The following is a 41341-nucleotide window of genomic DNA, read 5'->3' on the forward strand; positions in this document are numbered from 1 at the left end:
TGCAGAAATAAGGACGATCCAACCTGTGGCCATGCTAAACCCTGCCATAAATTGGATGACAAAACCGATTTTTGATAATACCTCATCCAGCAGTTTTAACACCAGGCCAAGGTCAATCACAGATACATTTGGAAAGTTACGCACCACAGCTGCCTGGAAACTGGCAGAGGTTTCACTCGAGGGCACCCTTGTCATTTGAACATGAAACTGTGGTGCATCTTCAAGTACACCAGTAGGGAAGACCACACGGAAGTTAGTTTGCATACGTGTCCAGTTTACTGACCGCAAACTACCCACCACGGTTGGGATGAGTACACCTTGCACGTTAAAGGTAATCCGGTCACCAACATCTACATTGATTCTTCTGGCATAACCTTCTTCTAAAGATACATAGACCACATCGTCGGGATGTTGCAGTTTACCTATCCATTTGCCTTTTACGATCTCCTCGGCCTGGGTTAGGGTATCCTGGAAAGTTACCCTCAATTCACCCCGGAACGCCCTTGCAGAAGGAGCTAGGGTATCGGGCTCTGCCTGTGGATCATTTTTTTTCGCCGTGCTATCCGCTTCAACGATATCATCAGCTGTTTTTCCGTTAATTTCTGCAATACGTACCGTAATAATGGGTACCTGATTCATCACGGGGAGATTATATGATTCCGTCAGTTTAGCAACCTCGTCTTTTTGGTTATTCTGAATATCAAAAAGTACCATATTCGGCTGGTTTTCGCCTGATGATAAGCTTACTCTTTTCATTAAAATACCCTGAACAAAAAACAAAGTGCAAATGAAAGCCGTAGACAAGCCAATAGAAACAGTGAGCATGACAGTCTGGTTGTTAGGACGGTACAGGTTGGCAAAGCCCTGTCGCCATAAGTAGTTAAATGAAGCCGGGATCAATATCCTCACGAACCACATTAGAAATTTCGAGAGGGCAAGTAATAAACCAAATGCAAATAAAACACTTGCTGTAAAAGCTAATGATTCACGCCAGCCACCTACCTGCAGGTAGGTAAAGCCCCATACAAATAGCAATATTAAAAGGTAAACCAGCCACCGTAGCGGATCAAACTTTTGTGAATTCTGTTCATACGACAGCCTTAATGCGTTTAATGGCGACACCCTGCGTACGCCAAGAAGGGAGGGAAGTGCAAATAAAATAGAAATGATAACACCAAGCAATACACCTTGCCCAATAGATGGCCAGGAGATCTGCATGTTTAGTTCAACCGGGATGAAATCTTTCAGTACGGCAGGTAATAAAAATTGTATTACGGTGCCGAGTGCAGCACCTGCAATAGCACCAAGCAAACCTATGAAGAAAATCTGGATAAGGTAAATCAGGAATGCTTCCCAGGATTTTACGCCCAGGCAGCGTAGGGTGGCGATGGTGCCCAGTTTCTCGCCTATATAAACATGGATTGCACTACCTACGCCTATGCAGCCCAGAAGCAGTGCAATGAAACCAGCCAAGGCAAGGAAGCGGCTTACATCACGGAATGAACGTCCGGTTTCCTCTTTCTGTGATTCAACGGTACTGGAATCCAAGCCTTCTTTATCAAAAACCTTTTTCAAAGTTTTCACTGTCGCTTCTGCCGCCAGCGGGTTATTGTACCGGTAGAAATATTTGTATTGTATCCTGCTTCCCTGTTTAGTCAATCCTGTTTTATCAAGGTATTCCATGGGTATATATACCACAGGTGCCACGGTAGCTGCAATACCTGTTTGTCCGGGAACCTTGTCTACGGCGCCTTCGATCATAAAGGTAACGTCGCCAACCTTGATCGAATCGCCAGGCACAACGTTAAACTGCAGCATGAGGGTTTTATCGACCAGGGCTTTTTTGCCTTTTCTAAAGGTTTTGCCAGCAGTAGCGGGGGTGGTTTCTATTTCTCCGTAAAAGGGATAGTTGCCTTCCAGTGCCCTGATCTGTACCAGTCTGCTGCCTTCATTTTTAGTGAAATAGATCATGGAGGCCAGGTTTTTTTCACGTGCCTGTTCATCTCCCAGGGAGTCGAGCACCGCGAGTGCTTCTTTGCCAGGCGCTTTGCGGCTGTCGATGGTTAAATCTGCACCTGCCAATATCTTTGCCTGGCCTTCAATATCCTTTTGGAGGTTGTGGCGAAAGGAATATACAGCTACCAGGGCGGCTATTCCCAGCACCACTGAAGAAATAAATAAAAGAAGCCTTGATTGGTTGCGTCGACTGTCGCGCAATGCCATTTGAAATAGCCAAGGCACATTTACTGTTCTGGTTGGTAATGTTTTATCCTCAGTCATGTGATGAAGTAATTACGCCCCCTTTAATGTTTATAATGCTGCTGGTACGGGCGGCAAGATCGCGGTCGTGTGTAACAATCACTAGTGTGGTGCCAGCATCACGGTTCAGGCTGAACAACAGGTTTTCTATTTTTTCACCGGTTTCTGCGTCCAGGTTACCCGTCGGCTCATCGGCAAAAAGAATAGCAGGCTTATTCGAAAATGCACGCGCCAGCGATACGCGCTGCTGTTCTCCACCAGAAAGTTGAACCGGATAGTGATGCGCGCGGTCGGCCAAACCTACCTTGTCAAGCAGATCAAGGGCGTGTGCCCTCACGTTTTTCTCTCCACGCAGTTCCATAGGAACCATTACATTTTCAATAGCTGTTAGGGTGGGCATCAGCTGGAAGTTCTGAAAGATAAAGCCTACATAACGGTTTCTAACAACAGCAAGCTCATCTTCTGAAAGTTCGTTAAGGCAGATGTCATTTAGCTTAACAGTTCCCGAACTTGGACGATCCAAACCAGCACATAGGCCCAATAACGTTGTTTTGCCACTGCCTGAAGGTCCTGTGATGGCTACAGTAGCCCCGGATGACACCTTAAAATTGATGTTGTTCAGCACGGTTAGCTGGTGGCCGCCGCTTTTATATATTTTGTTTACATTTTCTATACTCAGGATATTTTCGACAGGCATATATTGGATTTAGCGTAAGAAATTAGTTAAACTTAATGCAGGAAATAATGTTAGTTATTTACCGTTTAACCATAAAATGTTTAATATACGTGTTAAACAAGTAAAGGCTAATTTTAGATTTATAATTCATATTTATGTTACGTGTTAAGATTTTAAGTAGCATGGTGTTATGTGGTGTTTTTTTTGGCGGCTGTGGTCAAAAAAGCAATAGGGAAGCTGGCGATCCTGAAGTTAACTTCAGGCCAACAGAGTCTGCGCCGGTAGCTACACCCTTGCCTGTAGACAAAGAAAATATCCTGTTTTTCGGCACAAGCCTTACCGCTGGCCTGGGACTTGAACAAAATGAGGCTTATCCAGCCCTGATTCAGAAAAAAATAGATTCGTTGAACTTACCCTATCAGGTAGTAAACGGTGGTTTAAGTGGTGAAACCTCCGCGGCAGGGAAAAGCAGGGTAGACTGGTTGCTTAAAAAACCTGTTAAAGTATTTGTCCTCGAGTTAGGTGCGAATGATGGATTAAGGGGCATCCCTGTAGCACAAACTACGACTAATTTGCAAGCGATCATTGATAAAGTAAAAGAGAAATACCCAGATGCAAAACTGGTGCTTTTAGGTATGCAAATGCCGCCAAACATGGGTAAAAGCTATACAGCTGATTTTAAAGCAATGTTCGAAAAGCTTGCTAAGAAAAACGACATGGTGTTTGTGCCTTTTTTGTTGGATGGCGTTGGCGGTGTAGCGCAACTTAACCAAAGTGATGGTGTCCATCCAACTGCCGAAGGACAAAAGATTATGGCCGAAAATGTTTGGGTTAAGCTAAAGGATATCTTGTAACGTTAGACTTAACAGCCAGATTGTCCTAGTAGCCAGTATACGATGCCGAAAACCACGATTGTTCCTAAACATCCTCCGCCAAATTTCCAGGCAGCAGCTCCTGCGATAATTGTTTTTAACCAGTTTTGCATAAATGTAATTTTAGATTAATAATTTTGTTTTACACACTAAACCCTGAGGTCAGGACTTTTGTTTTAAAACACTACCATTATTCCATTTAAACCAGTGCAGTGGTGCAATGACGGCAATACTTAATTATATAAATCCATGAGTACAATATTAAAGCATGCGGTAGAACCTACACACGATCATCATCATAATGATAATCATGAGTATAATCACAAGCATGTGGTATCTAATGGTATCAGGGGCCAATGGGATATTCTTCTGGCCTTTTTCGTCATCGTGGTGGAATTGATTATGGAGTATGGATTCCATTACAAACTTCCGCAAACACTTAGTTTTGGTATAAACGCTATTGCTTATTTACTTGCCGGAAGAGGGGTGCTAAGCCAGGCTTTTACAAATATTAAACGTGGAGATATTTTCAATGAATTCGTGTTGATGAGTGTGGCAACGCTTGGTGCATTTTATATTGGGGAATATAGCGAAGGCGTTGCCGTGATGGTGTTCTATCAGATCGGTGAATGGTTTCAGGATCTCGCTGTCGACAGGGCGAAGCGTAATATTAAAGCGCTCCTGGATATTCGACCTAATCAGGTTACTGTAATTAGAAATGGACAGGCGAAAACGATTAATCCCTCTCTTGTTGCCTTAGGAGAAACTATCGAGGTTAAACCAGGTGAAAGGGTTGCCCTGGATGGCGTGTTAAAATCAGCCAGTGCTTCATTTAATACTGCGGCCTTAACGGGCGAAAGTAAGCCTGATACAAAATATAAAGGAGATAATGTGCTAGCCGGTATGGTGAATCTACAAACCATGGCAGAAATTGAGGTTAACACCCTTTTTAAAGACAGTAAGCTAAGCAGAATCCTAGCTATGGTTCAAGATGCAACGGCACGAAAATCAAAGACGCAGCTTTTTATCTCTGGATTTGCCAAAGTCTACACACCCATTGTTTTCTACCTGGCACTGGCTTTAGTGGTTTTGCCCTACTTATTTGTTGAAGATTATAACTTTAATGAATGGCTTTACAGAGGACTGGTATTTCTGGTGATCAGTTGTCCATGTGCTTTGGTGGTATCTATTCCACTGGGTTATTTCGGTGGCATTGGACTGGCCTCAAGAAATGGTATTTTATTTAAAGGTGGTAATTTCCTTGATGTAATGACACAGGTTAATACCGTAGTGATGGACAAAACCGGCACACTTACTAAAGGTGTATTTAAAGTGCAGCATGTGGAATGTGACGGTGTAGCAGAGTCCGAGTTATTACGCCTGGTGGTAGCCTTGGAAAGAAATTCAACACATCCGGTGGGAAAAGCTATAGTTGATTATGCTGGTGACGATTTGGAGCATGTGAGGGTCACTGATGTTGAAGAACACAGTGGCCTTGGACTAACGGGTACGGTAGATGGGAAAAAAGTAATAGTGGGTAACCTCAGTTTATTTAAAAAGTATCACATCGCCTATCCAAATGAATTGGCGCAAATTGTAGAAACCATCATCGTTGTGGCCATTAATGGTAATTATGCAGGTTACATTACCATCGCTGATGAAATAAAAGAAGACGCCCCTAAGACTATTAAAGCTTTGCATAGTCTACACATCAGGACGGTGATGTTATCTGGCGATAAACAAGCCGTGGTAGATGAGGTAGCTAAAAAGCTTGGTATTACTCATGCATACGGAGAATTATTGCCGGAAGAAAAAGTTAAACGGGTAAAGACATTTAAGGAGCAGGGATTACGCATCGCCTTTGTAGGTGATGGCATAAATGACGCACCAGTAATTGCTTTAGCTGATGTGGGTATTGCTATGGGGGGACTTGGAAGTGATGCTGCTATTGAAACCGCGGATGTGGTTATTCAGAATGATGAGCCCTCTAAAATTGTATCCGCCATTAAAGCGGGCAGGATAACGAGAAATGTGGTGTGGCAAAATATAACTATGGCCATGGTAGTTAAAATTACCGTGTTAGCCTTAGGTGCAGATGGTATAGCTAGCCTCTGGGAAGCTGTAATTGCTGATGTAGGTGTTGCCTTATTGGCTATCCTAAACGCTGTACGCATACAACGTATGCATTTATAATTCTATCATCGCGATTCTTCAGTAGCCCATTGCTCTTGTTTTTCATACAACCCAATTATTTTTTTTTGTAGCTCAAGTATATTTTCATCTCTCTCCGATAAGGATTTCTGAAGTTCTTTGATTCTATTGTCAGTTGTATACTGGCTTTCATGAAATTCTGCATAAAGCAAAGATGCTACCGGCACGTTAAAAATGTCGGCGATTTGTTTAAGTCTCATAATGTTGATGATGGTGATGCCTGCTTCTATTTTAGAAAAAGCAGGAATTGAGATATCCAGCTGGTTGGCCACCTTTACTTGGGTCCATCCGCATTGTAGTCGTAATTTTTTAATATGTTTTCCTAAATTTTTCATAAAAGTAATGATTGGTTTAATTATCTATTAAATATATATTTAATATTTCGTTATAACAAAAAATCAATTGTTAAATTAATTATATTTAGTTTGTTAGGGTTAATAATAGTATTCTACTAATTTTAAGAAAAATCCGTATTATGAAACCATTATGCATGCTTTGTGGCCTTTTGTTGGCCATTTCTGCTTGTCAGTCCTCAACGTCACCTGTTGATTATGCTTCTCCTGCTTCATTGAGTGGGTCATGGCAATTAGTGTCAAATATGATTATCACAAACGGAGATACGGTAATTGCGTACCCGGTTAAAGGCCAAGCCGATGTGATGATCAAGTTGTTCAATGATACCCATTTTTCATTTTTCAGGCATGATACACTTCAGGGCAAGACCGCTCATCCGGTATATGATACTGGGGCGGGAACCTATATCCTGGTTGGAAATGACTACACAGAAAATCTGGAATATTGTAATTATCGTGATTGGGAGAACCACGAATTTAAATTTAAGCTCGCCATTAGTGGTGATACCCTTCGACAGCAAGGAATTGAAAAGATAGACAGCCTGGATGTAAATCGGGAAATCATAGAAACTTATGTGCGAATAAAATGAAAATATTGGTATTATACTTATTAAATTTTAATTGTAGCTGTTAATTGTCACCATTATCATCATCATTTCCACGATCACGCTCGTCTTTTCGCTCTCCACTATTACCGAAACGGTAACTAAAAGTAAGTAAAGCCATTCGTAAGGCACGGCGGTCCTCAAAATCTCTGATAAACTGTCCGGTCCGCGTGTACCCACCAAAACGGCGCTGATTGAACACATCCCTGACATTAAAGAGGATGGTGGCTTTATCGCTTAATACCTGCAGGCGCAGTGCGGCATCCATTACAAAATTACCAATGGTTTCGCCCTGGGCCTGTATGCGTGGGGCGTTATAATTGGCACGAATCTGTGCAGAAAGATTTTTAGCAAAACGAATGTTTGCTGAAAGATTCGCATCCCAGTTAACGCCCTTTCTTTCATCAATCTTAAATTCATCGCTTCCGTAAAAGCGGTTGTAAAAAACGTTTACATTACCTGTAAAATCGAGGGCTTTCCCCAATTTTGTTTTAGATATTAATTCAAATCCTGTGGCATCATTACGGCTAATGTTCCTCCATTCGCTTAGCGTAGCAGCACTAGACCCTTCAATCCTTTGACTGATTAGCTGGATCACGTCATTTGTTCGACGGTAGTAAACTGAAGTGGTTAGGTTAGTTTTACCTAATGAACTACTGTACCCAAATTCGAAGGAATGGATATCTTCCGGACGCAGATTGGGGTTGCCCTGACGTATATTTAGAGGATCTGAGATATTTACAAATGGGTTTACCTGCCAGCCACGGGGCCGGCTTACCCGTCGGGTATAACTTAGCTGCAACTGCTGGTCCTTATCCTCATTCCCTAGTTTTTGCGTAAGAAATACACTTGGATAGAGCCGGAAATAATCTAATCCACCAGCAGTTTCTCTCGACGCAGGTGGTATGTCAGGGTTTAAAGAGATTGTGTTTGTTTGCAGTTCAGCTTGTTCTGCGCGTAGACCAACCTGGAAGCCCAGCCGCTCAGTAAACCTGTTTTGGTAGTTGGTATACAAAGCATGTACAGATTCGTCAAGTTCAAATTTGTTGCTCACATCATAATCTGGTACGAAATTGTTGCTGATTATATTGAAGCGTCTGGATAGTTGAGATTCATCTCCCTTTTCGAATGTAGACCGATAACCCGCTTCAAATTTACTGTGATCATTAAATGGCAGTGTGTAATCCAGTTGCAGATTTATGTTATCACCTTTTTCATAGGTGTCGTTAATCTGGCGGTCTGCAGGCGTGGCCACATTGCTGAATGTTTGGTTAAATTCATTAATACCGTCTTCTTTATTTCGGCCATAGGCGGCATTAAAAAGTAGTTCTTCACCGTTACGTTTAAATTCTTTCTTAAAATCAAGGTTCAGGTCGTAACCAAAGTCATCTTCAGTCTGACGCGAGAAACGGGTACTTGTACCATTCAGGTTTGGTAAATTCTGGTAGCGGTAAAATAGGTCTTCATTACGTTGGTTGTCGCGAATGCTAAAATTACCAGAAATACCTATGGTGGCAGTCTGGTTTATAAAGTAGTCGACGCCTAATTTTGCCGAGTGACCAATGCCCGCCCTGTCGGCTTCGTTATTATTCTCGATAATACCATTGTTTTCAAAATATCTGGTCACATTCTGTCCATCACCCAGACGGCGAAACTTCCGGTAATCATAGTTACCATAATAATTAAAACTGCTATTACGGTAGTTGAGTGAAATTCCGCCGTTATAATTGCGATAGGAGCCACCAGATGTGGTAAGCAAACCGTTTAACCCAGTTTTAAGATTCTTTTTAAGAACAATGTTGATGATCCCCGACTGCCCCTCAGCTTCATATTTTGACGATGGGTTGGTGATTACTTCAATGCGTTGAACCGAATTGGCAGGCAGCGATTGAAGAACCTGTGTAATGTCGCTTCCAGCCATGGCAGAAGGTTTACCATCTATAAGTATCCTGACACCGCTTGATCCGCGCAGACTTACGGTACCATCGGCGTCGACAGATAACGAGGGGATATCAGAAAGGAGGTCAGTTACAGAACCACCCTGGCTAATCAGGCTTTGTTCTACATTAAAAACCTTCCGGTCAATGCCAATGGACATGCCTGGTGTTGGTGCACTCACCACAACTTCCTTCAGAAGCCGGGCACCCGCCGGGCGAAGGTTAAAGGTTCCAAGATTGAGGACCTGTCCAGCGGTGTAATTGATGTTTGTGCGTTCGATAGTACGATAGCCCATAAAACCGATGCGGATCGTATATTGGCCCGACGCTACCCCGCTTAGGTTAAATTGTCCTTTTGTATCGGTGTGCATACCAGCAACCGCTTTTTTATCGGCCTGGTTTATTAAAGATATAGATGCGTAATCTACAGGTTGGCGACTGGCAGAATCTATGACTGTTCCCTGGATGCCGATTCGTTCTTGTGCGGTAAGCTGGCCAATAGTAAAGAGAGCGAAGAGCAAGCTGAGGGTGTATATTCTATACATGCTGTTGTATTTTATAGTAATAACAACTTTTTATGCAAAATGATCATAATAAGGTTGTTACATTTGGAATCTGTAGTTTCCACGCGATATTTATTATATAGGTAACGCTATTAATAGGTTAGGCATTAAACTTATGGTATTAAAACGGATGCCGGAATGAGCCAATCTGGATACACCATTTTGTTAAACCAACAGCAGCCTTACTTGTTAGTCTGGAAAATAGAACTTATGCCATTTATATTATTAGTAGGCCTGTTTGCTAACTTATGCTCCATTTTTTTAATCTGGTTTGATATTTATCTGATCAGACAATGGTACTTGTACAAAGGGATGGCGATTGTTTCTAAACAGGATTACGCAAATGGGTGTTTAATTAGTGCTATCATAATTCTTAGTTATATACTAACGGGGCGATTCCTCGTACGCCTACTTTTAAGCAAATCCCGAAAAGGTGATGAAGGACCAAAGGCAGAGCGTTACCCGGAACAACAACAGCTTTACCGGCCAGATGGAAGTATCATTAATGTGGAGCATGGTGGCGTAAAAGGTAAACAGACGATTATTTTTTTGCATGGCTGGAACTCCAATAGTTTGGAATGGTACTATCAGAAAAAGTATTTTGAGAAGGACTACCACCTTGTTTTGGTAGATTATCCTGGGCTTGGAAAATCAAGGAGACCGAATAATAAAGATTATAGCCTTGAAAAATTGGCAGCTGATCTCATTGTTGTCATAGAATCTGCTAATGTTAAGAATCCAGTCTTATGGGGTCATAGTATGGGAGGTTTTACTATACTCACATTTTGTAAATTATATTTAACCAAAATCCCTGCAATTAAGGGAATAATTTTACAGCATACTACCTATACCAACCCAACTAAAACCATTTTGTCAGATCGATTAACTTATGCTATTCAGGAACCGGTCTTGAAACCTCTTTGCAAAGTAATGATCGCTATTTCCCCAATGCTGTGGCTAATTAAATGGATAAGCTATCTAAATGGAGTCGCGTTACTGATGACACGTTTGATGACTTATGCTGGTACACAAACACCAAAGCAACTGGATTTTTCGAGTTTATTGGCTACCATGGCATCGCCGGAAGTTGTCGGTAGAGGTGTATTAGGCATGTTCGAATATGATGCAACTTTGATCTTAACTAAAATAAATGTCCCTACTTTAATTATTGGCGCTGATAAGGACCGCCTTACGAAGCTGGAAGCTAGTAAAACAATGAACGAACGTATTCCTGGATCAGTGTTGTTTACGCTTTCCCCTGCAGGACATATGGGGTTGATAGAACAACATACTTTGGTGAACCAGCGTGTAGCGGAATTCTTGAAGTCTTAGTTTTGCTAACAATTATCTTTGCACCGCTTATACGGGCATCAACATCAATTATTACTTACACTAAAAATTAATAGAGGGTCCATTGTGAGGTTGTGTATTGGTATTTTAGTATATTTAATTTCGGTAAACAGGTGTTATACCTATAGTTTTGCCCTTTAACTCGTAAACCTAACTTTGTTATCATATGGATCAGAAAATCATCAACCTGTACGATTCGTACACCCACAGCAAGCTTAGCAGGAAAGAATTTATTAAAAAACTATCTGTTTTAACGGGTGGAACGGCAATCGCAATGACCATGCTGCCATTGCTTGAAAACAATTATGCTGCTGCGGTATCCCTCGTTGACGACAGTAAACTGGATACCGAAACCATTACCTTTAAAGGTGTAAATGGGGAAATGAAAGGTTTCCTGGCAAAGCCTAAAAATGGCAAGAACTTAGGTGCTGTATTGGTGATCCACGAAAACAGGGGACTGAACCCGCACACCATTGATGTAACTAAACAGGTTGCGGCTGAAGGATTCCTGGCATTAGGATTAGATGCATTGTCTGCTACAGGTGGTACCCCGACAGATGAGGATAAAGCTCGTGAAGAAATTGGTAAACTTGATCCTGCAGTGAACCTGCAAAATTTTATATTGGGCCTTGATTACCTTAGAAAAAGAAATGATGGCAATGGAAAGGTAGGTTGCGTGGGGTTTTGCTGGGGTGGCCGAATGGCAAATCTGCTTGCAGTAAACGACCCAAATTTACAGGCGGCTGTAGCGTATTATGGCTCTCAGGCAGACGTAGCCGACGTGCCTAAAATTAAGGCTTCACTGATGTTGCATTACGCCGGCCTGGATGAACGAATCAATGCGGGTATCCCTGCGTATGAGGCAGCATTAGAACAGAATAATAAAGATTATCAGTTGTTTATATATGACAATGTTAACCATGCCTTTAACAATAACACATCGCCAACGCGTTACAATGAAGCAGCCGCTAAACTGGCTTGGGGCAGAACTATTGATTTGTTTAAAAAGAAATTAAGTTAATGATATATTTGCATACTTAGTTGAATTTAGCGATTACTCCAAGTTATGAAAGACCAATTACAAGTATTACTTGCCGGTACAAAATCCAATACTACACCCTTTGCGACAGTGATAGCCTTTATTGATACCTACTTTGCACACCAGCCTACAGCATTTAAAAATGGAGATGCGTTTAACGAATCGACCCAAAATCAGGGAAGTGCAAAAGTGTTTTCTTTTGCCCAAATAAACGCCTTGAACAAGGCTGATACACTTTCGTTATTTGCTGAACATTACCAGGCCGTTTTAGCTCATCCTGATGCAACAGACCACCAAAATATCAGACAGTTTATGATACATGGTTGGGAAGGGATACGGTTTGAAAGGAATGCATTGTCGCCATTGGGGTCCATCGCAGGGTAATCGTTTAAAAAGCAAGGCATATACTTAGCCAACTAAAACCATGAAAGCGATTTTATTCAATGAGTTCGGTGATGCCGACAAATTACAAGTAGCAACGGTAGAAAAGCCTCAGCCTGCTGAAGACCAACTTCTTGTTAAAGTAAAGGCAGCGGGATTGAACCCTGTGGATACTAAGATCCGTTCAGGTAAGCATATTTCCTGTGAAAGCCTTAAGTTACCTGCTATTCTAGGTAAAGATATGAGTGGGATTGTTGAGGCAGTAGGTGGAAACATAACAGATTTTGAGGTTGGTGATGCAGTTTTTGGTTGTGTTGCCAACACGTACAGTGAATATGTAGTGACAAATCCCGAGTTGGTGGTTAAAAAACCAGAGAATATTTCTTTTGAAGAGGCAGCAGCAGTTTCCCTAGCTGGATTAACGGCCTACCAGGCAATTCATGTTTATTTAAAGGTCCAAGCCGGGCAGCGGGTATTAATACAGTCGGCCGCGGGTGGCGTAGGCCATATAGCCCTGCAGTTGGCTAAACTAAGTGGTGCCTGGGTCAGTGGGACAGCTTCCGGTGTTAACATGGCTTTTTTACAGGATTTAGGAATTGACAAGCCCATTAATTATAAGGAAGAAAGATTCGAGGACATTGTTTCGGACCTGGATGCCGTAATGGACACTATGGGAGGGGAGATCCTATACCGGTCTATTGCTTGTGTTAAACCTGGCGGGCGTGTCGTTTGCCTGCCTTCATCAACAAAGGATGATCCTAAAGCCATTAATCTGGCTAGTGAACGTGGTGTAGAACTAATCTGGTTTATGATGACACCTCATAAACAAACCTTACAACACCTGGCGGACCTGTTAAAAACAGGACAGCTAAAAATTGAAGTGTCTAAAGTTTTCTCTATGGACGAGGTTGTTAAGGCGCATCAGTTGATAGAATCACAAACTGTGCGTGGTAAAAATGTAATTAAAATAGCCTAAGTTGTTCGCCAGCCCTAGCTTCATCCAACTGGTCTGTAAGATCTACGAAGTTTGAAAGGGATATTCCTAGTAACCTGACCTGCTGATCTTGCTGTTGGTCACCTGCAAAGGTGTTAGCTAACAGTTGTTTAGCGGTAGAACGGATGGTTTCAAGGTCGCTGACTGGCGTAGTGAAAGATTTATTGCGGGTAATTTGCTTGAAATCATGGTATTTCACCTTAAGCGTAATAGTGCGTCCTTTTAGATTCTTTTTGGCTAAACGGTCGCATACCAGTTCTGCTATACGGTCCAGTTCAGTATCCATTTCTTCTAAGGTGCTGAGGTCATGCGCAAAGGTGTCTTCAGCGGCAAGAGATTTTGTTTCGCGATGCGGCCGAACCTCACGGTTATCAATGCCACGTACGATCTGGAAATAAAATCGACCAGATTTTCCAAATCTCCAGGTCAGCTGATCTTCGGTAAGGTTCTTTAAATCGGCACCAGTATAAATCCCCATAGACTTCATTTTAGCGGCAGTAACTTTGCCTATACCATGGAATTTCTCTATCGGCAGCTTTTCCATGAAAGCTTCAATGGAAGATGGACCAATAAATTTCATGCCATCAGGCTTATTGATGTCCGAGGCTATTTTTGCAACAAACTTATTGATAGATATGCCTGCAGAAGCTGTTAGATGAAGTTCTTCTTTAATAGCAGATCTGATTTGTTCGGCAATTTTCAATGCAGAGCCAATGTTAAGTTTATCTTGAGTAACATCCAAGTAAGCCTCATCGAGTGATAAAGGTTCAACCAGATCGGTGTAACGGTGAAAGATCTCCCTTATTTTTTGAGAAACCTCTTTATAGGCATCAAACCTGGGTTTTACAAATATGGCTTGTGGACACCGTTGGTAGGCAGTTCTTGATGGCATTGCCGAATGGATGCCATATTCACGGGCTTCATAACTCGCTGCAGCCACCACACCCCGGCCATCGGGCTGGCCACCAACAACTAAAGGTTTGCCACGGTATTCTGGATGGTCGCGTTGTTCTACCGATGCAAAAAAAGCATCCATATCAATATGAATGATTTTACGGCTATTTAAATTTTCGTCCGCCATAATAGATGTCCTTTGCACTTAAAAGGCTGCTTAGGTTGAAACATCGTTTCGCAATCAAATGTACCGCTTTTCCTTCACTTTGTATTTTACCTTCAGCTATTAATAAACTGGCGCTCATAATTTCTTTACGGTATTGTTGATCTAGTTCCTTCGTGGTGAGAAGGTTTAACAAGCGAAGTTTATCGCGTACAAAAATAACCGGGTGTGCTTTTAATGAAAGTGAGGTGCTTCCTCTCCGTTACGACGTCGTAAATATGGGTGAACCATGTCCCCTTAACCGGCATTGAATATTGATTCTGTCTACAAAGATATACTAATAATTTTAGTATTAATACGTAAAAACTAAATATATATCATATTAGTATCTCTGATAAATTGTAAAATTATTTATCTTTAAAATTAAATATCATCGTATGAAAACGTTGCAAACTGTTTATCAACATCCTTTATTAAAACCGGATGAGCTTGAAATCATTTGTGAAGCACATCAAAGTGTTAGTTTTCATAAGGGAGATTTCTTGCTTAAAAAAGGGCAGGTGGCTAATGCTTATTATTGCATTTCTACCGGGTTAATCAGGTCTTATGTCTATGATTATAACGGACACGATATCACCACTGGGTTTATTGGAAAAAATGAAATTGCTATTGATGTGGCCTCCCTGTTTCGCAGAATTCCGACAGTAGAATACTTTCAGGCATTAACAGCCGTGGAATGTTACGCTATAGATTTTGAAACCTTTCAACGTTTGTACCATTCCATGATTGGGCTAAATGAATGGGGGCGTGCCTGGATGTCGGAAAGTTTATTTCAATTGAAACAACGTACCATTTCAATGATTTCAGATTCAGCAAGCGAACGCTATAAAACACTACAACTTCAGCATCCGCACATTTTACAACAATCACCTTTAAAATTTATAGCCAGTTATTTAGGAATAACAGACACCTCCTTAAGTCGAATTAGAAAAGATTTGGTTAAAGAAACCTAATATGTATTTCTTGTCTTAAGGCAAGTGGCTTTTCAAATGATTGATTTAGTTTTGATTAGGTAAAATAAGAATCTATTTATCAAATATTAAATTAAATCAAATGGAAAGAATGCAATTTAAAACAGACATCCGGGCCAACGTTGCTAAAGTTTATCAAACGATGCTGGAAAAAGAAGGGTATAAACAATGGACGAGTGTTTTTAATCCTACTTCAGAATATGAAGGCAGCTGGAATAAAGGCGAGAAAATATATTTTGTTGGTACCAGCAATGAAGGTAAAAAAGAGGGGATGGTAGGCTTGATCAAAGAGCATATTCCAAAGGAATATGTTTCCATAGAATACATCGCCATGATGGACGATGGCAAGGAAGTAAACAAAGGACCACGCGCACATGACTGGATAGGTGGATATGAAAATTACACCTTTTCAGGTAATAATAGGCAATCTACAGTTACAGTAGATGTTGACGTTAATGAAAAAATGATCGATTGGTTTCAAATTAACTATCCAAAAGCGCTTGAGAAACTTAAAGAAATCTGTGAATCTAACCGCTAATTGTTTATTCAACCACCTTAAATCAAAATTATGAAATCCTTATTAACCGGAATTTTAATTTTATTCGTCGTTGGCCATTCCTATGCACAACGAAAAGCCATAATGGATACCGAAGCGGCAACCACTGGTAACGGCAAAGAATATATGGTTAGTTATTATCAGCAAACATTTGATGCGCTGAAAAAAAGTATAGATGGGCTAACTATCAAGCAACTGCAGTTTAAACCTGCTTCCGATAAGTGGTCTATAAGTCAGTGTCTGGACCACATCCTGCTCACCGAAAAAGCACTATTTGATTTTACTAAAAAAGAAATAGAAAAGCCTGCAAATCCTGAACGGAGAAAAGAGGTTAAAATTACAGACGAGGAGTTAATCAAAGGAATGAACGATAGGACATCGAAAGCTAAAGCACCAGATAATATTGTGGGTAAAGGCTCTTATACCAATCCTGAAGCAGCCCTTTCTGATTTACGAAAAAGCAGGGATACCATATTAGCCTACTTGAATCAATACACTGTTGAAGATTTGCGTAACCACATCAACGATTCTTATTTTGGGCCTGTAAATGCTTACCATGGCTTTTTATACATCGCTGCGCATACCTCCAGGCATAATGCACAAATAGAAGAAGTTAAAGCAGACCCTAATTTTCCAAAGCCATGAAAAATTCAGTTTATCCTTGCCTTTGGTTTGATAACCAGGCACAAGAAGCGGCGAAATTTTATAAGGAGGCTTTTCAATATGCCGAGATCAAAGCCAGCAATCCAGTGGTTGTTACTATAAATATAAAAGGCAAACAATTCATTTTATTAAACGGTGGACCAGTATTCAAACCCAATGCTTCCATTTCTTTTTTTAATATCTGTGAATCATTAGCAGAAGTAGAGGAGCTGTGGCGTAAATTAAGTGAAGGAGGAAAAGTGATGATGCCCCTTGATACTTATCCCTGGAGTGATAAATACGGTTGGGTGCAGGATAAATATGGGGTATCATGGCAGCTGTCATTAGGAAAGCCCGGTGAAAAAGCAGATTTGTTTCCTTCCTTGCTTTTCACCGGTGCGCAAAATGGGCAGGCAGAAAAAGCAATTAATTTTTACACATCTTTATTTGAAAATTCATCGATTGAAATGATAGCCAGATATGAGGCTGGAGATCACGATAAAGAAGGTAACGTCAAATATGGGGAGTTTTACCTCGATGGGAGTCGCATGACGGCAATGGAAAGCTCAATGGATCATCATTTTACTTTTAATGAAGGAGTGAGCCTGGTAGTCGAATGTGACACACAGGAAGATATCGATTTTTATTGGCTGAATTTAACTGAAGATGGTATGGAAGGGCGCTGTGGCTGGTGCCGTGATGCTTTTGGTGTTTGGTGGCAAATTATCCCTTCTATCTTAGTTTCTCTCATGAATGACCCGGAAAAAGCAATCAATGTTACGGAAGCTTTTATGCAGATGAATAAGTTTGACATCGAAGCGATTAAACAAGCTGCTGCATAAAAAAAGCCTGTGATATGGTTGCAAACATCCTTATCGCAGGCTTTTTTATAAGAAGCATTATTTATTTTACACGTTCAACGTATTCACCTGTACGGGTGTCTACTTTTACTTTATCACCTTGGTTTACAAATAATGGAACTTTAATTTCTACACCATTTTCTGTTGTAGCATATTTTTGCGCGCCTGAAGAAGTATCGCCTTTAACAGCTGGTTCCGTGTAAGTAATTTCTAGTTCTACAAAATTTGGTGCTTGTGCCATGATTGGTTCTTCACTTTCGAAGGAAACAATTACGTCCATACCTTCTTTTAAGAATTTTGCAGAAGTACCGAATAATGATTTAGATACATTGAATTGCTCGAATGTAACATTGTCCATCACTACAAAATAGTCACCTTCTTCGTATAAATATTGATAATCATTGGTTTCTACACGGCAAATTTCTACTTGTTCATCAGTTGCTAAACGGGCTTCTACAATCTTACCAGTTTTAATGTTACGCCATTTTCCCAAATAGAAAGCTCCACCTTTACCTGGTGTACGATGTATTATTTCTAAAACGATTACCAGTTCGTTGTTAAATCGTAAAGTATTACCCACTTTAATTTCTGATGCCTTTGCCATATAGAATTTTGTTGTAAAAAATTTGCACAAAGATAAATGCTTTTTTGACTATTTATAATTGAAAGTGATAAGTAACGATTAATAGTGCTTAATCAGAGTTTTTTATCGTAAACACACCGTTATCATGTTGTTAACTTAATGGAATACTCCATAGATGATTTGTTCTCCTCCTGGTATTTTCTGAGCAAACGTATAAATGTTATCTTGACATTTAATAAATATATACCTAGATTAGGTTTATGATAAGGAATAATCGATGTCGTTTTTATGGTGTTTTAGTCCTGTTTCTTAGTGTAGTTAGCACACAGGCACAGACAAGGAAAATACAGGCTTTTCCACTCTCTTCTGTGAAGCTTTTAGATGGATCTTTTCTGGAAGCCCAACAAACAGACAAGAAATACATATTGGCCATGGATATGAACCGCCTGTTGGCACCTTTCCAAAGGGAAGCAGGACTTAAACCAACCAGCCAAAGTTACGGGAACTGGGAAAATTCCGGCCTGGATGGTCATATTGGTGGGCATTACCTCTCTGCCTTAGCTAATATGTATGCAGCTACTGGGGATGCCGATATTAAAGCTCGTTTAACGTACATGCTTGATGAATTTGAAAAATGCCAGCAAGCCAGTGGCGATGGTTACATTGGCGGTATACCAGGAGGCAAAGCCATCTGGAAAGACATCGCCGCAGGAAAAATCAAAGCTGCAAGTTTCTCTCTAAATGATAAATGGGTACCCTTATATAATATTCATAAAACTTATGCTGGACTTATTGATGCTTATCGCCTTACTGGCAACGAGAAGGCCAAAAGCATATTGCTCCAATTTGCAGATTGGGCGTACCGTTTAACGGCAGGTTTATCAGACCAGCAGATTCAGGAATTATTAGTAAGCGAGCATGGTGGCTTAAATGAGGTATTTGCCGATGTAGCAGAAATTTCCGGTGACAAGCGTTACCTGAAAATGGCGCGACAGTTTTCGCACCTGGCAATTCTGTCTCCACTGTTAAAGCAAAAAGATCAATTAACAGGCATGCATGCTAATACCCAAATTCCAAAAGTTATCGGTTACATGCGTGTGGCTGAACTAACCGGTGATACGGCTTGGGCTGATGCTGCCGACTATTTTTGGAACACGGTAGTAAAAAAAAGGACAATTTCTATCGGGGGTAACAGTGTGCGGGAACATTTTCACCCTGTCGATAATTTCTCTTCCATGATGGAATCTCGGGAAGGTCCTGAAACCTGCAATTCCTACAATATGCTTAAGCTAAGTAAACAACTGTTTCTGAACCACCAGAGCGCACCGTATATGGATTATTATGAGCGTACGATTTACAACCATATTCTGTCTTCGCAACATCCCGAAGGTGGCTTTGTATATTTTACGCCCATGCGCCCCGGTCACTACCGCGTTTATTCTCAACCTCATGAAGGGTTTTGGTGCTGTGTAGGCTCAGGACTGGAGAACCACGGTAAATATGGCGAAATGATTTATGCGCACGGCGATAAATCCTTGTATGTCAATTTATTTATGGCATCCGAATTAAACTGGAAGGAGCAGGGTTTAAAACTTGTTCAGCATACTACTTTTCCTGAAAGCGACAATTCTTTGATTACTTTAAAATTAGATGAACCTGCAAAATTTTCCATTCATTTCAGGTATCCTGGCTGGGTAAAACCAGGCGAAATGAAACTGCAGATTAATGGTAAAGATCAGCAGATCAGTAAAGATGCGGATTCATATGTTAGTGTTAAACGTAAATGGAAAACTGGCGACAAGATTACCATCACCCTGCCCATGCACACCCAGGCAGAATTTTTGCCCGATCAAAGTAATTGGGTTTCTTTTGTGCATGGCCCTATAGTCCTTGCTGCTGCCACGGGTAACAACGACCTTCAAGGTTTAAAAGCAGATGACAGCCGGATGGGGCATATTGCTTCCGGTCCATTAATGTCTTTAGATGAGACTCCTTTAATTGTATCTGCAAAAGAGAGCTTGAATACAGGTATTGTTAAAACCAATAATGGACCACTATCTTTTCATGCGTCAGGAATGATCCATCAGCAAAAATATAAAAACCTCAAGTTAGTGCCCTTTTATAAACTTCATGATACCAGGTATACCATTTACTGGCCATATACCAGCCCAGATGGTTTAGCGGGCTTATTAAGTGAGGTGAAAAAACGAGAGGCGGAAGCTGCAGCGCTTGAAGCATTAACCATCGACCAGATTAGCACAGGGCAGCAACAGCCTGAATCTGACCACCAGTTTAAAAGTGCAAATGCAGAAAATGGCCTATTCATGGAACGGCATTTCCGCACCGGCAGGGGATGGTTTAGTTATGTGCTTCGCAACCCCAAAGGGCAAGCCAAAAAACTCAGGTTAACTTATTTTGGAGCAGAGAAAGGTAAAAAGTTTGATATCTATGTCAATGACGTACTCATTAGTGAGGTGGAACTTCATGGCACTAAAGGCCGTATTTTTGTGGATGAGCATTATCCTTTACCAGCCACACTAAACGCCAGACAACTAGTGGTTAAGTTCATTGCCAAAGATAAGTCAGCTATTGCAAATATTTTTGAAGTAAGATTGATGAAGTAAAAGGAAATTCATAGTTTTCTGATTATTGCCATAATAACCAAATATTAATCTCGAATGACATATGAATAAGGAGCAAAGGGTTGCCTTCTTGATGGGTCGTTATACAGCTTTTAAACTCTCCAATGACGAGTTGGATGAGCTTATTTTTCATATCAACGACATTGATTATCAAAATCCCTTACAAACTAACTTTAAACAATCTTGGACAGATGCCAAAGATATTCCACATTCAGCCGCATGCGAAACATGGTATTCGGCCTTCGGTATTGTGTTTAGAACTTATATCCATCACCTGAGTTCTCCAGTTAGAAAATATTTATCACGTTCTGAAAACCCTTAAAGAATTTTTATGAAGTGGATTGGCCGTAAAGTAATTTAATTTATAAAGCGAAATGAACACAATAGTCAGCAGTCCTGTGAAAGGCCAAACCAAATTATTTAGTGCAGCGGTCATCGTCGCTTCATTAGGTTACTTTGTAGATATTTATGACCTGCTACTGTTTAGCATTGTGCGGGTATCCAGTTTGCAGTCTTTGGGACTGAATGCACAGCAGGTAACGGATAGCGGTCTATTACTGTTAAATATACAAATGATAGGCTTGTTGTTAGGTGGTGTTTTTTGGGGGACCCTGGGCGATAGGAAAGGCCGTTTATCTGTGCTTTTTGGGTCTATTTTGCTGTATTCCACCGCCAATATTGCCAATGGATTTGTAGGCTCGGTAGAGGCATATGCACTTTGGCGGTTTATTGCCGGTTTTGGTTTAGCAGGAGAGTTGGGTGCAGGCATCACGCTGGTGGCCGAACTAATGCCACGTGAAAGGCGGGGGTATGCCACTACTGTAGTAGCTGCTGTTGGTGTAAGTGGTGCGGTAGCAGCCTTTTTTATTACGCGGTATTTTGATTGGCGCACTTCCTATTTTATAGGTGGAGGTCTAGGACTTTCATTATTATTCCTTAGAATTGGTATTGCCGAATCAGGGCTTTTCGGGAAGACGACAAATACCAATGTTAAAAGGGGTGATTTCTTTTATCTATTCGCTAACAAAAAGCGACTTTATAAATACATCAATTGTATTGTAATAGGGATTCCCTTATGGTTTGTGGTAGGTATTCTTATCACTTTGTCGCCAGAATTTGGACGCACTCTTGGTGTGAAAGGCGTGGTAGATGCTGGTGTTGCGGTGGCCTGTTGTTACGGCGGACTGGTTTTGGGCGATATTGCCAGTGGATTATTGAGTCAATACTTAAAAAGCCGTATTAAAGTGGTATATACCTATTTATTCTTATCATCCTTAGCCATTCTGGCGTACTTTCTAATGCAGAATGTAGAACTCTTTACGTTTTATGTAGTTTGTACCTTTCTTGGATTTACAGTCGGCTATTGGGTGATTTTTATGACCATTGCCACTGAACAGTTCGGGACTAATATACGCGCAACCGTAACCACAACCGTTCCCAATTTTGTAAGAGGGGCTGTGGTACCCCTCTCCATTTTGACACAATTTCTAAAAGGCATGTTTGATGGAAACATTGTTTATGCTGCCATTGTTGTTGCACTCATTAGCTTATTGGTTGCATTTCTTGCGCTTCGAAAAATGGATGAAACCTTTTCCAAAGACCTCGATTACATTGAATAAGTCATCCTAATAATGTCCACGGATCTGATCCCTGATTTCGGTGTCATATAATTTCCTCAGTGCATGGTGTAATGTGGGTGAAAGAGGCTCAAGCGTTGACGCTTCTACGTTGCTTTTTACTTGACTAACTTTTGAGGCCCCCGGTATAACGGTAGTTACTTCTGGGTGATCCAAAATCCATCTGATGGACCATTGTGCCATGCGATCATCAGGAAACATGTTTTTAATCCTCCTGCTCAGTTTTACGCCTTCTTTAAATTCAATGCCAGAAAATGTTTCCCCAGCATTGAACTGTTCTCCATTTGCGTTGAAATTACGGTGGTCACCACTTTCAAATTTGGTGTCTTCATTAAATTTCCCACTCAATAAGCCACTTGCCAGCGGTACTCGAATAATTAATGCCACGCCTTTTTCACTGGCTTTAGCAAATACTTCATCGGCCACATGCTGTCGAAACAAGTTGAAGATCATCTGAAGGGATGCCAATCCATCCTGTTCTAAACACAATAGTGCTTCCTCGCTTGTTTCTACACTTGCACCAAAATATTTTATCAGCCCCTCACTTTGTAAACGTCGTAAATGATCAAACACTTTACCAGTGCGCATTTCTTCAGTAGGTATACAATGTAATTGCTGCAAAAACAACTTCGATAAATTAAGGTGCTCCAGAGAGTCTTCGGTTTGTTTTTTCATGGCTTCATAACTGAAGTTTTGTGGCCACCCATTACCCTGATCGCCACGGCGGCCAAGTTTTGTAGCCACATATATATCCTGATGGGTTGTTTTAAGAAACTTTCCAATCAGCTGTTCGCTAACACCCATGCCGTAAACATCTGCGGTATCAATAAAATTACCACCGGCGTCAACATAAGCCTGCATGATCTTCATGGCTTCTTCCTCATCAACTGCGCCCCAGTCAGCGCTGCCCAATTGCCAGGTTCCTAATCCAATTTCTGCTATTTCGGTATCTTTAAATGCTCTGTAATTCATGTAAATTAGTTTTATTGAAACAATGAATCAAATATACCAATCGCCAGGTGGTAACCATTGATGAAAATATCATTAGTTAATTTAGTGCTAGCGGTCGGTAAGTGTTGAAGGCTATTAGATGCTATGGCTAATGCATTTTAATTAGACGGTCAATATCTTTCAATTCACCAAATAGCACCAAAATATCCTCGCCATGCAATACGGTAGTTGATTTAGCAATACCAGAAGCTTCAGTGGTTTTTTTTGTTAACCCATTTACTAAAATCTCAGTAATTTTCATGGTTGTTAACACAATGACCTTAAACTGGTTGGTGAGGTTTGCTTGTTCCAATGTCATTCCCACATACCTTTCAGGCACCTTTGTTTCCACAATACTATACCTTTCAGACACCTTAAAGCTGTCAAGTATATTGATGTTATCCAAACGCATGGCAAACCGTTCTGCAGATTCTGTTTCGGGGCGTATATATTCATCTATATTCATGGCTTCTAATACAGTCTGCTGAAGGTCAGATACTATCCTTCCTATGATTCGCCTCACGTTAAGCTGCTTTAGCAGGGCAGTGGTTAATAATGAGGCAGCTTCATCTTCACCAATAGCTACAATTACACCGTCACAATCCTTTAAGGGTAAGGAAGTCATGGCATCTTTGTCTGTACTATCCATGCAAATGGTATGGGTAATGTGCTCTTTTAACTTCTCTACTTTAACGATGCTGTTGTCAATGCCTATAACTTCGTGTCCTAAAGCGGTAAGCCTGATGCTTAGTGCCTTACCAAAATTCCCTAATCCAATAACGATATACTTCATTGCGTTTATTTTTAATACAATACTTTTTCCTGTGGGTAATGATAGCTTTTAAAGGCAACCTTCTTCATCAGAGCGATAACCAAGGTTAGGGTGCCAACCCGTCCTACAAACATACTTATAGCTAAAACCAGGCGGCCACCATCACTCATTTCAGGGGTTATTCCCAGACTCAGCCCTACTGTGCTGAAGGCAGAAAAGCTTTCAAAAGCCAAGGCGAGTAAATCCTTGTCCCCATCGGTAATACTTAGGCAAAAAATAGTTAAGCCCAATGAAAAGAGCGAGAGTAATATTACTGCAGAAGCCCTTCTGACGGAATCGTGGCTGATTTCACGATTGAAAATTTCTACACGGTCTTTACCTTTTGCTATACTAACCATATTTAATACCGCTACAGCAAAGGTGGTAATTTTTATACCCCCACCTGTTGAGCCTGGAGCGGTGCCAATCCACATGAGCAACATGATAAACATAATAGCTGGAAAGGAAAGTAAATCCATATTTACCACATTAAAGCCTGCTGAGCGGGGAACCGCACCCATAAAAAAGGCCCCACTTAATTTTTCAGGTAAACTTTCATAGATGCTCAGGGAGTTATTATATTCTAACAGTAACATTACCAAAGTGCCAACCACTAACAATATTAAAGTTGTCCAAGCGATAAGTCTCGAATTGAAGCTGATGGCCCATGCCTTATATTTAAAATTTTCACGATAAACTATTCTCCTGAAAATGTTGATGGTCCATCTTTTCACAAATTCATAAGTGTTAAATACAATGCCAAACCCTAAACCGCCTAGAATGAACAATAATGCCGTAATCAGATGCAGACCGTAATTGAAACGTAATGATGGATAAAACAAACCCTCAGGTACAATAGAAAAGCCCGCGTTACAGAAGGAGGAGATGGTATGAAATATGGTGAAGAAAATTTTTTCCTGGGCTGACTTAAAAACAAGGGTAGTGTTGTCTATACTAAGGTAAATGAAAATACCCCCTGCAATTTCAAATAACAGAGTTATTGTAATGATTTTTAACAAGGTTTGAATAACCGAGTTTAACTTATTTTCTCCCAGTATCTCCGTATACATCAACTGGTTTTTATAGGAGAACCCCCCGGAAAAGAAATAACCGAAAAAGCCGGTAAATGTCATAATTCCCAAACCACCCAATTGCACCAGGGTAATGAGTACTATTTTTCCATAAGTGCTAAATTCCGCTGATATATCTATCACAGACAATCCAGTGATGCAAACAGCACTGGTAGCCATAAAAATAGCATCTACTAAACGCAATGGCGTAGTGGTGGTCGTATTTGGCATCAACAAAAGTATTGTGCCCAGGAAAATCAGTAACAGGAAGCTAAATACGAATAGCAAGGTCGGATTAAAATAAAAACGATCAAAGAATAATGCATTTTTGGATACTTCAATAAGAAAAACGCCAAATATGCCAACGTATATCCATTCCTGTTGTTTAAAAAAGCCATTAAACAACGTTACATCAACATAGCCGAGCATGACGACAGCAAGGAAGTAAAGACAAAAGATAATCTCTGCCACGCCAAAACGAGAAATCTTTGTTGTAGCGGAGAAATTACGTAAAGATCTTACGATCAGAACAACACCGAATATATTGAATAAAACCAGCAGGAATCTATCAAAAGATGATTGTAAAGGCATATTGATGACATACCCAATATTGAAAATGATGGCGATTGACGCCAGGCTGCTTAAGTACAGCATGGTACGATCTATTATTCGCCTATGTTTGTTGAGAAACGAAGTAAGTTTTTTTAACATGTTACATTTGAGCGTTGAATTGGAGGCAAACTTAAAATAATAATGCATTAAAGCGTCCGACATATCCAAGTTTATGTATAAGGAGCTATACCATACGGATAGTAATTTAATTTTCTCTCTAGAAATTTTATAAAATATTTATTGTCAATCCTTTTAAGGATCACTATAGGAAAAAGGTGTTTTTTAAGGGTTTCTCTAAAATTTATATTTGTTATCTTTGAAAATATGCCGAAATTAATCAATATAAGGTCTTTTAAAGACTTTTTCAATTCCTCTTCATCAAGCGGAATAGTCCTCTTTGCCTGCCTTTTTTTATCTCTGGTAATCGCTAACTCTCCATGGGGAGAGGGTTTTAATAATTTACTTCATACCCAATTAGGATTTGAAAATGAGACTTTACATCTACGTTACTCTGTAGCGTTATGGATTAATGATGGTCTGATGGCTATTTTCTTTCTATTAGTTGGCTTGGAAATAAAACGCGAAGTAGTGGAGGGAGAGCTTTCCTCACCTAAAAAGGCAATTCTCCCCATTATTTGTGCAGTAGGTGGTGCAATTGTACCTGCACTTATCTATGCATTTTTTAACGGAGGCACCACTACCGCTGCGGGATGGGGCATACCCATGGCTACTGATATTGCATTTGCGCTTGCCATCCTTTCATTGGTTAGTAAGAAGGTTCCCATTTCGCTTAAAATATTTTTGGCCGCCCTGGCTATTGTCGACGATTTACTAGCCATTTTGGTTATTGCTATATTTTATTCTTCTGAACTTCACTATATGAACCTGATTTATGCAGGCGTAATTCTTGGAATTTTATTTCTTTTTAACCGATTTGGCGTTAAAAATATTGCATTTTACCTCATCCCAGGTTTGCTGGTCTGGTACTTTGTTCATCACTCCGGTATTCATGCAACCATCGCGGGAGTTTTGGTAGCCTTAACATTGCCTACAACCGAGGATGATACGGAATCGCCATTGGAAAAACTAGAACATGCGCTCACAAAGCCAGTTAGTTTTCTAATTGTGCCTGTATTTGCCTTAGCGAATACTAATATCAGATTCGAAGACGGGATGGTGGAAGGCCTGTTTACCGGTCTGGGCATGGGAATTGTATTGGGCCTTATTATAGGAAAACCAGTAGGTATTATATTGATTTCCTGGTTAAGCGTAAAACTTAAAATAAGCCAGCTACCTGATCAGGCCCGTTGGATCCATATTGTGGGTGTAGGCTTACTTGCTGGTATTGGATTTACTATGTCTATTTTTATCTCTATACTATCCTTTGCCGATCCTTTACAGGTTCAGGAAGCTAAGTTCTCTATTTTAGTAGGGTCTTTCCTGTCGGGCTTTTTAGGGTATATGCTTTTAAATTATAGTGGTAAAACAAAAGGAGAAACGAAGTAAGCGTTGCAAACACTGTTGATGGATTGATACATTTCTTGTGCGTCTAAAATATTCCAAACACCATGAGTAAAGAAATCATAAAACAACACCTACAACAATCATTTTCGCAGTTCGAACCTGCATTGATTGATGTGTTGACGGAACAAGCCACGATTAAGGAATTTAATGCCGGTGATTTATTAATGAATACCGGACAGAACATGCGTTTTACCATGCTGGTTGTAAAAGGTTTAGTAAAGCTTTATCGCGAAGGGGTGGATGGGGGCGAGTTCTTCATGTACTACATTCAGCCGGGAAATGCCTGTGCATTATCTATGATCTGCTCTACAAAACAAGAAACCAGTGAGGTTAAAGCAATGGCGGTTGAGCATACCAGTGTAATCGCTATTCCTACCAGCATCATGGACGACCTGATGAAAAATTATAAAACCTGGTATTACTTCGTGCTCGAAACCTACCGTGAAAGGTTTGAGGAGCTGTTGGTGGTAATTGACCACATTTCTTTTAAAGGCATGGACGAACGCCTTGAATCTTACCTGGAGAAGCAATTTAAGGACTTAAATACCCGACATTTAAAGCTTACCCATGCCGAAATTGCTAATGACTTAAACTCTTCTAGAGAGGTTATCTCACGTTTACTTAAAAAAATGGAGCAGCAACATAAGGTAATCTTGCATCGAAGTTATATCGAATACCTGAAATAGTCTATGTGACTTAAATCACCATGCCTGGCTTTTGAATCTTGCACCTTTGTGGCATGGAAATCTTAGCATACCTTGCTTCTGTACTTATTGGTCTGTCTCTTGGCCTGGTTGGTGGTGGCGGCTCAATTTTAACCGTACCGGTAGTGGTTTATTTATTTGGCGTTAATCCATTATTAGCTACGTCTTATTCCTTGTTTATTGTAGGCAGTACCAGTATGATTGGTGCATGGCAAAACTTCAAAAAGGGTTTAGTAAACGTCAAAGCCGCCATGTTATTTGGTCTTAGTTCCATTGTCACGGTATTTATCGTTCGCAAATTTGTGCTTTCGCTAATCCCCCCTCATTTGTTTAATATCGGCAGTTTGGAGGTCACCTCATCCAGACTTACCATGTTGCTGTTTGCGTTATTAATGGTTGGAGCATCTTATGCTATGATAAAGGAAAAAGCGGCCACCTCAACGGAACAACTGGTAAAAGGCAACAACTTAAAACTTGTGCTGCTTGGCATAGCCATAGGATTGGCTACTTCCTTTCTTGGTGCGGGTGGCGGCTTTCTACTAATTCCTGCATTAGTAGTATTATTAGCCTTGCCTATGAAAGAAGCAGTGGGTACATCTTTGCTGATAATTACTTTAAATTCTCTGGTTGGTTTTATCGGGGATCTGGGGCATTTTGACATAGAATGGCTATTTTTAATCAAAGTTACTGCCATGGCCATCGCCGGCATGTTTGCTGGATTATACCTTAATAATAAAATTGATGGAGCGAAACTTAAAAAGGGATTTGGCTGGTTTATTTTTATTATGGGTATTTTCATCCTTTTAAATGAACTATGGCCCAAAAATTAAAGTTAGGTGACCAAAGTCACCGTTCGCACATCACAATTATCGGATCTTTGTACTATCGTTATACGATTAAAACACCTTAATTAAACACATGTTAGACCTTATTAAACAACCCTGGCCTTGGTACACCGCGGGTGCTTCCATTGCCTTTATTATGCTTTTATTAATTTATTTCGGAAAGTTCTTCGGCGTTTCTTCCAATTTAAGAACTATATGTACCATAGCCGGAGCCGGCAATAAGGTACCCTTTTTTAACTTCGACTGGAAAACACAAAGATGGAACCTGTTATTCATCGTGGGCGCCATTATTGGTGGCTTCATATCCTCCACATTTCTTAACAACAACCAGGCCCTGCAACTTTCACCAGCTACAGTAGCTGATCTTAAAGCCATTGGTATTGGCTTCGACGGTCAGTTAAATCCGTCACAACTGTTTAGCTTAGATGTTGTACTTTCTGTTAAAGGCTTTCTATTGCTTCTTGGTGGTGGCTTGTTGGTAGGCTTCGGAGCGCGTTATGCCGGAGGCTGTACTTCTGGTCATGCTATTTCCGGATTAACCAATATGCAATGGCCTTCGCTGGTTGCCGTAATCGGATTCTTTATTGGGGGGCTTGCCGCTACCTATCTTATCTTACCCTACCTTTTTTAACCCTTAATCATCAACATGAAATTTATAAAATTTATATTAGCCGGTATCCTGTTTGGCATTATTATGAGTAAGTCTGAAGCCATATCCTGGTATCGGATTCAGGAGATGTTCCGCTTTCAATCATTCCATATGTACGGATTTATGGGAACTGCCGTAACCATAGGCGCAGTGGCCATTTTCCTTATCAAGAAATTCAAAATCAAAGACTATTCGGGACAACCTATTGTGTTCCAAGATAAAAATAAGAGTTTCCCGCGTTATATATTGGGAGGTACGATTTTTGGTTTAGGTTGGGCTTTAACAGGCGCTTGTCCGGGACCTATGTTTGTTAACGTAGGTTATGGTTATCTGGGCATGTTAGTGGTTATAGTGGGCGCCCTGGGTGGTACCTATGCTTATGGCCTGATTAAAAACAAATTGCCACATTAATTAAACACCCATTTTAATCCATCAAAACACACAAACGTATGAAAATTAAACAATTTGAAGATAAAAATCTTTCCCATTATAGCTACGCCATTTTAAGTAATAACAGCAGGGAAATAATGTTAATTGATCCGGTACGTAATCCTCAAGCTTATTTAGATTACGCTAAAGAACAAAATGCCACCATAATAGGCGTAATTGAAACACATCCCCATGCAGATTTTGTGAGCAGCCATTTGCAGCTTCATGAACAAGTAAGTGCCACTATCTACGCTAGTAAACTCATGATACCAGAATTTACTTTTGTAGGCTTCGATGAAGGTGATGTAATAGAATTTGGAGATGTGAAACTTAGCGCTTTAAACACGCCGGGGCACTCACCCGATAGTATTTCTATTGTGTTAACACATGAAGGTGAAGACAAGGCAGTGTTTACCGGTGATACCTTGTTCATTGGTGATTGTGGACGCCCAGATTTACGAGAGCAAGGTGATGATGTAGACTTGAAACGTGAGGTGCTAGCTAAAAAAATGTATAGTTCACTACGTGACAAATTAATGTTACTGGGCGACCAAGTAATTGTTTACCCTGCACATGGTGCCGGAACCTTATGTGGTAAAGCCTTAAGCGAAGCTAATAGCAGCACCATTGGTGTAGAGAAGGTGAGTAACTGGTCTTTGCAAGATATGTCTGAAACAGAATTTGTAAAAGCCTTAACGTCTGATCAGCCATTTGTACCAAAATACTTTCCTTACGATGTAGCATTAAATAAAGCGGGTGCGCCAGACTACCAAAGTAGTCTCGATAAAGTTGTTATTGGAGATACTATAAAAGACACTGCAGGAGCAACGTATTTAGATCCGCAGGTCCTTATCATCGACACCCGTCCGTCTGAGATTTATAAAAAACAACATTTAAAAAATTCAGTCAACCTGATGGGAGGGCTTAAGTTCGAAACCTGGTTGGGTTCCCTGGTATCTCCAGGCGACCGCTATTACCTTGCTGCAGCTGATGAAAGTGCCCTAAAGGTGCTAATGGAAAGAACGACAAAAATTGGTTACGAAACTTTTATTGAAAAAGCCTTTGTGTTAGATTTCGGAACGGAAAGTTCTGCCCACTTAAACCTGGAAGACTTAAAGGCTAATCAGGAAAACTATACCATTCTTGATGTCAGAAATGAGAGTGAGCTAGGCAACCGTACCGTATTTGAGAAGTCAATTCAGATCCCGTTACCAGAATTAAACAGCCGTTTCAAGGAAATTCCTACAGATAAACCCGTGGTGGTTCATTGTGCCGGTGGCTACAGAAGTGCTGCAGGAAGTAGTCTCTTAGAAAACAAACTGGATGTTGAAGTTTTTGACCTGAGCGATAATATTAAAGATTTTATGGCTTAACGGTTAATAAATACTAATACCATGCGGTGATATAACAATCAGAATTATTAAAAATTAAACCGCTATGATAATTGTGCCTTAGTTAGTTTTTTATAAAGTGATATATACAAAAGCTTGCTAAGGCATCAGTATTTGTAACCACTATTCCACGCGAAATTGAGAATTTCAGTAAATGGTGGAGGTCAAAGGATAAGGGAGCGTAAATGACTATTTATTTACAATAATGTAGGTGAGGGGTTTAAAACATTCTTTAGCTGTCGATAGTTTATAGATAAATTATAGATCGCCAATGCCAACTAAAGAACTTTATCATTATCAACAAAAAGATATAGACACACTTTTTGAAAAATTAGAATCCCGAGGCAGCCGTTGCCGCCTATTATATCAACTACCTACGGGGGGTGGAAAAACAATCATTTTCTCTAAAATTGCCTCCAAATACCTTGAGCAGTACCAGCGGAAAGTTATTGTGCTTACCCACCGCACGGAACTCTGTAGACAAAGTGCTTCGGCACTTAAGATGTCAGGTATTCCAAATAAAATCATTAACAGCGTGGTTAAGCGGATCTCCAGGAAAGAAGATTACCAATGTTATGTAGCCATGGTGGAAACGTTGAAAAACAGGATTAACGATGGCCTGATAGACACCAATATGGTTGGTTTAATTATCGTTGATGAAGCGCACCACAACTCTTTTCATAAACTTTTGTGCAAGTTCAAAAATGCGGCCATCATTGGTGTTACTGCTACGCCTTTAAGTTCAGACATTAATTTACCCATGCACAGAAACTACGACGAACTGGTTTTAGGGGAGCAGATTGGATCACTGATCGAACAGGGCTTTTTAGCTAAGCCGACCACCTGGCGTTATGATGTAGAATTGAATACCCTGATGACTGGTATAAACGGTGACTTTACGGTGAGTACGTCCGACGAGCTGTACAGCTCGCCGGCCATGACAGATTTGCTTGTGCATGCATATGAGTCGCATGCCAGGAATAAAAAAACTTTAATCTTCAATAATGGTATCTTTACCTCCCGAAGGGTCCACGAGGTTTTTTCAGCCTTGGGTTATCCCATCAAACACCTGGATAACAGTACAAGCCCGTCGGAAAGGATCGAGATCCTTAATTGGTTTAAAAAGACTAAAGGAGCTATATTAACTTCAGTTTCTATTTTAACTACAGGATTTGATGAGCCGACTATCCAGGCGGTGATCCTCAACCGGGCCACAACATCCATAACCTTATACCACCAGATGATTGGTCGTGGGTCCAGGCGACTTCCTAAAAAGAAGACCTTTACCATCATCGATATGGGAAATAATATAGACCGTTTTGGCGATTGGCATGCTGAAATAGATTGGAAGATGATTTTCGAGAACCCGGATGCTTATTATGCAAGTTTACATGCACAAACCAGCTACGAATCGCATCAGATTCCTTCCGATATGCGTGCCAAGTTCCCCAATAGCTTAGAAATATCTTTCGATGTGCAGGCAGCACACCAGGCAGCCCTGGAAAATGGTCAAAAACCTAAAATTGTAATTCGTGATTCTATCCGTCAGCACGCCTTGATGTGTGCAGACAATAGCGACAGTATATCAGGTGCTTTAGGATTGGTGGATGAATTATTGCGTGAAATCGACTGGCGCATCAAACAATATTCGAAATGCCTTGGGAGGGTAACTAAAAACTACACGGAATGGTTAAAAGAAGATTACCTGGCCAAACTACGGAAGTTAATCACCAAGATTATGGGTAGAAGGGCGCTTTTGAAAGTGGCGGTTTAGAAGTAATTGAATCTGGTGCCCTGAAGGCATTTGGGATATTAACCGGACCGCCAAGACGTTCATTATATTTTGGTGTGAACACAAAATCTTTAAGGTTGTGGGGCGTCTTCATCTTTGCCACTGGGATTTCATTATTGGAATGAGGTTTAACCATATATTTAGGTGCAGTCTGCGCTTTAGCTAGAAGGATAACTGCAAAAATGCACATAGACATTAAAAATGAAATTTTATAAGTCCTCATATTTAAGCTATTTAATGATCTTAAAGATAATGGTTAATAGCTTAAATATGAGGAAGTAAAGTTATTCCCTTACAAAACGATAACCACAACCTTCTATGCAGGGTGGGTTAAGAGTAAGCGAACTTTCGGACACCTCATAATAATAGACCACTGGTTCCTTATAATCTGTATTGATGACCTCCATTCTCACACTATCCAAGACCTTAAATTGCTTTAAATTTATAGCATCACCACTCATCTTCCCAGAACGATTTATCATCAGGTATTTTGGCTCACCTGTTACTTTTCTGTATTTTCCGCTTCCATCGCCCGGGTCGGCTAAAATTTCATTCAGTTTCCATTTACCGTAAAGCTCGACAGGGCCTTGTTCAGTTTTTTTACAACCTACATAAACCAGGCTGAAAACGAACAGTAATACAAATAGATTTTTCATGGCGTTAAATTGTTTCTCTTTAAACGGTTAAGGTACAGAATGGTTTTCGTAATTAGAAATCGTAACTTTAATAGCAACTGGTTAAAGAATGTGAAGCAAAAGGTCCAATTCCTGGTAAGCCGCACAACTAATCAAGTATAAATATGGATAAGAGAACCTTTATAAAATCGACCACTTTTTTAGCAGGTGGTGTTATGCTATCAACTTTGCAATCCTGCATGCAGTCAGACCAGCAAAATTCAGGTATCAATGGCAAAGGGCCATTGAAAAACTGGGCGGGCAACAGGCTCAATTCGCGCCATTTAAACCATTGCCACATTGGGCAAAGTTATTTACCTTATCACCCGAAGTCATACAGTCTGGGTATGAAAAAATGCCTGATTTTAAGAAACTCGTTGCCAGGTATGATCCGAACGGGAAATTCCAAAATGAGTATTTAAGTAATATTTGTAAAATTTAAGCAGCAAGGAATTTTTATCATTCTTGACACCTAGCTCATGGTCAAAATTGCGCCTTATGAAACGAATAAATGTCAGGATAATGCCTTCACTACGCTTTGATACAAGCCCGGCTCTTTTACGTCCCTCGTACACACCTCGAACATACCTTGTACGACCGAACCCGTACAAGCACCGTACAAATGCAGTATCAAATGCGCGTCATCTATAAACCAGATACAAGGTAAATATAGCCTTTGCTTAAATATCTATCAGCGTTTACTACAAAAAGCTAATTATCTTCCCTTTTTTCTATAATTTAAAGGTATAGTTTTAATGATTGTTAACCTTAATCAGATGCCTTTCAAGATGAATAAGCGATATTCAAAAAACTCACCCTTAGTCCAACTTACAGGTAAGATCCTGCTGCTGATTGTATTATGCTTTTGCTTTCCAACATTGGTGAATGGCCAGCGGAATATCACCAGTATTGTACAGACCGTAGATGTGATAACCGGGCAACTTGATACTGTATTGAGGGTTACCAAGCACCTGGAAGCGCCTAACTGGCATCCCGATAATTACCTCATTTTAAATAGTGGGGGGAAAATCTATAAGCTTGATTTAAGCTTAAAACAAATGGCGGTTATTCCTACTGCTTTTGCCGACGAGTGTAATAATGATCATGGGATATCACCGGATGGAAAATGGCTGGCCATAAGTCATAACGATACCAAACATCCCTCTACCAAATCATATAAATCTGCTATTTATCGTGTGCCCATCGGTGGGGGTGAGCCCATTGCGATCACAACTGAAGTTCCATCTTATTGGCATGGTTGGAATCCAGACGGGCAACATGTAGTGTATTGTGCGGAACGTAATGGCAACTTTGATATTTATTCAATCAGCATTAATAGCGGTGCTGAAAAAAGACTAACTACGGATCCTGGCTTAGACGATGGTCCGGAATACTCACCTGATGGTAAATACATTTACTTTAATTCTTATCGTTCAGGACAAATGCAGATCTGGCGCATGCTGGCCATTGGTGAAACGCCCGAACAACTTACCTTTGATAAATATTCCAATTGGTTCCCTCATCTTTCGTCTGATCACAAATCCCTGATTTACATCGCCTATGTTGCTGACCAAAAGGACCAACATCCGTTTGGACAGGATGTGAAACTCCGTTTATTGGATCTGAAGACCAAAGTGATCAAGGATATTACCCCTGTTTTTTTTGGCGGTCAGGGTACTATTAATGTGCCTTCCTGGAGTCCGGATAACCGGAAGGTTGCGTTTATTAGTTATGAGGTTAAACCATGACCGAAGTAAACTTTATGTATTTTTATGGTTATTCTATGTAGTATTGAAATTTTTGAGTCCAAATGTTGTGGCCTAAGCCAAAAAGGGAAAAATCGGAACATGCAATAAGAACTTATTTAAATCTCATGAGTAATAAAGAAATTCTGGAAAAAGCTAATGTTGCAATTCGTAAAGGGAACTATGAAGATTTTTTAACGTTTTGCACGGACGATACAATCTGGGAATTTGTTGCCGACCAAACACTTCATGGCAAAGAAGAAGTCCGTCAGTATATGGCAAAAACCTATGTGGAACCCCCTAAGCTTACAGAAGAAAGGTTTATAGCGGAAGGTGAATATTTAGTTGTTATTGGTAAGATTACCTTAAAAAACATAGAAGGAAAAGTAGTTAAATATTCTTATTGTGACGTTTGGCGGTTTCGGGATGGTAAAATGGCAGCTTTGCAAGCTTTTGTTGTTGAATAGACTCAATTAGAATATGCTGAATTAGGTGCGTGCCCTAGATCACAGTAATAGGTGATTGAAATCACTACATAATTCGCTGCAAATTAGGAATTTTAACTAATTGTGAATGCGACTATGGAAAGTTCTACAAATAAATGCGGATACCCCAGACTTAAAAAATATATTGGGTTAGTAATCGGGGTTTTATTTATGCATTTAAGCACACAAGCTGATGCCTCATTGAGCTTACGTATTGGTATTCCCAAATTCAGTGTCGACACATCCGTAAAAGCCGCTATTATACAGCTACTCACTTTACCAGCTGAAATGGCTAAGTTGAACTACCCTAAGTCTGTGGGGCGGTTTTATAGCAAAGCTAATTATGAACCGAGCTGGATAAATACGACATCAGGTATAGAAGACACACGAGAGGCAATAGCGATGCTGAGTTGCGTGGTGAAATACGGTCTAAGTCCAGCTGATTACCATCCAAAGGACTTAAATTCTAGTACAATGAACGTAATTCTGGCAAGCCCATCTACCGTAACTCCCGAACAAAAAGCACGATTCGATATGTTAATGACAGATGCACTCATTTCATTTATTAACAACTTACATTACGGTAAACTCAATCCGGTGTATACCAGGACAATTATAGATAATAATGAAGTGCCTGGATTTAGTGCAAATAGCATATTAACGCTAGCTTTGAATCAACAGGAGTTTGTGGGTATTGTGCTGAGTGCTCAGCCTCAGGCTAAAGAATATGTGTTACTACAGAATTATATGAAGGACTTGAAAGGACAGTATATAGATGACTGTTTAGAAGCGCCTGAGGCTATGGTTAGAAAGTTGGCCATTAATATGGAACGCTTACGTTGGGCGGCAATAAACCAAGATGTGTATGTGCATGTTAATATTCCATCGTATAATTTGAAGTTGAATACACCCGCCACAAGCTACCAGTTTAACGTAATAGTAGGGAAGCCAACAAGTCCTACTCCTGAATTACAAAGTTTAATTACTTATTTTGAAACAGCACCAGACTGGAAAGTGCCAAGTAGTATTTTTATCAAAGAGATGTTACCAAAGGCAATTAAAAATCCGGCATACCTGGATAATAATCACCTTTCTATTTATGACAGTAAAGGCAATTATGTTCAAGGGACAAAGGCTAATTTAGCAATAGTCAAAAAGAACCCCAGTAGATATTATATGCGGCAATCAGCAGGATGTGACAATTCATTGGGCCTAGTGATATTTAGGTTTAAAAATCCGTTTTCTATCTTTTTACATGACACGCCAAATCAACAAATGTTTGATCGGAAGGTTAGGGCACTGAGTCATGGTTGCATTAGAGTCCAACAGGCAGAAAAGCTAGGTACAATATTTCTTGAGTTGGATGGACAAAATAATAAAATAGCTTCCTTCCATCAAGGGATCACCCAGGTAGCGGCTAAAACTTTTAAGCTGAAAAAGCCTATTCCTATAAAAATTACTTATCTGACCTGTGAAATTGGTGTAAATGGCATTGTTGAATATAATGATGTCTATAATAGGGACCGTGCCCTTGAGTTGGCGCTTTTCGGAACCAATTAAATAAAAACCTATTATTTGAAATTAATTATTAAAGCGATATGAAAAAAGTTCTTGCTGTTTTTGATGGGTTTAAATTATGTAAAGGCACAGTAAACTATGCAATTGAATTTGCACAATCAAACGGTGCACACTTGACGGGGGTGTTTCTAGATGCTTTTTTTTACAGGAGTTATAACCTTAAAAAAACCTTAAAGTTATCTTCTGATCCGGAAAGTACTATTAAAAAGCTTGATGAGCAGGATGAGGTACTAAGGGCCAAATCTGCGATCGAGTTTGAAGAAACTTGTAAACAAGCCGGTATTAGTTATTCTATACATCTAGACCATAGCATACCACTGGATGAACTTCAATACGAAAGTATGTTCGCAGATTTGGTGGTGATTAGTGAACAGGAGAAACTTACGGCTTCTGATCATCATATCCCCACCGGATTTATCAAGAATACGTTGAGTACTATTCAACCTCCCGTACTGGTTGTTCCTGACGAATATATAGAAATTAAGAAGGTTGTTTTTCTCTACGATGGTCATCCTTCTTCGTTGTATGCCATTAAAATGTTCAGTTACATTTATGACAATTTGAGTATGCTGCCAATTGAAGTTGTAACTGTTGATGAAAGGGTGATGAAAGAAGCGGAATTTCCCGGAAGTGTGTTGCTGATGGAGCTTATGAATTTGAAATTTTCATCCGTTACTTTCAATCTTCTTCATGGGTCAGCAGAAGAGGAAATTGTTTCTTATTTAGTGTCAGATAAAAATCAATTGGTGGTATTAGGTGCTTACCGACGCAGTGGGTTTTCAAGGTGGTTAAAACAGAGTATGGCAGATACTTTGATGATCGCTTTAGACATTCCCTTGTTTGTAGCGCATCATTAATCTGCTGTAACTAGATTTTATAATTATAATAATCTGACATGAAAAGAATTCAAATTTATTTGCTCATTGCTATTTCGGTAGTGATGGTTTCCTGCAGTTCTACAAAACACTTAAAAGTGGCTGAACAGGAAAACAAACGTCTGGATAGCGCTTATAAGCAACTACAGCTTTTGTCAGAGAGACAGGCAGATACCATTGACAGGTACAAGGATTATAACAATCAACTCGAGAGGCGGTTGGATGATCAGAAAAATTACAATGATCTCATGGTAAACCAACTGAAGGAGCTTTCTGTGATTAGTAATTCTCAGGCGGAAAGTATTAAAAAATCGCTCGAAAATATAAGTAGTAAAGACTCTTATATCAGACAGTTGCAATCCGCTATTGCAAGTAAAGATTCACTCACCATGAATTTGGTATTAAATCTAAAGGGAGCCATTGGCAACCTTGATGACAAAGACATTAATGTTAAGATTGATAAAGGAGTAATTTACATCGATATTTCGGATAAGCTACTGTTTGAAACCGGACGTTATAAAATAACCGAAAGGGCGAGGGAGGTGCTTGGAAAAGTAGCAAAAGTACTTTTAAAGCAACCTGATATTGAGTTTATGGTAGAGGGGCATACTGATGCAGTCCCTTACCACCAGGGGGTGTTATTAGATAATTGGGATCTCAGCGTTAAACGTGCCACTGCAGTGGTAAGGGTCTTGCAAGATGAATACGGAATACCCCCGGCTCGTATCACTGCAGCAGGCAGAGGAGAGTATGTGCCTGTTGCGCCAAATGATACTGAGTATGGACGTTCACTAAACAGGCGCACACGAATTGTCATCTTACCTCAGTTAGATCAATTCTTTAAGCTTCTTGAAAGGCCTGAATAAAATCTCGGTCGCCATTAATTGGTGGTGTTTGTGTTTTTAATGGTTAGGCACTAGTGTTCATAAATAAGCCTGAGGTTAACGCCTCAGGCTTTTGTGTATTTGACTAATAATGATTTGTTTAGCTCGTAGTAGTTAGCATTTCTGTTAATTATGCACAACCACCTTGGGTGCCACAGTTTAAGCATTTATAACAGGTGCCCGAACGTACCATAATGTGCCCACAGTTGCCACATGCAGGGGCATCGGATTGTCCGCCTCCCGAGATGTCAAGTACAGGTTTAAGTACTTTAGCGGCACTTTCTTGCTGTAAGGCCAGTGGCGCAGGGTTAACATCCGTATCCTCCATTTGCGGATTTCCCAAGATGGCGTTATGGTTATTGAGTACATGCACCAGGTCTTCACGGCCAAGGTATTCGTAACCCAATAGCCTGAAAATATAATCGATCACTGAAGTTGCGCTTTTGATGTTATCATGGCCACCTACCATTCCCGAAGGCTCAAAACGTGTAAAAGTGTATTTATCAACAAACTCTTCTAAAGGCACACCATATTGCAGGCCTACTGATACTGCAATAGCGAAACAATTCATCAGGGAACGAAATGTTGCCCCTTCTTTGTGCATATCTACAAAAATTTCCCCGAGGGTACCATCTTCATATTCACCGGTGCGCACAAAAACGGTTTGTCCGCCTACTGAAGCTTTCTGGGTAAAACCACCACGTTTGCCAGGCAGGTTTTTACGCTCAACAACAGATGATAACTGACGTTTGAATTTGGTGTCCGTCGATTTCTCAAGGATTGCACGTGCGGCTTCTAAAACCTGTTCTGGGGTAAGATCGCCTAAACGAACGTTACCGGCTTTTCCTAACACTTCTTCTACGGAGTCCAGTTTATCCTCTTTCGAGTCGGCCGACTTGGTAGACAGGGGCTGCGATAGTTTACAACCATCGCGGTAAAGGGCATTGGCTTTTAAACCCAATGTCCAACTCATCTGGTAACAGTCTTTAATATCCTCTACCGTTGCTTCATTAGGCAGATTAATGGTTTTAGAAATAGCACCCGAAAGGAAAGGCTGTGCGGCAGCCATCATGCGAATATGGCCATATGCATGGATATAACGTTCCCCTTTTTGTCCGCATTTATTGGCACAGTCAAAAATGGCGTAATGTTCTTCTTTTAAATGAGGTGCACCCTCGATGGTCATGGTGCCACAGATGTATTCGTTAGCAGCTGCAATTTGCTGGCGACTGAAGCCCAGGGTACGTAGCAGGTTAAAATCTGGGGCATTGTACTGTGCCGCTGTAAAGCCTAATCGTTGCAGGCATGGCTCGCCCAGAGTCCACTGGTTAAACACAAAACCTATCTCGAAAGCGGCAGCCAGAGACTTCTCAACTTTATTTAACTCATCTAGCGTAAACCCTTTGTTGGCAAGTGTATCGAAATTAATATGGGGAGCACCTTGTAAGGTTGCGGCACCTTTGGCATAGTTAACGATGGTGGTGATTTCTGTTTCGCTATAACCCAGGTTCCTCAAAGCTGCAGGTACACCCTGGTTAATAATTTTAAAATAACCGCCACCAGAAAGCTTCTTGAATTTGACCAAAGCGAAATCTGGTTCTATACCTGTGGTATCACAGTCCATTACCAGGCCTATGGTGCCAGTTGGTGCGATTACCGTGGTTTGTGCATTGCGAAAGCCATATTGCTCACCTAGTTCCACTGCTTTGTCCCAAGCGTTGCATGCTGCTGAAAGCAGGTAGTCTGGGCAAAACTTAGGATCAAGTCCCCGAGGCGTAATTTCAAGGCCATCGTATTCATTGGCATTACCGCTGTTATAAAGCTTTATCATGATGAATACCGCCTGTTACTTAAACTCAAATTCCTTTATCTGACGGACGACGTCAATGACGGACCCGTCTCTGGCCTCCACAATACCTACCACACGCTCTCCGAACTGAACAGGGGCGGGCGTGCCGGTGATCGAATAGGCAATATCACGAAGTTCCTCAATGGTGTATACCGGAGCACCGCTGTTCTTCGCGGCATCCATGAG

The 41341-nt window shown here is 40.5% G+C and carries 40 protein-coding genes; 27 read left to right on the forward strand and 13 right to left on the reverse strand.

Annotated features, from left to right (window positions below):
• Both ACR2F3_RS04955 and ACR2F3_RS04960 read right to left on the reverse strand, forming a co-directional pair.
• Positions 1-2280: ABC transporter permease (locus tag ACR2F3_RS04955; protein WP_432708870.1), on the reverse strand; the 2280-nt coding region annotated here is incomplete at its 3' end.
• Positions 2273-2956 (reverse strand): ABC transporter ATP-binding protein, encoded by a 684-nt coding sequence (locus ACR2F3_RS04960; protein ID WP_432708871.1) that lies wholly within the window; start codon positions 2954-2956, stop codon positions 2273-2275. The genes ACR2F3_RS04960 and ACR2F3_RS04955, both read right to left, overlap by 8 nt.
• Positions 2957-3090: 134 nt before the next feature.
• Here ACR2F3_RS04960 and ACR2F3_RS04965 point away from each other — a divergent pair, with 134 nt between their 5' ends.
• Entirely contained in the window at positions 3091-3789 is a 699-nt protein-coding gene (locus ACR2F3_RS04965) for an arylesterase (protein ID WP_432708872.1), read from the forward strand.
• Between the two features lie 8 nt (positions 3790-3797).
• Here ACR2F3_RS04965 and ACR2F3_RS04970 read toward each other — a convergent pair whose 3' ends face one another.
• Positions 3798-3920 carry a hypothetical protein gene (locus tag ACR2F3_RS04970; RefSeq protein ID WP_334641074.1) on the reverse strand — a complete coding sequence of 41 codons (123 nt, stop codon included), beginning with the start codon at positions 3918-3920 and terminating at the stop codon, positions 3798-3800.
• Positions 3921-4056: 136 nt separating this feature from the next.
• On the opposite strand from ACR2F3_RS04970, the gene ACR2F3_RS04975 reads away from it, so the two are divergent.
• Complete coding sequence (locus ACR2F3_RS04975) at positions 4057-6000, forward strand: heavy metal translocating P-type ATPase (RefSeq protein ID WP_432708873.1); 1944 nt, start codon at positions 4057-4059, stop codon at positions 5998-6000.
• 5 nt (positions 6001-6005) lie between these two features.
• On the opposite strand, the gene ACR2F3_RS04980 is transcribed toward ACR2F3_RS04975, so the two are convergent.
• The gene (locus tag ACR2F3_RS04980) at positions 6006-6353 is read right to left on the reverse strand and encodes a helix-turn-helix domain-containing protein (protein ID WP_432708874.1); all 348 of its coding nucleotides are present in this window, start codon (positions 6351-6353) and stop codon (positions 6006-6008) included.
• A 140-nt stretch (positions 6354-6493) separates the two neighbouring features.
• On the opposite strand from ACR2F3_RS04980, the gene ACR2F3_RS04985 reads away from it, so the two are divergent.
• On the forward strand, positions 6494-6961 hold the full coding sequence (locus ACR2F3_RS04985) for a hypothetical protein (RefSeq protein ID WP_432708875.1): 468 nt from the start codon (positions 6494-6496) through the stop codon (positions 6959-6961).
• A gap of 40 nt (positions 6962-7001) precedes the next feature.
• On the opposite strand, the gene ACR2F3_RS04990 is transcribed toward ACR2F3_RS04985, so the two are convergent.
• A complete protein-coding gene (locus ACR2F3_RS04990) occupies positions 7002-9458 on the reverse strand; it encodes a TonB-dependent receptor domain-containing protein (RefSeq protein WP_432708876.1) in 2457 nt (818 codons plus the stop codon).
• Between the two features lie 156 nt (positions 9459-9614).
• Between ACR2F3_RS04990 and ACR2F3_RS04995 the strand changes: the two genes are divergently transcribed.
• The 4 genes from ACR2F3_RS04995 (at position 9615) to ACR2F3_RS05010 (ending at position 13222) form a co-directional block, all read left to right on the forward strand.
• Positions 9615-10808: an alpha/beta fold hydrolase gene (locus ACR2F3_RS04995; protein WP_432708877.1), complete on the forward strand. Its 1194-nt coding sequence runs from the start codon at positions 9615-9617 to the stop codon at positions 10806-10808.
• Between the two features lie 184 nt (positions 10809-10992).
• Positions 10993-11847 (forward strand): dienelactone hydrolase family protein, encoded by an 855-nt coding sequence (locus tag ACR2F3_RS05000; protein ID WP_432708878.1) that lies wholly within the window; start codon positions 10993-10995, stop codon positions 11845-11847.
• Between the two features lie 45 nt (positions 11848-11892).
• Entirely contained in the window at positions 11893-12249 is a 357-nt protein-coding gene (locus ACR2F3_RS05005) for a HopJ type III effector protein (RefSeq protein ID WP_432708879.1), read from the forward strand.
• 40 nt (positions 12250-12289) lie between these two features.
• The gene (locus tag ACR2F3_RS05010) at positions 12290-13222 is read left to right on the forward strand and encodes an NADP-dependent oxidoreductase (RefSeq protein WP_432708880.1); all 933 of its coding nucleotides are present in this window, start codon (positions 12290-12292) and stop codon (positions 13220-13222) included.
• On the opposite strand, the gene dinB is transcribed toward ACR2F3_RS05010, so the two are convergent.
• Positions 13209-14321, reverse strand: a complete 1113-nt coding sequence (dinB, locus tag ACR2F3_RS05015) for a DNA polymerase IV (protein ID WP_432708881.1) — start codon at positions 14319-14321, stop codon at positions 13209-13211. The two genes, ACR2F3_RS05010 and dinB, sit on opposite strands and share 14 nt — an antisense overlap.
• A 413-nt stretch (positions 14322-14734) precedes the next feature.
• Between dinB and ACR2F3_RS05020 the strand changes: the two genes are divergently transcribed.
• The 4 genes from ACR2F3_RS05020 to ACR2F3_RS05035 all read left to right on the forward strand — a co-directional run bounded on the left by ACR2F3_RS05020 (position 14735) and on the right by ACR2F3_RS05035 (position 17368).
• The gene (locus ACR2F3_RS05020) at positions 14735-15310 is read left to right on the forward strand and encodes a Crp/Fnr family transcriptional regulator (protein WP_432708882.1); all 576 of its coding nucleotides are present in this window, start codon (positions 14735-14737) and stop codon (positions 15308-15310) included.
• A 100-nt stretch (positions 15311-15410) separates the two neighbouring features.
• Positions 15411-15866, forward strand: a complete 456-nt coding sequence (locus ACR2F3_RS05025; RefSeq protein ID WP_432708883.1) for an SRPBCC family protein — start codon at positions 15411-15413, stop codon at positions 15864-15866.
• 30 nt (positions 15867-15896) lie between these two features.
• The gene (locus ACR2F3_RS05030) at positions 15897-16529 is read left to right on the forward strand and encodes a DinB family protein (protein WP_432708884.1); all 633 of its coding nucleotides are present in this window, start codon (positions 15897-15899) and stop codon (positions 16527-16529) included.
• Positions 16526-17368 carry a VOC family protein gene (locus tag ACR2F3_RS05035; RefSeq protein ID WP_432708885.1) on the forward strand — a complete coding sequence of 281 codons (843 nt, stop codon included), beginning with the start codon at positions 16526-16528 and terminating at the stop codon, positions 17366-17368. The genes ACR2F3_RS05030 and ACR2F3_RS05035 overlap by 4 nt, the downstream gene beginning before the upstream one ends.
• A gap of 61 nt (positions 17369-17429) precedes the next feature.
• Here ACR2F3_RS05035 and efp read toward each other — a convergent pair whose 3' ends face one another.
• Positions 17430-17990 (reverse strand): elongation factor P, encoded by a 561-nt coding sequence (gene efp / locus ACR2F3_RS05040; protein WP_432708886.1) that lies wholly within the window; start codon positions 17988-17990, stop codon positions 17430-17432.
• A 239-nt stretch (positions 17991-18229) separates the two neighbouring features.
• Here efp and ACR2F3_RS05045 point away from each other — a divergent pair, with 239 nt between their 5' ends.
• The 3 genes from ACR2F3_RS05045 to ACR2F3_RS05055 all read left to right on the forward strand — a co-directional run bounded on the left by ACR2F3_RS05045 (position 18230) and on the right by ACR2F3_RS05055 (position 22230).
• Positions 18230-20593: a beta-L-arabinofuranosidase domain-containing protein gene (locus ACR2F3_RS05045; RefSeq protein WP_432708887.1), complete on the forward strand. Its 2364-nt coding sequence runs from the start codon at positions 18230-18232 to the stop codon at positions 20591-20593.
• A 61-nt stretch (positions 20594-20654) separates the two neighbouring features.
• Positions 20655-20933, forward strand: a complete 279-nt coding sequence (locus tag ACR2F3_RS05050; RefSeq protein WP_432708888.1) for a hypothetical protein — start codon at positions 20655-20657, stop codon at positions 20931-20933.
• Positions 20934-20985: 52 nt separating this feature from the next.
• Positions 20986-22230 (forward strand): MFS transporter, encoded by a 1245-nt coding sequence (locus tag ACR2F3_RS05055; RefSeq protein ID WP_432708889.1) that lies wholly within the window; start codon positions 20986-20988, stop codon positions 22228-22230.
• A gap of 6 nt (positions 22231-22236) precedes the next feature.
• Here ACR2F3_RS05055 and ACR2F3_RS05060 read toward each other — a convergent pair whose 3' ends face one another.
• The 3 genes from ACR2F3_RS05060 to ACR2F3_RS05070 form a co-directional block, all read right to left on the reverse strand.
• On the reverse strand, positions 22237-23220 hold the full coding sequence (locus ACR2F3_RS05060; protein ID WP_432708890.1) for an aldo/keto reductase: 984 nt from the start codon (positions 23218-23220) through the stop codon (positions 22237-22239).
• A 127-nt stretch (positions 23221-23347) separates the two neighbouring features.
• A complete protein-coding gene (locus ACR2F3_RS05065) occupies positions 23348-24031 on the reverse strand; it encodes a potassium channel family protein (protein ID WP_432708891.1) in 684 nt (227 codons plus the stop codon).
• Positions 24032-24042: 11 nt separating this feature from the next.
• Positions 24043-25773 carry a TrkH family potassium uptake protein gene (locus ACR2F3_RS05070; RefSeq protein WP_432708892.1) on the reverse strand — a complete coding sequence of 577 codons (1731 nt, stop codon included), beginning with the start codon at positions 25771-25773 and terminating at the stop codon, positions 24043-24045.
• Positions 25774-26055: 282 nt separating this feature from the next.
• On the opposite strand from ACR2F3_RS05070, the gene nhaA reads away from it, so the two are divergent.
• The 7 genes from nhaA (at position 26056) to ACR2F3_RS05105 (ending at position 33047) form a co-directional block, all read left to right on the forward strand.
• On the forward strand, positions 26056-27237 hold the full coding sequence (gene nhaA, locus ACR2F3_RS05075; RefSeq protein WP_432708893.1) for a Na+/H+ antiporter NhaA: 1182 nt from the start codon (positions 26056-26058) through the stop codon (positions 27235-27237).
• A gap of 62 nt (positions 27238-27299) precedes the next feature.
• Positions 27300-27941, forward strand: a complete 642-nt coding sequence (locus ACR2F3_RS05080; RefSeq protein WP_432708894.1) for a Crp/Fnr family transcriptional regulator — start codon at positions 27300-27302, stop codon at positions 27939-27941.
• Positions 27942-27994: 53 nt separating this feature from the next.
• The gene (locus ACR2F3_RS05085; protein ID WP_432708895.1) at positions 27995-28789 is read left to right on the forward strand and encodes a sulfite exporter TauE/SafE family protein; all 795 of its coding nucleotides are present in this window, start codon (positions 27995-27997) and stop codon (positions 28787-28789) included.
• An 88-nt stretch (positions 28790-28877) separates the two neighbouring features.
• Complete coding sequence (locus ACR2F3_RS05090; protein WP_432708896.1) at positions 28878-29435, forward strand: YeeE/YedE family protein; 558 nt, start codon at positions 28878-28880, stop codon at positions 29433-29435.
• Positions 29436-29450: 15 nt separating this feature from the next.
• A complete protein-coding gene (locus ACR2F3_RS05095) occupies positions 29451-29864 on the forward strand; it encodes a DUF6691 family protein (RefSeq protein ID WP_432708897.1) in 414 nt (137 codons plus the stop codon).
• Between the two features lie 38 nt (positions 29865-29902).
• A complete protein-coding gene (locus ACR2F3_RS05100; protein ID WP_432708898.1) occupies positions 29903-31255 on the forward strand; it encodes an MBL fold metallo-hydrolase in 1353 nt (450 codons plus the stop codon).
• Positions 31256-31544: 289 nt separating this feature from the next.
• Complete coding sequence (locus ACR2F3_RS05105; protein ID WP_432708899.1) at positions 31545-33047, forward strand: DEAD/DEAH box helicase; 1503 nt, start codon at positions 31545-31547, stop codon at positions 33045-33047.
• A gap of 302 nt (positions 33048-33349) precedes the next feature.
• On the opposite strand, the gene ACR2F3_RS05110 is transcribed toward ACR2F3_RS05105, so the two are convergent.
• Complete coding sequence (locus ACR2F3_RS05110; protein ID WP_432708900.1) at positions 33350-33721, reverse strand: hypothetical protein; 372 nt, start codon at positions 33719-33721, stop codon at positions 33350-33352.
• A gap of 310 nt (positions 33722-34031) precedes the next feature.
• On the opposite strand from ACR2F3_RS05110, the gene ACR2F3_RS05115 reads away from it, so the two are divergent.
• From ACR2F3_RS05115 to ACR2F3_RS05140, 6 genes are all read left to right on the forward strand, one after another.
• Positions 34032-34181 carry a D-arabinono-1,4-lactone oxidase gene (locus tag ACR2F3_RS05115; protein WP_432708901.1) on the forward strand — a complete coding sequence of 50 codons (150 nt, stop codon included), beginning with the start codon at positions 34032-34034 and terminating at the stop codon, positions 34179-34181.
• 313 nt (positions 34182-34494) lie between these two features.
• Positions 34495-35487: a TolB family protein gene (locus ACR2F3_RS05120; RefSeq protein ID WP_432708902.1), complete on the forward strand. Its 993-nt coding sequence runs from the start codon at positions 34495-34497 to the stop codon at positions 35485-35487.
• Positions 35488-35612: 125 nt separating this feature from the next.
• Entirely contained in the window at positions 35613-35951 is a 339-nt protein-coding gene (locus ACR2F3_RS05125; RefSeq protein ID WP_432708903.1) for a nuclear transport factor 2 family protein, read from the forward strand.
• Between the two features lie 114 nt (positions 35952-36065).
• Positions 36066-37529, forward strand: a complete 1464-nt coding sequence (locus tag ACR2F3_RS05130; protein ID WP_432708904.1) for a L,D-transpeptidase family protein — start codon at positions 36066-36068, stop codon at positions 37527-37529.
• Positions 37530-37567: 38 nt separating this feature from the next.
• Positions 37568-38404: a universal stress protein gene (locus ACR2F3_RS05135; protein WP_432708905.1), complete on the forward strand. Its 837-nt coding sequence runs from the start codon at positions 37568-37570 to the stop codon at positions 38402-38404.
• A gap of 38 nt (positions 38405-38442) precedes the next feature.
• Entirely contained in the window at positions 38443-39288 is an 846-nt protein-coding gene (locus ACR2F3_RS05140) for an OmpA/MotB family protein (RefSeq protein ID WP_432708906.1), read from the forward strand.
• 148 nt (positions 39289-39436) lie between these two features.
• Here ACR2F3_RS05140 and ACR2F3_RS05145 read toward each other — a convergent pair whose 3' ends face one another.
• Both ACR2F3_RS05145 and ACR2F3_RS05150 read right to left on the reverse strand, forming a co-directional pair.
• Positions 39437-41137 (reverse strand): hypothetical protein, encoded by a 1701-nt coding sequence (locus tag ACR2F3_RS05145; RefSeq protein WP_432708907.1) that lies wholly within the window; start codon positions 41135-41137, stop codon positions 39437-39439.
• A 15-nt stretch (positions 41138-41152) separates the two neighbouring features.
• On the reverse strand, positions 41153-41341 hold a 189-nt coding region (locus tag ACR2F3_RS05150; protein ID WP_432708908.1), incomplete at its 5' end, for a citrate lyase subunit alpha.

Source organism: Pedobacter sp. (assembly GCF_045627485.1).
In the GTDB taxonomy this organism is placed as follows: domain Bacteria; phylum Bacteroidota; class Bacteroidia; order Sphingobacteriales; family Sphingobacteriaceae; genus Pedobacter.

Excerpts from the sequence above, each read along its gene's own strand:
- ACR2F3_RS04965 (WP_432708872.1), top strand. The coding sequence starts at position 3,091 with ATGTTACGTGTTAAGATTTTAAGTAGCATGGTGTTATGTGGTGTTTTT.
- ACR2F3_RS05045 (WP_432708887.1), top strand. The coding sequence starts at position 18,230 with ATGATAAGGAATAATCGATGTCGTTTTTATGGTGTTTTAGTCCTGTTT.
- ACR2F3_RS05110 (WP_432708900.1), bottom strand. The coding sequence starts at position 33,721 with ATGAAAAATCTATTTGTATTACTGTTCGTTTTCAGCCTGGTTTATGTA.
- ACR2F3_RS05140 (WP_432708906.1), top strand. The coding sequence starts at position 38,443 with ATGAAAAGAATTCAAATTTATTTGCTCATTGCTATTTCGGTAGTGATG.
- ACR2F3_RS05050 (WP_432708888.1), top strand. The coding sequence starts at position 20,655 with ATGAATAAGGAGCAAAGGGTTGCCTTCTTGATGGGTCGTTATACAGCT.
- ACR2F3_RS05125 (WP_432708903.1), top strand. The coding sequence starts at position 35,613 with ATGAGTAATAAAGAAATTCTGGAAAAAGCTAATGTTGCAATTCGTAAA.
- ACR2F3_RS05025 (WP_432708883.1), top strand. The coding sequence starts at position 15,411 with ATGGAAAGAATGCAATTTAAAACAGACATCCGGGCCAACGTTGCTAAA.
- nhaA (WP_432708893.1), top strand. The coding sequence starts at position 26,056 with ATGCCGAAATTAATCAATATAAGGTCTTTTAAAGACTTTTTCAATTCC.
- ACR2F3_RS04960 (WP_432708871.1), bottom strand. The coding sequence starts at position 2,956 with ATGCCTGTCGAAAATATCCTGAGTATAGAAAATGTAAACAAAATATAT.
- ACR2F3_RS05060 (WP_432708890.1), bottom strand. The coding sequence starts at position 23,220 with ATGAATTACAGAGCATTTAAAGATACCGAAATAGCAGAAATTGGATTA.
- ACR2F3_RS04980 (WP_432708874.1), bottom strand. The coding sequence starts at position 6,353 with ATGAAAAATTTAGGAAAACATATTAAAAAATTACGACTACAATGCGGA.
- dinB (WP_432708881.1), bottom strand. The coding sequence starts at position 14,321 with ATGGCGGACGAAAATTTAAATAGCCGTAAAATCATTCATATTGATATG.
- ACR2F3_RS05010 (WP_432708880.1), top strand. The coding sequence starts at position 12,290 with ATGAAAGCGATTTTATTCAATGAGTTCGGTGATGCCGACAAATTACAA.
- ACR2F3_RS05020 (WP_432708882.1), top strand. The coding sequence starts at position 14,735 with ATGAAAACGTTGCAAACTGTTTATCAACATCCTTTATTAAAACCGGAT.
- efp (WP_432708886.1), bottom strand. The coding sequence starts at position 17,990 with ATGGCAAAGGCATCAGAAATTAAAGTGGGTAATACTTTACGATTTAAC.
- ACR2F3_RS05120 (WP_432708902.1), top strand. The coding sequence starts at position 34,495 with ATGATTGTTAACCTTAATCAGATGCCTTTCAAGATGAATAAGCGATAT.
- ACR2F3_RS05070 (WP_432708892.1), bottom strand. The coding sequence starts at position 25,773 with ATGCTGTACTTAAGCAGCCTGGCGTCAATCGCCATCATTTTCAATATT.
- ACR2F3_RS05095 (WP_432708897.1), top strand. The coding sequence starts at position 29,451 with ATGAAATTTATAAAATTTATATTAGCCGGTATCCTGTTTGGCATTATT.
- ACR2F3_RS05090 (WP_432708896.1), top strand. The coding sequence starts at position 28,878 with ATGTTAGACCTTATTAAACAACCCTGGCCTTGGTACACCGCGGGTGCT.
- ACR2F3_RS05100 (WP_432708898.1), top strand. The coding sequence starts at position 29,903 with ATGAAAATTAAACAATTTGAAGATAAAAATCTTTCCCATTATAGCTAC.
- ACR2F3_RS05030 (WP_432708884.1), top strand. The coding sequence starts at position 15,897 with ATGAAATCCTTATTAACCGGAATTTTAATTTTATTCGTCGTTGGCCAT.
- ACR2F3_RS05005 (WP_432708879.1), top strand. The coding sequence starts at position 11,893 with ATGAAAGACCAATTACAAGTATTACTTGCCGGTACAAAATCCAATACT.
- ACR2F3_RS05055 (WP_432708889.1), top strand. The coding sequence starts at position 20,986 with ATGAACACAATAGTCAGCAGTCCTGTGAAAGGCCAAACCAAATTATTT.
- ACR2F3_RS04975 (WP_432708873.1), top strand. The coding sequence starts at position 4,057 with ATGAGTACAATATTAAAGCATGCGGTAGAACCTACACACGATCATCAT.
- ACR2F3_RS05085 (WP_432708895.1), top strand. The coding sequence starts at position 27,995 with ATGGAAATCTTAGCATACCTTGCTTCTGTACTTATTGGTCTGTCTCTT.
- ACR2F3_RS05135 (WP_432708905.1), top strand. The coding sequence starts at position 37,568 with ATGAAAAAAGTTCTTGCTGTTTTTGATGGGTTTAAATTATGTAAAGGC.
- ACR2F3_RS04995 (WP_432708877.1), top strand. The coding sequence starts at position 9,615 with ATGAGCCAATCTGGATACACCATTTTGTTAAACCAACAGCAGCCTTAC.
- ACR2F3_RS05080 (WP_432708894.1), top strand. The coding sequence starts at position 27,300 with ATGAGTAAAGAAATCATAAAACAACACCTACAACAATCATTTTCGCAG.
- ACR2F3_RS05130 (WP_432708904.1), top strand. The coding sequence starts at position 36,066 with ATGGAAAGTTCTACAAATAAATGCGGATACCCCAGACTTAAAAAATAT.
- ACR2F3_RS05105 (WP_432708899.1), top strand. The coding sequence starts at position 31,545 with ATGCCAACTAAAGAACTTTATCATTATCAACAAAAAGATATAGACACA.
- ACR2F3_RS05065 (WP_432708891.1), bottom strand. The coding sequence starts at position 24,031 with ATGAAGTATATCGTTATTGGATTAGGGAATTTTGGTAAGGCACTAAGC.
- ACR2F3_RS05035 (WP_432708885.1), top strand. The coding sequence starts at position 16,526 with ATGAAAAATTCAGTTTATCCTTGCCTTTGGTTTGATAACCAGGCACAA.
- ACR2F3_RS04985 (WP_432708875.1), top strand. The coding sequence starts at position 6,494 with ATGAAACCATTATGCATGCTTTGTGGCCTTTTGTTGGCCATTTCTGCT.
- ACR2F3_RS04970 (WP_334641074.1), bottom strand. The coding sequence starts at position 3,920 with ATGCAAAACTGGTTAAAAACAATTATCGCAGGAGCTGCTGCCTGGAAA.
- ACR2F3_RS04990 (WP_432708876.1), bottom strand. The coding sequence starts at position 9,458 with ATGTATAGAATATACACCCTCAGCTTGCTCTTCGCTCTCTTTACTATT.
- ACR2F3_RS05000 (WP_432708878.1), top strand. The coding sequence starts at position 10,993 with ATGGATCAGAAAATCATCAACCTGTACGATTCGTACACCCACAGCAAG.
- ACR2F3_RS05145 (WP_432708907.1), bottom strand. The coding sequence starts at position 41,137 with ATGATAAAGCTTTATAACAGCGGTAATGCCAATGAATACGATGGCCTT.